The following is a 57,671-nucleotide window of genomic DNA, read 5'->3' as shown; positions in this document are numbered from 1 at the left end:
CTGGTGCTTAATTACGTTATCTGCATCTGGTATTTTGGATATATTCCTCCCTACTACATGCACTATTGCACCTCCTTCGATTAGAGTATTTACGGTGGCTTTACCAATTCCACTAGTTCCGCCAACAACTAAGGCTGTCTTGTTTTTAAATGTTGTCATTTCTATTGTTTTTAAGATTAATAAAATTAGACAGACAAGTCTGTCTATAGTTGATGAAATTTTTTTAGTTCACGATGCTTTTACAAAGAGATAGACCTGTGTCTATTGGCCATTGATTCTGGTGTAACTTACTTTCAGAAATAGAACTTTCATATATTAAATAAATTCTTTTGGCGAGTGCTTCATTTTCTGAAGCTGTATTTTGACTGTAGTTCTGCTCTACCAGTTCTTTTATGAATTCAATAAATTCTTCTTTTTGTTTTTGTATCTCTTTTCTAATTTTTTCGTTTTCTCTTGGGATTTCAGCAATAGTATTTACACACCAGCACCCATTAAAATCTTTTTCAGAAAAGAATTCTACGAGAAAATGAAATAAAGCATAAAGTTGATCTTTTCCTTTTTTGGCGTTGCCTACAAAGGTTTTTATATTTTTTGTAAATAGATCATTTCTAAACCTTAGATAGGCAAGGCAAATATCTTCTTTTGAGGCAAAATGGTTGTATAGTGTTGCTTTTGCTATACTTGCTTCTTTTATGATTTCATTTATACCAGTACGATTATATCCTTTTTGGTAAAAGAGATCAGAGGCAGTTTCTATGATATGTTGTCTTACTAAAGAGTGTTTCACGATACAAAACTACAAAATAATTTTAAAAATAGACAAGTCTGTCTGTTTTTAAATCAAAATTATTCTGAAGAGGAGTAAAAACGGGTAGTTTATTTAAAGCAAATCCGCAAATTCTACTACTGTAGAATTTGCGGATTTGTATTTTTTTAAAGAATAAGAAATTAATCTTAGATACTTAATTCGTTAAAAACTTCTACAAGTTTAGGATCAGATGGCCTTGGTGCACTTGCACTTACAATTTTACCTTCAGGATCAATTAAGATAAATCTTGGGATTCCTCTTATACCATAATCTACAATAAATTGAGATCCCCAATCGTTGTCTGCGAATAATTGAACTCCACCTAATTCTTTTTCTTTAACCATTGCTCTCCAGGCATCGTGTTGTGGTTTTTTATCTACAGAGATACTTACAAATTCGATATTTTTATTGTGATATTGTTTTTCGATTTTCTTTAGATGTGGGATTTCTGCTTTACATGGTCCACACCAGGTAGCCCAAACATCAATGTATATATATTTTCCTTTAAGATCACTTAATGAAGTTGTACCTCCTTTATAATTTTCGTAATTATTAAATACAGGAGACTCATTACCTTTAACCAGCACTTTTATTTTTTCGAATTTATTAGTTAATTCACTTTTAAATTCTTCATCGTCTGAGGCTGCCATAAGCATATCATACAATTCTGCTGCATTCTCATTTCTTGGAGATACTTGATATGCCATGTTCTTCATAAAAGCATTTCTAATATTTTTACTTTTTATTTGAGCCAAATTCTCCATCATTGCTTTATCCATAGAAATACTATCCTTGGCTGCTTTTTCTTGAGAAATTCTATAGAAAACATCAGAACTTAATCTTTTATAAGCGCTAGATTTCTCATAATCTTCTGCATTGTCAATATCAAAATCTTTTAACTCATCCAAAAAACCTTCTGGAGTTTTATAGTCTTCTTTTTTGGCATAATGACTATGAGTCGATTGATAATTATTTAGCATTGCTAAATATTCATAGTGATTATCCTTAGTTTGAGTAGTTACAAATTCGGGATCTAAATCTTTATATTTTTTAATCGCATCATTTTTAGCTTGTTCATTTTGCGACACTAATTTTTTAAATTCATCTACCTCACTAATAAAGAGTTTTTTATACCCTTCTGGGCCACCAGCAAAAAGGCTTTCCTCTATTAAGGCTCTTTCTGCCAGATAGTTGTTGGCATCTGCAGCGGTACCTGTGTATTTTATGGTTTCATCAAATTGCTTAGTGTCTATTGTTAATTCTAGTTGATCCCCATGATCTAAATACAAGGGTGACCTTTCGCGGCCAATCATAAAACGATAGGAGCCTTTGGATTCAATCTTTAAAGTATCAGAGAATGTCCCATCTTCATTAATCGAGATTACTTTTTTGAAATCATTACCATTTCCGAATACATTAATCTCATTTTCTACGGCATTACTTACCTTTCCAGAGAAAAGCACGTAATCTACTTTTTCTGCTTTACTTTCTTTATTACAGGAAGCTAAGCATAATATGCAACTTAATGCCCAAAGAAGTTGTTTGATTTTCATGAAATTATTTTTTAAAAAATTAATGGTTCAATGTAAGAATAATTTATTGTAAAAAAGTTAAAGAAGTACTAGTTTTTCTAATTAGAGCTATTCGCTATATGAGTTTCTTTTTCATTTTTTTCCAACGAAGTTTACGAATAAAATCTCCTTCTTTTTCAGAAACAAGGAATACTTCTTTTCTTGCTTTTGCTTTATAATACCCTGTTAAATAATCATTGATCAGGCTTGGTCGTTTTTTAAGTAGAGCCAACTTTATAGAGGCAATTAGTGTAATCCAAAACCCGTATCTCATTTTATACATGGCTTCACCATGTACGTATTTTGTGTTTTTATTATAGTTTTTTCCTGTAGGTTTAAGGTGTTTTACAATCAAACTATGAGATGTTTTGGTTTTCCATCCATGATATTGAGCTAATAATACATCTAAGGTATCCCAGCCAATTGATTTTTTAAGCCCATTAATAGCTTCAAAACATTCTTTTCGATATGCTTTTATTGGTCCTCGAACATGATTCTTGTCTGCAATATGCTCATATATCCATTTTTTCTTTTTTTCGATGTATAGGATGCCAGAAGCTATACCGATTTTTGAATCAGACTCAAAAACTTCAGCGATACTTTTTAAGTAGTTTTTTTGAAAAATCAGATCGGCATCAAATTTACAAATGATGTCATAATTAGTATCCAAAGCCTGAAAACCTTGATAAAAAGCATTAATCACTTTGCTTCCGGGCATATGCTCTTTAGAAGAATTACTGATATTGATCAATGATATAAAATGATACTTATCTGTAAATTTATTTATAATATTTACAGTATTATCTGTAGAATTATCATTTACTACCACTATTTTTTGAGGAAGCAATGTTTGTGAAACGAGAGAATCAAGAGTTTCTTTGATAAATCGTTCCTCATTATGAGCTGGTATGATAATAGATATATTCAAAAAAAATAATTTTAGGTTTCCGTTTGGGCTTTACTATTATAAGATCATATTAAGATTTTTTTACCCTCTCTGCATATACAATATAATATCTGGGAGTAAAAAGTCTTAATAAAGGACGTAGTCCAATTTTTTTAACGGGATGTGCCCACTTGTTTCTTGCTTTAATTTCCCAACCTGCTTTTTCGAGTAACCAATCAAATTGCCAATCTTCAAATTCGTGATAATGTCTATCCCAGTGATCAGTTTTACTACGATATGCCGAAGAAAACCATAACTTTAAAGGGATAGAGGCGACCAATTTATCAGCTTTGATGTCACGTAAAACATTAAAAGGGGCGATAAGGTGCTCAAAAATTTCGAAAGCAGTAACAATTTGGATATCTTCTTTTTGTACAGCTTCTGTGTTGAGGTCTAGATCTTCGCCAGAAGTGTTTGATACTGTATATCCTTCTTTTTCCATAAACTCTACAAAAGGATTTCTAACACCCAAATCCAGAACAGTACCTGGGGCAGGGGTATTTTCTCTAAGAAATTCTAAAGTTTTTTGGTATCGTCGGTGAGGAAAATTTCCTTCGTACATAATAGTCAAATCAGTAATTATATTGTAAAAATAGACAATTACCCAGATTACTATCTGCACATCCAAGAGAATTTTACAAAAGGTTTAAAATTGGTATAAAAGAGTATTAATGTTCATCCCTGCGCCAACACTGGCAAATAGCAAAATGTCTCCTTCTTTAATGGATTGGTTTTTTACTTTACCATTTAAAATAAGGTCATATAGAGTAGGAACAGTAGCAACACTACTATTTCCTAGCTTTTGAATAGTCATGGGCATAATACCATCTGGTACTTCCTGGTCGTATAGATCATAGAATCTTTTTACAATAGCTTCATCCATTTTCTCATTAGCTTGATGAATGATAATTTTTTTGATATCTGTGATGTTAATATCAGTTTTGTCAAGGCAGACTTTCATTGCTTTTGGTACTTGATTTAAAGCAAATTCATATATTTTTCTCCCATGCATTTTGATGTATCTGGTATCATCATTAGAGATGTTATTGTTTGTTTTTCCGAAGAATAGAAAATTACTTTCTTCAAGTGTATGAGAAGCGCTTATTGAAGAAATTATCCCTCCTGGTTTTTTTGTTTTTTCTAGTATCACGGCTCCAGATCCATCAGAATAAATCATAGAATCCCGATCATGTTTATCTATAACACGAGATAAAGTTTCTGCCCCAATAACAAGACATTTTTGAGCCATATTACTTTTTATATATGATTGGGCTTGTATGACTCCTTCTATCCAACCAGGGCACCCAAAAAGCAAATCATATGCAACGCAGTACGGGTTTTTTATTTTTAATTTATGTTTTACTCTTGCTGCAAGACTAGGGACAGTATCTGCCTGAGAGGAGTTTTTGTCTACATCGCCAAAATTATGGGCTACAATAATATAATCAAGGGTTTCAGGATCAATTTTTGAGTCTATAATTGCTTTTTCTGCGGAAAGAAATGCTAAATCAGAAGTGTTTTGATGGGCAGAGGCATATCTACGTTCTTCAATACCAGTAATTTTTTTGAACTTATCAATTATAGCGGTAGTGTTATGTTCGATTAAGACCTTGTTTTCGGTAAAGAATTCATGATTGATAAAGTCGTTGTTTTTTTCAATTTCATTAGGAATATAGCTCCCTGTACCCGTTATTTTGATATTCATTGTACCCAATTATATATTATGGAATGGTAAGGTACACAATAAGAATCATTTTATTATGCGCGCATAGCAGATACTACGATGCCCAACCTTTTTTGTTATGTATTTGATTAAACCTTGATTGTGTATTAGAAAATCTATTACAGCCTAAATCTGCTTCGAAATATACCACTGTACTTACCAATTTTTTAATGCATAATCCAAATTTATAATCAATAAAGCCTATTCTATTTTTAGTTGCATAACCGTTACGATGGATAAGGCTCTTGTTTTGATAAGGTGTGCTTTTTCTCCTTTAAAATTGCGATCCACTGTTTTGTGAAACAGTGATAGCCAAGTATCGAAATGGATTTTTTCTAACTTTTTTTTACTGCTTAAGTTTTTATGAATCTGCATCACATTCTTTTTGTAATTTCCTGTTCTAAATAATTGTTGTTCCCAAAAATCTGTGATTTCCGGAATATGTTCTTCGAGATTAATTTTTGCAATTTTGGTAAAAAAGATACCAATAGCAGGATCTGCAAAAGCGTCTTTATAAAAAGCGTTCATTAAGAATTCTATGTCTTGTCTTGAAGTGATATCTTTCATAGGTTTGCTGTGCAGTTTTAAAAAATTACACTTATTTTCTAATCATAGCATGGTTAACGAAAAAGAGGTAACCATAAAGTCACCTCTTTCATTTATGGGATAATAGTTTTTTTAAGCTTCTGTTTCCATATACTCTTCAATAGGAGCACATGTACAAATTAAGTTTCTATCTCCATATGCATCATCTACACGACGAACAGATGGCCAAAACTTGTTATCGGCTACATATGATAATGGATATGCTGCTTGCTCTCTCGAATACGGGAAATCCCAAGAGTCTGCTGTAAGCATAGCCATAGTATGCGGCGCGTTTTTCATTACATTATTTGGATTATCAGCTGTAGCTTCGGCTATTTCCTTGCGTATCGAGATCATTGCATCACAAAAACGATCTAATTCTGATTTACTTTCACTTTCGGTAGGTTCGATCATAATAGTTCCTGCTACCGGGAAAGAAACCGTTGGAGCATGAAATCCATAATCCATAAGTCGTTTTGCAATATCTGTAACCTCTATACCATTTGTTTTAAATGGTCTACAGTCTATAATCATTTCATGAGCAGCTCTTCCTTTTTCTCCTACATACAATACATTGTAATGCCCATCTAAGCGTTCTTTGATATAATTAGCATTCAAAATAGCATATTGAGTAGATTCTTTTAAACCATTTACTCCAAGCATAGTAATATATCCATAAGAAATCAAACATGCCAGAGCAGATCCCCAAGGAGCTGCAGAAATTGCTGTTATTGCCTGATCTCCTCCGGTAGTGATAATTGGATTGCCTGGTAAAAAAGGGACTAGCTGTTGTGCAACACAAATTGGGCCAACACCAGGTCCACCGCCACCGTGAGGTATAGCAAAGGTTTTGTGCAAGTTAAGGTGACATACATCTGCGCCTATTGCACCAGGATTGGTTAAACCAACCTGTGCATTCATATTGGCACCATCCATATATACTTGTCCGCCATTATCATGAATAATTTGAGTGATTTCTCTAATCCCAGATTCATATACTCCATGTGTAGATGGATAGGTAACCATTAAAGCAGCAAGGTTATCTTTATATTTTAATGCTTTTTCTCTTAGATCATCTATGTCAATATTACCTTCTTCGGTAGCTTTGGTAACAATTACTTTCATTCCTGCCATTACTGCAGAGGCAGGATTAGTGCCATGAGCAGATGAAGGAATCAAACAAATATTACGATGATGATCTCCATTCGATTCGTGATATGCTCTAATTACCATTAACCCGGCAAACTCTCCTTGTGCACCAGAGTTTGGTTGTAGAGAGGTAGCTGCAAATCCTGTGATTTCTGTAAGTTGTTCTTCGAGTTTTTTTAGAACTTCTTGATATCCCTGAGCTTGGTATACTGGGGCAAAAGGATGAATATTTCCCCATTGTGGATCACTAAGAGGTAACATTTCTGCCGCTGCATTAAGTTTCATTGTACAGGACCCCAACGGAATCATAGAATGATTTAATGACAGATCTTTTCGTTCTAATTTTTTAATATAACGCATCAATTCTGTTTCAGAATGGTAAGAATTGAATACTTCATTTGTTAAAAACTCTGTATTACGTTTTAGATTTTTATCTATGGTATTTGAATTCTTAATTTCCTGAATAGGAGTATATTCTTTTCCTGCAATTTTCGCAAAAATTGATAGGATCGTATTTAAATCTTCAATTGTTGTTGCTTCATTTAAAGAAATTGAAGCTGTTTCTGAATCTGGATAGAAGAAATTTACTTCACTAGCTTCGGCAATTTCTTTTATTTTGGTTGTATCACCTTGTATGCGAATGGTATCAAAATAAGCTGTGTTAAGTTGATTGAAACCTAATTTTTCTAATTCTGCACTTAATGTTACTGCCGATGCATTAACTTTTGAAGCGATATAACCTAGGCCTTCCGGACCGTGATATACACTATACATTCCGGCCATAACGGCTAAGAGTACTTGTGCAGTACAGATATTAGAAGTTGCTTTATCTCGTTTAATATGTTGTTCACGGGTTTGCAATGCCATTCGTAATGCACGACTTCCATTTAAATCTTGAGTGACCCCTATAATTCTTCCAGGGATAGTTCTTTTATATGCTTCTCTTGTAGCAAAAAAGCCAGCATGTGGTCCACCATATCCAAGAGGAATCCCAAAACGTTGTGTAGTTCCTACGACAACATCTGCGTCAAAGCTTCCCGGAGATTTTAATGATACTAAGCTTAATATGTCTGCAGCTACAGCAACTTTGATTTCTGCTAGGTGAGCTTTTTCAACAAAATCAGCATAATCATATACTTGACCTGATTTACCTGGGTATTGCAAAATAGCACCATAAAACTCGGTCGAAAAATCAAATTGTTGATGATTTCCTACTACCAATTGAATATCAAGAGGGATTGCTCTTGTTTGTAATAAGGAAAGTGTTTGAGGTAATATTTCTTCTGAAACAAAAAACTTGTTTACATTATTTTTTTTCTGATCTCTGGATCGTACAGCGAATAACATAGTCATTGCTTCTGCAGCAGCTGTACTCTCATCTAATAAAGAGGCATTAGCTAATTCCATACCTGTAAGATCACAGATCATGGTTTGATAATTTAACAAAGCTTCTAATCGACCTTGTGCAATTTCTGCTTGATAAGGTGTGTATGCGGTATACCATCCCGGGTTTTCAAGGATATTACGTTGTATAACTGCAGGTAAACTAGCTTCGTGATATCCTAAACCGATATAGGTTTTGAATACTTTATTTTTTGCAGAAAGCTTTTGTATATGTGCAGAATATTCTTGTTCGCTCAAGGCAAAATCTAGATTTAACGATTTTTTTAAAAGAATATCATCAGGAACAGTTTCATATATTAATTGTTCTAAAGAATCTGCTTTAATTGTGTTTAACATCTCACCTAGATCTTTTGTTGAAGGACCTATATGACGTAGTTTAAAGGAATCGGTTTTCATAGCGAAAAAAAACAGTTGAAATTGAGATTTCAAAAATACATATTTAATTGCTAAAACTTTCACAATTAATTAACCTAGACCTATCAAGTTTTTAACCAAATTCGGGTTTTGTTAACACATAACCCCTATTAAGTAACGTGAAAACCTTAAAAAGCATATTCAGATTCTATATTAACGGCAGTATTCATGTTGCTTTAGCTATATGTGCTTTGGTGCAAATTACCTTTATGAAATATGGAATATCTGGTCAATTTACCTATATCCTTTTTTCTTTTTTAGGTGCTATTATGGCATATAATTTTGTGAAATATTCTAAAGTCTCTAAACTTTACCACAAAAGATTGACCAAATCAATGAAAGGGATTCGTGTTTTGACCATTCTTTCTTGTTTGTCCTTTATCTATCTTTCGTTTAAGGTGTCGATTGATACGTGGATATATATGGCTCCATTTATAGCACTTACTGTTTTATATGTTGTACCGGTTTTTCCTAACAAGAAGAACTTAAGGAGTCTTGCAGGGGTGAAAATCTTTATTATAGGTATGATATGGGCTGGTATGACTGTACTGGTTCCATTAGTACATGTTAATGGAAATTTAGATTCAAATTTTTTAATAGAAATGGTTCAACGGTTTTTGTTTATCGTTGTTATGATGCTACCTTTTGAGGTAAGAGATTTGCAGTATGATAATGCAGAGTTAGAAACGGTTCCACAAAAAATTGGAGTGACAAGAACTAAGCTTTTTGGTAGTATTTTGCTGGTTATATTTTTATTGTTGACAGCCGCAAAAGATGAGTTATTATCTTCGATAGAAATTTTGAGTACAATATTGATAACTATAATAAGTCTTTTCTTTTTGTGGGGAACAGAGAAAAAACAATCAGAATATTATTGTTCTTTTTGGGTAGAGAGTGTTCCTATAATGTGGTTACTAATTCTGGTTATTCTGGAATCCTTATTTAGTTAATTCTTTTTGTATTTCTTTTTTCATAGCTTCTTTATCTGAAGCGCTGATCGATTGTGATTTAGATTTGTTGAGGGTTTTTGTGAGTTTTGTATTTCTTTTAGAATACGCCCGGGTTATTTTGCAATATACAAGACGAATGTTAAGTTTAACTATTTCTAGAAAAGAAGCTTCTCCATATTGGTTTTTATCACAAATATGTTTTGCTTCTTCACAGGATACAAGTAATTTCTTCTTATTCGTAGTTTTCATTGTACTATTTGGGTAATTCTTTTATTCGAGGGCATTATAACTATTTAGGATTACATTCTTTGTTTTAGTCGTTCTTTCATTGCTTCTTTATCAGAACGATTGATACTAATCACTTTTGGATTTTTTACCAATTTGGTTAATTTCATGTTTTTTGCAGTGTACTTTCTACAAGCTCTACAGTATATCAAATGTATGTTTAACTTTACTTTTTCCCAAAAAGTAGCTTCTTTATACTGATTTTTATCACAGAAGTGATTTGCTTCTGAACAATTTACTAATATTCCCTTTTTATTACTCATTTTTCTTAAAACCAATTTTTTTCTAGACATTCAGCCATAGCTGTACGTGCTCTATGGATGATCACCCATAGATTAGACGCAGTGATATCAAATTCATTACAAATAGCTTCAGTATCGAAACCTTGTACTGTTTTTAATTTAAAAATAAGAGCTTGTTTTTGAGGTAATTTCCCCATGCAATCATGTATGGCTAACCCTAACTCTTCGTTTTCGATCTCGCCTTCTGCATTACCATCAAAAGGATCCGCAACACGTTCTTCTAACCAGTCACCTTCAGTTTCAGAATCAGAAGTGTAGTTCATTCTTACTTCTGCTTTACCTTTATTACTATTTATTTTACGATAGTGATCAATGATTTTTCTTTTCAGAATAGAAATAAGCCAAGTACGCTCACTTGCTTCACCTTTGAAATTTTTCATGGATTTAAGTCCGGCAAAGAATGTTTCTTGCACTAAATCTTGGGCAATTTCTTTATCATCAACTCTTACAATGGTATAGTTAAATAGGTAATCACTGTACTTATCCACCCACGCATTAGGGTCTATGGTATTTGTTGACATTATATTTCCTGTTGTTATATTCTCCAAAAATAGGATAAAAAGTTGAATCCTATATATGCTTTAACGAATCAGTACTTTGTGCCTATTAATATTGAATCCTTATAAATAGCTTTTATGAACCGATTTTACTGTGTTTTTGGATTCTAAATGCAATTTTATAGATTGATTACGAGTGGTAAGAAATTGAGTAAGATGCTTTTTTAGGATTAGATGATCAAAAAAACACCTAAAACACCGTAGGGGGTTTCGTATTTGAGTATATCGATCATTTCTGTACCTGCTGGTGTTTTATGAAAAATATGCTGGTGCTTAAAAGTTTTAAAACATCCTTTGATCATTTTATCGGTAAAGTTGTTTGGATAATCATACGCTGTAATTATACTTTTGTGAATGAGATAAATTCCAAAATGCCGTCCTCTCCAGGTAACGGTTTCTCCTAATTCGATTAACCCCGAAGTTCTTCCTGCTATGGCTTTTTCTTTTTTTTTTATGCAGATATTGTGTGAAAGTCAATGCTTCTAGCTAAATCAAATACTTTTTTGACAGGAGTTTTTATTTGAGTTGTTAGTCGAATGATTGTCATAATTTTCTAAATAAGAGTAATTAACGCTGGTTTAATATCGGGATACAAGAACCGAAATCCATTATGTATAAGTTTTGAAGGAATTACATTTCTGCTCTTGAGTATAAGTTCGGTTTCTGTTTTAATAATTCTTGCTCCAAATTCTAGTATAGGTTTTGAAATAGGAATTCCGAAGGGAATTTTTGCAACCCTTCTAAGTGTTTTCATAAAGATTGAATTGGTTACTGGTTTAGGAGAAACAATATTTACCACACCTTCAATGCTAGGAGTATTTATAATAAATTCTATACTTCTTGCAAAATCTAGCTCATGTATCCAACTTAATTTTTGATTTCCGTAGCCTTGTTTTCCTCCCAATCCGATTTTGGTTAAATTAAGAATTGATGGCAAAGCTCCTCCTTTTTTACCTAGGACTATAGAGGTTCTTAATGCAATTTTTCTGGTTTTAGGAGTTTGTTGGCTAAAAAATGTTTTTTCCCATGATGTAGCGACATCAACAGAAAAACCAGTTCCTATTTCTCCATCAATTTCATCCATTTCTTTATCTAAAGAATGTCTATAGATGGTTGCGGTTGATGAATTTAGCCAGATTCTGGGAGGGTTTTTGCATTTACTTATGACTTCTCCCAAAATAGCTGTAGAGGTTACTCTTGAATTTAGAATACGATCTTTATTCTTTTGGGTGTATCTACAATCTACTGACTTGCCTGCTAAATTGATTACTATTTCTGCATTCTCTAGTTCATGTGTCCAATCTCCAGAGGTTTTTGCGTTCCAATGAATAAATTGAACATTATTTTCTATTCTACTTTTTCCACGGGTTAGAATTGTAATAGATTCTGCTTTCGTTTTAAAATATGCTATGAGTACTTTTCCAAGAAAACCTGTTCCTGCTGCTATGACTATTTTTTTCATATGTTTTCTAATTTTATTTTTCTGCAGTGATTAAATAATATCCAAAACTTTTGGTATGCAGACCAGAAAGTAGTGCAAATAGTGATCCTTTTAGGTTTTTCCAACTTTGTGGTTTTAGAGTTTCTTTTCTAAATAGTTTTTTTAACATAAACCCTGTAATTGCAAAAGGAACATGAAGAACAGAAGGCGCAACTCTAAATGATACATCCTCGACACTTACATTCTTAAAACCTATATGTTTTAAAGTCTGTTTTACTTTTTTAATACTTCCTAAACCTTCTAGACTCCATCCTTTGCAAAGTTGTTCATAGCAATAATTACTACCTATACATAATTGTTCTTCATCTTTTTTTAAGAACGCATCGGCAATCACTAGTTTAGAATTTGGTTTTAATATTCTATATGCTTCCTGTAAAGCCTCTTTACTATGCCCAGAATGACAGAAACTCTCTATAGCATAAGCTCCATCTACACTGCTAGTTTTAAAAGATGTATGACAATAGTTTTCTTCTAAAATTAACCCATTCTTATGTTGTAATCTTTTATTTCCTTCTCTAACCTGAAAAGGAGAAAGTGTTACACCAATAATATGTAGTAGAGGATACTTTCTTAATCCATACTGTATAGCGCCACCAATACCACATCCCAGATCTGCTACAAGTGAATTTTGTTTAGGAGCTTGTAAGCGATCAAAAACCTGCTGATTCATTTCGTTAAGCATTGAATCTCTTTTCAGGATATTGGTTTTAAAGGGAATATAGTATCCAAAATGCATATTGAAATCTGTACTCCAGAACTCATAATCTTCTGTTGCTTCATCATAAAACCTGATTATTTTTTCTTTTGTAGCAGATTTTTTAAGCTTTAGTTTATGTAATATGGTAAGTGTACTCATGATGATATAGTTTTATTAAAGGTTAAAAAAACCAATACAGTTATAGATTAACAATGAGGTATAAACAGTAGCAAAAAGTACAAATAGGCAATTCATAAAATAGCTACCTATTTTAAATATCTTTTTTTTCGGAATTTCATACATGGGATAATATGCTATTTGAGTTGCAACTTTACCAACCCAATATGCTGCTATTAATCCAGTTAAAGCAATCGCTAATTCAGATTGTTCTTTAAGATGGGAGGGAAGTAGGATTGCTATCAGCCCAAAAGAAAAATTAAGACCTTGAATGTACCTTCCGTACGTTTTTGCAATTTCTTGATTAAGTGGTTTTAATTGTTTTACATCGGTATACCAATCAAATACTTTATGTCTTATGTATGGATATATTAATGCAGTGAATATTTGACCAATACCACCTATAATAATTAACCAGTTCGGGATACTAAATTTCATATTTCTATAATTTTAAAGTTTCAGAAAAAATTGAAACTAACATTGAAAATAAAAAGGAGATATTCTCCTTTCTTTTGGGTGCTGTTTTTTATTTAATAAGTTTTACCAATGCCTTTGTGATCCAGTTATGATCCTGACCAATAACTCTGTTCATTAAAATATCTAATGTATCCGCCATTTCATGTAATGCTTTGGTTTGCTTTATTAATTCTTTGGTTTTTGCAGTTCCATCTTCATCGATGTTCGAAACATCTTTTAAGATTTTAATAGTTGGTTGCAACTCTCTTCTACTTCTTTCTTTGGCGATTTGCCTTGCCAGCTCTTGTACATCCTTTTCTGAGGTGAAATATTCTTTTCGTTCTCCCATTTTATTTTCTTTATATACAATACCCCAATCCATCAATTGGCGTAAGTTCATACTGGTATTTCCTCTGGAGATTTGTAATTGCTCCATGATATCCTCCATAGAAAGAGGTTCTGGAGATATTAATAATAAGGCATGGATCTGTGCCATAGCTTTATTGATACCCCATAAGGTTCCTAAAGATCCCCAGGTAGAAATAAACTTATTTTTTGCTTCATCGTAATTCATGTTACAAATATATGAAAAATTTCAAACTTTCAAAAAATATTGAAAGATTAATAATGTATTTTGAAAATGACCAATAATCCGAGTTAGCTGTATTTTAATATGATTTATTGTATGTGATATACTTAATTAGGGTGTACTAAATTGTGTTTTAGGACATCTTTTCATTGATTTAGGACATGCATATATTGTCTTGACAAGACTTTTTTGATAGTTTAGTTGGCTTAAATACACAAAAATCAACTTATGAAACTCAATAACTTACTTAGGGACATTTGTAATGCGACCCGGGATTCTTCCCGATCTTTACAATTGATCTATAACATCGCTTCACAAAAAGGACTTGGTTACTACAAGGGGTAAGATGTAAATTTTGGAATCACCTTAATTTAGGGTAAAGTACGTATCTAATAATTTGGTAGAAACAAATTTCTTTTTGTTGTTACTATAATCCATCAGAATGAGTGAAAGATCTCAAGTTTTATGGATGATAATTAATAAAACGTATTCACCTTTTATCTTCTTTATAATTGATGGATTATTACGGATTTACCTTGATTATTCTATGATAAAACGTCTTTTGTTCGACCTTGATATTATGTACTTTAGCTAAACAAACACAAATACAAACTCAACAAATTAAACTAACGATGAGAAAACTAAATCTATTTATTTTGGCGGTATCGCTAAGTGTATTGACATCATGTTTATACGCGCAGGAGCGATCAAAAATGTTTTATGCAACCATGGATGCTCATGATGCATTAAAACTAAAAGAAAATCACCCAAATGATGTTAAAATCATTAAATCTGTTAATGAGTATAGTGCAGTAATGCTAAATGCACATTCGGCAGAAGAATTGCATCACACCGGGTTAAGACATGGACCAGGATATTTTTATGAGACTTCAGAAAAAGCTGCTATAGAAGCAATAGTAAAAGCTAATTCAATTCAAAAATCAAAAAATAGTTCCTTAGCAAAAGCAGCAGTCGCTTTTGAGATTACCCAGAATCAATTGGTAAATCAAAGTTTGGGGCTGGTAAATAACTCTAATATTGATAGACAAATTAAAGAGCTTGAGAATTATGGTACTCGTTTCCATACTAAAGCTAGCGCAAAAAGAGCTTCTACAGATTTAAAAGCAAAATGGGAAGGACTTGCTGGTAGTCGTAGTGATGTATCTGTTAGGCTTGTAAATCATTCTGGGACCTCTATGCCATCTGTTATTATGACTATTACCGGTACAGAAAAACCAAATGAGTATGTGGTTTTAGGAGGGCATTTAGATTCGACATCGCCACGAAATCAGAGTGATGCTCCGGGAGCAGATGATAATGCTTCTGGTATTGCAACAATTACAGAAGTTGCCAGAGTATTGTTTAGTATGAATTACAAACCAAAAAGAACAGTTGAATTTATGGCATTTGCCGCAGAGGAAATCGGTTTGGTAGGGTCTAAAGAAATCGCGAGAGATTATAAAAATCGTAATGTGAATATAGTGAGCTATATGCAATTGGATATGACGAACTATAAAGGTTCTACACAGGATGTCTTTATTACAACAGATTCATACAATAGTACTTCTTTAAATAATTTCTTAAAGAAATTAATGGATCACTATAATGCTTCAGGAACACATAAAATTACGTATAGCAATTCTGCATGTAACTATGGATGTTCTGATCACCATAGCTTTGCACAACAGGGATATGAAACAGCATTCCCTATAGAAGCAAAATTTAGTGAGAGTAACCCTAAGATTCATACTTCTGGAGATACATCATCTAATTTTCCTACGGCAAATGCAACTCATGCAGCCAAATTTGCAAAATTAGCTCTAGAGTATCTTATAGAGATTTCTAATGCAGGTTCTGGTGGTAATCCTCCAACAGGATATTGTGCTTCTAATGGGCAAAAAACATCAGATGAATATATTGGTAAAGTTGCTCTAGGAACAATAAATAAAACCTCTACTGCAGGAAGCGGAGGGTATAGTGATTTTACAGCAGAAACGACCAACCTTTCTAAAGGAACATCACATACCATTACGGTTACACCAAAATGGTCAGGAACTAGTTATAATGAAGGATATGCTGTGTGGATTGATTATAACCAGGATAAAGATTTTGCTGATTCTGGTGAATTAGTTTGGAGTAAAGCAGCTTCAAAAACAACACCAGTGAGTGGTAGTTTTACAGTGCCAGCAGGAGCAAAAAATGGAAGCACAAGAATGAGAGTTTCTATGAAATATAATGCAATCCCTACAGCTTGTGAATCTTTTGAATATGGAGAGGTAGAGGACTATACAGTTGTTATCGGTGGATCCACTGGAGGAGATGCTCAGGCACCTTCTACTCCAGCAGGATTAGCATCGTCAAATGTAGCCCAAACTACACTAACTTTATCATGGACATCTTCTACAGATAATGTTGGAGTGACTGGATATGATGTGTATAAAGGAAATACGGTTGAAACTTCTGTTTCTGGAACCACAGCTAATATCACTGGATTAACAGCTAGTACTGCCTATACATTTAGTGTAAAAGCAAAAGATGCTGCTGGTAATGTATCTGCTGCAAGTAATGTGATAAATGTAACTACCACAGGAGGAAGCAGTGATCCTTGTGCAGGTGTCGCACCATATAACTCTTCTACAAATTACCAACCTGGAGATCGAGTAACGTATCAAGGTAATCTTTATGAAAGAACCAATAATAATGGTTGGAATCATATTGGGCCTTGTGGAGCTCTTTTTGCAAGAAGTTCTGCTGTCGATTTATTATCTGATGATAGCTTGTCTTTTGATTTTTACCCTAATCCTGTAACAGAAGGTCATATAGAGCTTACTGTTAATAATGAATTATGGAAATCAGGAAGTGTGTTGGTTGTAGATGTAAAAGGAAATATCGTACAAGAGGTGAAGCTTAAAAGTAAAGCTACTCAAATCAATACCTCAAAATTTTCTTCTGGAGTATACTTTTTGACACTTTTTAATGGATCAAAAAGTGCTACAAAGCAGATGATTATAAAATAATAATGAAGGTGTATTAAATCTTACCATATGAAGTCTGTTGAAGCTAAAAACTTTAACAGACTTCAATGGTATTTTTTTATTTAATTAATCCTGCTCGTTTTAATAATGCTTCGGGTTTAGGTTCTTGTCCTCTAAAACGTTTATAAAGAATCATTGGGTTTTCTGTACCTCCTTTAGATAAAACATGGTCCTTAAATTTGGTAGCAATCTCACGATTAAAAATTCCATTTTCTTTAAAATATTCAAAAGCATCAGCATCTAATACCTCTGCCCATTTATACGAGTAATACCCTGCAGAATACCCTCCTTGAAAAATATGCGAAAAAGCTGTACTCATACAGTTTTCGTCTACATTAGGATACAAAGATGTTGTAGAAAAAGTCTTTTTCTCGTGATCCTTTACCTTTTTGATAGCAGTAGGATCTTGAGAATGCCAAGACATATCAAGTAACCCAAAACTCAACTGGCGTAGTGTAGTCATACCTTCCATAAAAGTAGCAGACTCTTTAATCTTTTCAACCAATTCCATAGGGATTATTTCACCTGTTTCATAATGTTTGGCAAAAAGCTCCAAAGCTTCTTTTTCATAACACCAGTTTTCCATAACCTGACTTGGTAATTCTACAAAATCCCAATATACACTGGTTCCTGATAGACCTGGATAAGTAGTATTAGCCAACATACCATGCAATGCATGACCAAACTCATGAAATAGAGTAGTTACTTCATTAAACGTTAATAAAGAAGGTTTACTAGGTGTAGGTTTTGTAAAATTGCAGACAATAGAAACATGTGGCCTTATGTTTTCCTTATTTTTCCTCATTTGTGATTTATAAGAAGTCATCCATGCTCCATTACGCTTTCCTGGTCTTGGATGAAAATCTGCATAAAACAATGAAACAAAATTACCATCAAGATCTGTAACACGATACGTTTTTACCTCTTCGTGATATGTGTCTACATCATTGATTTCTTTAAATTGAAGTCCAAACAGTTTATAAGCTACAGTAAAGACTCCATCGATTACATTTTCTAACTTGAAATAAGGTTTCAGTTTTTCATCATCAAGATCAAAGAGTTTTTGTTTTAGTTTTTCAGAATAGTAGGCTCCGTCCCATTTTTGTAATTGATCAATCCCATCTAATTCCTTTGCAAAAGATTCTAGTTGTTTAAATTCTTTTTCTGCTGCAGGTTTGGCTTTCTCCAAAATTTCATTTAGAAAAGAAAATACAGTATCAGGTGTTTCTGCCATTCGTTCTTCGAGTATATAGTCGGCATGAGAGGAGTACCCTAAAAGAAGAGCGCGTTGATGTCTAAGGTTTGCAATTTTTAAAACAATATCCTGATTATCAAGATCGTCATTGTGAAATCCTTTAGACCCAAAAGCAAGAGCAAGTTTTTTTCGCAGTTCGCGATTATCAGCATAAGTGATAAAAGGAATATAACTAGGATAATCCAAAGTTATTAACCATCCTTTTTTATCTTTTGCTTCTGCCATAGATTTAGCGGCTTCTTTTGCTCCCTCTGGCAAACCAGATACATCAGATTCGTCGGTAAGCAACATCTCGAATTTATTAGTTTCGGCGAGCACGTTTTCACCAAACTTTAAGCTTAGTGTAGAAAGTTCTTTATCGATCTCTCTAAGTTTCTCCTTTTTTTCGTCAGGAAGATTAGCCCCATTTCTCGAGAATGATTTATATCTTTTTTCAAGAAGTCTGGATTGCTCTGGATTAAGATCTAATGATTCTTTTTGTTTGTATACCACTTCGATTCTTTTAAATAAATCCAGATTAAGAGCTATGTCATTACTGAATTCTGAAAGCAAAGGAGAAGCTTCTTGTGCTATTTTTTGAATTTCCTCATTGGTCTCAGCACTATTTAAATTAAAAAAGACACTGGTAACTCTGTCTAATAGCTCACCACAATATTCCAAACCCTCTATGGTATTAGAGAATGAAGGTAGTTCGGGATTAGAGACTATTGTATCGACTTGTTTTTTGGCGATAGAAATACCGTTTTTTATAGCCGGTAGAAAATGATCTGACTTTATTTCTGAAAATGGTGCAGCATCAAATGGTTTTAATAGTGGATTGTTCATTGTTGTAATGATAATTTCTTCTTATTTTTTTATTATATGTCCTTATATCGGAAAAAATAGTCTTTTGTCGAAAAACACTTCCAGGTTATGGGCGTTTTTAAGTAAACTAAATTTTATACCAATAGATTTGATTAGGTTTATTAGTATGGTCTAGTATTAAGAATAGAAGGTTATTTTTATTTGGGGTATGAATATAAATAATTATTCTAATGCAAAGACCAAATATATCGAAAGAGCTGCATTTTTGTGGCTCTTTTGTCTTCTATTTTTTGCCAAAAAACAGGTTTTTAGGCAAAAATCCTGATTTTCTGTCTGTTTTTTCGATCAAAAAGTCTTTAAAAAACACTCAATTATTGCTCTTTATCGATTATATGCGTATTTCATCGAAAATTATGAATATTTTAGCATTACTTTTATTGTGTAATTAAAGTAAGGTTTTACCTTTGTTGTAGGTTTTAAGAGTAATGGTCTTACGATGAATTTTTTGTGTAATATATTTAAGTTGGTTAATAAATATTGTTATATTCTTTTGTAAGGCCTGATATTCAAAAGAGTCACTGAAAAGTGACTCTTTTTTTTGTTATTTTTTTATCTGCTTAGCTCCTTCAATTACTTTTTGCTTTAATCCTTCTTTATAGATTAAGATTTTATCTAAAACACATTTATCATTTGAGCCTATAATTTGTGCTGCCAAAATACCTGCATTTAGAGCTCCGTCTAGAGCTACAGTAGCTACAGGAACTCCACCAGGCATTTGTAAAATAGATAGAACAGAATCCCACCCATCGATAGAGTTACGTGACTTAACAGGAACACCAATCACTGGTAAAGGAGATAATGAAGCCACCATCCCAGGAAGATGGGCAGCACCACCCGCACCGGCTATGATAACTTGTATGCCTCTCGTATGAGCATTTTTGGCATAGTCAAATAATTTTTCTGGAGTACGATGTGCCGAAACAATATCTACTTCGACTTCGATATCAAAACCTTGTAATACTTCGATAGCCTTTTCCATTACTGGCATATCACTAGTACTACCCATTATTATTCCCACCTTGCTCATTATATTGTTTGTTATTGTTAGTATTTGTTTGTTAAAAGTTATTAGTTATAATAAGGTATGAAGGTATATAAAATAAGTTTCTAAACCTTTATTAGCTAATTACTTGTATTGTGTTTTTTACTTTTTCGGCTATTTTTCTAGCCTCGTCGATGTCTTCATGAATTATGGTAACATGCCCCATTTTTCTATAAGGCCGTGTTTGTTTTTTACCATAAATATGAGGAGTAACGCCCTTCATTTTCATGATTTCTTCTATGTTTTTATAGATAACATCTCCTGTATATCCTTCTTTACCTACCAGGTTCACCATGATACCACCTACTTTACTTTCTGTAGCTCCCAGAGGTAAATCCAAAATGGCTCTTATGTGTTGCTCAAATTGATTAGTATAACTGGCCTCTATACTATAATGCCCGCTGTTATGTGGTCTTGGTGCAACTTCATTTACAAGGATATTATCATCTTGTGTTTGAAACATTTCTACAGCCAGTACCCCTACATGTTCAAAGGCTTTAGATACTTTTTCTGCAATTTTTATTGCTTTTTGAGCAATTTTAGCATCGATTCTTGCGGGGCAAATCACATATTCTACCTGATTGGCTTCTGGATGAAACTCCATTTCTACCACAGGATAAGTTTTGATTTCTCCACTCGGGTTACGAACAACAATTACAGCTAATTCATTTTTAAAATCAATTAGATGCTCTGCAATGCATTCTGTGTCAGGAAGTTTTGCTAAGTCGGCTCCAGATCTAACAATCGAAACACCTTTGCCATCATATCCTCCCTGCGTACTTTTCCAGACAAATGGAAGTTTGATTCTATTATTGGTAATTCCTTCGGTAAGGTGTGCCTTATTAGAAAATCGGGTAAACTCTGCAGTAGGGATTTTGTTTTCTTCGTAGAAAAGCTTTTGTTTCCCTTTATTTTGTATTTTCTCCAGAGTTTTTGAACTTGGATAGACTTTCTTACCTTCTTTCTCTAGCTGAACTAAAGCTTTTAGATTTACGGTTTCAATTTCAAAAGTAAGTACATCTACCTTTTTTCCAAAATTATAAACAGTGTCATAATCCATCAAATTACCTTGTTGGAAATGATCACATGCAATTTTGCAAGGAGCATCTTGACTTGGGTCGAGGACATATGTTTGGATGTCATATTTTCGGGTATCATAGAGCATCATCTTGCCTAATTGACCTCCTCCTAATATTCCTAACTTAAAGTTTGACGAGAAAAAATTTGTCATTTTCGGGGTTTCAAATTTATCATAAAATGCAAAAATAATTTTTTCAGAAGGAATAACCACAATAATGTAAGGTAAATGCAATAAGTAAACTATAAGAAAGCTTATTTGATAGGTATGTTTTTTATATGTTGATGATTAAATCTATACCAATCTAGAGCTATATATGATTTATATAACAACCATTTTAGCCTGCCTGGAGTCGTAGGAAGGTTGATGCCGTAATTCTTAGCTATGCTCATTTCTAATCACTATCTTTGCGGCTTTAAATTAAAAAATCAAACCAGAACAAGTATAAAATAGAATGGTAAAGCTGCACGACTTACAGTTTATTCCTTTTATTAACGAGGAAGAAATAGAGACTGCGATAGATAAAGTATCTGATGGATTAAATAAAGATCTGGCTGATAAAAACCCTTTGTTTATAGGAGTGTTAAATGGTGCTTTTATGTTTGCTTCAGAGGTTTTGAAACGGTTTGATCATGATTGCGAAATTAGTTTTGTGAAATTAGCTTCGTATGAAGGAACAGAAACTACACACAAGGTTAAAGAGTTAGTTGGATTAGGGGAAGAGATTTCAGGAAGAACAGTAGTGATCTTAGAAGATATTGTAGATACTGGTAATACAATCGAAGTGCTAACAGAGATGTTAGTAGAAAAAGGGTGCTTAACATACAAAATTGCTACTCTATTTTATAAACCCGAGGCATATACCAAAGAAATTAATATAAATTATATTGGGATAGAGATTCCAAACCGATTTATTGTAGGATACGGACTTGATTATAATGGATTAGGACGTAATCTTACAGAAGTTTATCAATTAAAACCAAACAACATGACAAATTTGGTGTTATTCGGACCTCCAGGAGCAGGAAAAGGAACACAGGCAGAAGTTTTAAAACAAAAATATAATCTGGTACATATCTCTACAGGAGATGTGTTTAGATACAACATAAAAAATGCAACAGAGCTAGGTACTTTGGCAAAATCATATATTGATAAAGGCCAATTGGTACCTGATGAGGTTACAATTAATATGCTTAATGCCGAAGTAGATAAAAATCCAGAGGCTAAAGGCTTTATTTTTGATGGATTTCCAAGAACCGAAGCCCAAGCAGATTCACTAGCCAACTTGCTAGAGTCAAAAGACACAATGGTTAGTGCAATGGTAGCTCTAGAGGTAGATGATGAGGTATTGGTACAACGATTACTGGAAAGAGGAAAAACATCAGGGCGACCCGATGATGCGGATGAAAAAGTGATACGTAATCGTATTAAAGTATATTATGACGAAACAGCCATTTTAAAGAATTACTACCAAAAACAAGATAAGTATTTTGGAGTAGATGGAGTAGGTGGTATTGATGAGATTACAGAGAGATTGAGTAGCGTGATAGACAAACTTTAGTCTGTGAAAGCAGAATCTAATCCAGGGTAGTAAACGTAAAATTGAAATGTTCCTGATTTTTATTAGGGTGATATAGGAAACGAATTATGACAGAAGGGAATTTTGTAGATTATGTAAAATTACATATAACTTCCGGGAACGGAGGGAAAGGATCTGTACACTTACATCGTGAGAAATACATTACCAAAGGAGGTCCCGATGGTGGTGATGGTGGTCGTGGAGGTCATATTGTTATTCGCGCAAACCCTAATATGTGGACACTACATCATCTTAAATTTAAACGTCATTTAAGAGCTGATCACGGAGGGCATGGTAGTAAAAGCAGGAGTACTGGGGCTGATGGAGAAGATGTTTATGTAGATGTACCTCTAGGAACAGTGATTCGGGATAGCGAGACCCAAAATATTATTAAAGAAATTACCGAAATAGGACAGGAATATATTGCTGCCGAAGGCGGTATGGGAGGTAGAGGTAACTGGCATTTTAAAAGCCCAACAAACCAAACACCTCGCTATGCTCAACCCGGCGTAGAAGGGCAAGAACATGATATTACTCTAGAACTCAAAGTACTGGCAGATGTAGGATTGGTAGGATTTCCTAATGCAGGAAAATCTACCTTGCTATCGGTTATTACTGCAGCAAAACCGAAAATAGCCGATTATGAGTTTACTACACTTAAACCAAACCTTGGTATTGTAGAGTATAGAGATTTTCAAACCTTTGTGATGGCTGATATCCCTGGTATTATTGAAGGAGCAGCAGAAGGTAAAGGTATAGGACATCGTTTTTTACGTCATATCGAACGTAATTCTACCTTGTTGTTTTTGGTTCCGGCAGATGCCCCTGATATCGAAGCACAATATGAAATTCTTTTGGATGAACTAAGACGTTACAACCCTGATTTATTAGATAAAGAACGACTTATAGCAATATCAAAATCTGATATGCTGGATGAGGAACTAAAAAAAGAAATGAAGGTTGAGTTAGATCAACAACTTAGCGTTCCTTATTTGTTTATTTCTTCGGTAGCACAACAAGGATTGCAGGAGCTAAAGGATAAACTTTGGCAAATGTTGAATGATTAAAACTTTGATTTCTTAAATTAGAGTGTGTTTCGTATTCGCAAAAAAAGAATTACTGTTTTGTCGTATGAAAAATGGTATTTCATTTATAAAATATTGCTTTTCTCTATACTATAGCAACTAAAAATCAAATTACAGATACGTTTTGATTAAGCTACGATTGGTTTGTTATGTAGCGTATCAACTCTGCTTCATTATTAAAATTACGCATTAACTTTTTTAGCGTAGCCCTCTTCCATTTTTGCTATACTTGTTATTATTCTAATAAAAAGCACTCATAATTCTTCAATTTCCTTTTCTGAAAAGTGAAAACCAAAAGAATGAACATTCTAGGGTTTCTCATTGCATTGCTATATGCAGCTATAATACCATTCAATAAAAAAGCTAAAAAGATTCGTTGTTAATTTTCAAATATCAAATAATGCATATCGAATATCACTAAAAGTAACGCGGATATGAAGTAATGCTTTTTTTGTTTTGACCGATATCTATATTTGAGCACGTAAAAAATTGCTTTAATAAGTATGAATAAATCTAAGAATATCCTCATTGTCATTTTAGTATTGTTTTCTGTAAAGACAAACGCTCAAAAAATCCCTGATGGACTCTATTTTGTAAGCGGAAATGAAATAAACCAAATCACTATTCTTAATAGAAGAGATGGAAGTATAAAAGCAACATTCGACACGTATCGAGGGGCTTTAGAGATGGCTTTTTCATCACTAAAAAATTTGCCAGGTAGTTATGAAAGTGTTAATACTAAAGAAAATTATGTTCTGACAAAAAGGAATAATCTTTTAACACTTCTGGTATTGGGAGACATGAACCTAATTGTGAAAAAGGAAGTTTTGGCAATTAGTAAAAAAGAACTAAAAGCTGCAAAAAAGCAACTAGGTATTAAATCCGAATTATCTAATGAACTAGGAAGCCTCTGGGGAAAGAAAAAAAAGAAGGAAGAAGAAAAAAAAGGACCCCTTGAATATTTTGTAAAAGAAGCAACTTCAGATTTTCATCAAAAAAATGTAGGGAAAATAATTTTCTTCTCTAAAGAACCTACTGTTGGTAAAGAAGATATCTCAACAATCAAAACAGATTTTAAAATTGGAGATGAAATTTGGGCAGCAGCTTACTTTTCTACAGTAATGAAAGAAAGCTATTATTTGAAACAACTAAGTAATCATTTTCAAGATAATTTTGGACGAAATCACTATTGGATAACTATCGGGATGGATAAAATGGAAAAAGACCTGTTGCCAAAAGAAAATGAAATAGTAAATCAGTGTACTGTGAAAAGTCTGAAAAAAGCAGATTTAGAAAAAAATTATGTTGTGTTTCAAGTAGTTCCTTCTTCTTTAGCGAGTATGAAAATAGATAGAGATGGGGCTTCCTTTTTGCTAGGGAGAATGGGGGAGCGCTTAGATCCTTATAAGCATAATTTAAGGATTTCACTTACCGATGGGAAAATGGATCAAGAAGATGAACTCTATTTTGGTACGATTACCTATGACACAACAGAGGGCACCGAAGATTTAATAATGATGGCTAAAGAAATTGAAGAAGGAGCTTTAAAAGCAAAAAGAGCACCTACTCCTGTAATGCGTAGTGCAAATTTGGAAGCAGAAATGATGCAACAAATTGAGTTATGGGCAAATACTAAAGACTGGCCAGGAGTGAAATTTCATAAAGTTATGATCACATTAGATTGGCAAATCTTAAAAGATGATTATGGTAATATTAAAGGGAATTATGTAGAAGGAGATGTGTTGTATTCTGATAATGAAGGCTGTGGTTATAGAAATTTCGGATTTTTAAAAACCTATTTAGGTAATGGGCAATATGATGAAAACATCAAGCAGCATACCATTGGTCATAGAGGAGAATTAAGTTGTGATAAAGTGAAATAGACAATACTAGTGTAGCTATATGAAAAAACGGCATGAACTGAAGCTATAGATGCTGATATAAAGACTGTTACTTAGCTGGTAAAAAATAGTTATGAAAGAAAAATTAGTAAAAGAAGGAATCCAAAAAGAAGAAAAAGTAGGATACCTCAAATCAAAATTAAACTTGATGCAAGGAACACTTTACCTAACACCCAATAGACTTGTTATAGAAGCGCATAAGACAGGAGTTAGTGGGTTAGGTATTTTAGGCGCTTTATTAAAAAGACAGGTCGAAAAGAAAAGTTTTGGATTTAACCTTGAGTTTAAAGATATAGAGAAAATAACCCAAGGAAAACACGGCGTAACAAAAAATGTCCTAGAGGTTACAGATAAGCAAAATGAAACATATCGAATCATTGTGAAAAATTATGAAGAATGGGAAAATGAATTGAATCAAAAGCTGTAGTGTTTAGATCTGAATAACAAAAAAGAGATTGCCAACATTACATTAAGATAAACGATTAAAGAACTGTAAGAAAATAAATATGGCAAAAAAGATTCAAATAATCACAGAGAAAACTCTTACCAAAAAAGCCTTAAAAGACTACCTGGATATGATGTTTTCTTCTTTTGGATATGAAGTGTATTTAAGTTCCTTGATAGGAGCAGATATTGTCATTAAAAAGAATAACTGGGTAGGTGCTTCTATTAAGTTAAAAACTAAATCTGGTAACAACTATTTAGTTATAAGTGGATTTTCACCATCAACAATGGCAAGAATATTAGTTTCTGGGATTCTTCCTATCTTAATATTACTACCAAAATGGTTACGATTTGAAAAAGAAATAGAAAGCACAATTAAAGAGAATCAAGTAATTTTTAATACATGAATAATAGCCAGATGGTATACAAATTAAACATAAAAGAAGTAAGTGCAGCAAAAGAAGAAATCAAAGAATTTGTTTCTGGATTAGCAGCTAAGTTAAATAATGATTTTGGAAACGAATATATAGTTTCTTTAGGGAAAGATACCGAAATAGAAGATGATTGGAGTTATGATATAAAAATAAGAAAAGGAAATAAAATCGGAGCTTCTTTGTCTTTAAATTGGAAGAAGCAACATTTTAGTGACCTAAATATAGAGGTTTCAGAATCTACAAAGATTGGTAGTTTCTTAATGTATGGCATAGTCTTTCCTTTTATGTTTGTGGGGGCTTATATGGGAGCTAATCGTATAGCGCCATTAGACTTTTTACCAGGCTATAAATTGGCAGGAGCTTTGGGAGGTGTTATAGCTTTTGTTCCAGGAATGATTTTGATGACTCTTATTAAATCAATTATACTAAAAAAACATAAAGAAGAAAATGAAAGCCTTAGGGAAAAAGTGCTAAGCGCAACAGGTAATACATTTCAGAAAGTTTAATATGAAAACAATTATAAAAATTTTTCTCGGGTTTGTCGTTTTTTTGATCTTATGTGGGGGTATTCTTGGTGTTATAGAAAATGAATATGATGGAGCCAGACAATATTTTAGAATGTTTAATACTAGTGAAGAACAAAAGTCAGTCACTTTTGAGATGATTTATGAAAATGGTACACCAAGTAATGTTTGGGCAATAAATGAAATAATTGATTCTGAAAATGTTGTAAATACAAAACTCCTTCCGGGTACTTATTTGGTAAAAGTATGGGATCATGAAGATGTGCTGGAAAACGAATTTAAGTTTTCATTTAGTCTACCTAATCCAGAAGAATCAAACTATAATTATTACAGATTTGATCTAGCTATGAACAAGGATTTTAGAGTTGTAGATATGGCAGCAGTTTATGAAGGGAACTCGTTGGTAAATACGATGTCTAAAGCAGTAGGGACATATCAAGATGATATTTTGATAGTAGAAACTTATAATGGTGATAGACCTTTTTTAATTTCAGAAACTTATACAGATCGTACATTCATTGATGTATATGAAGATATGCCTAGCCGAATTAGATACGGAGAATTGATTTATAGATTAGAAGCTGTAGATGTCGATAGCGCAACTAAGGAAATAATAAAATAGCTATGAGTAGGGAAGTAATCATTAGAAGACCCAAAAATAAGAAGAATAAAAAGTGAATTGTATCGAATTATGTTGTTTTGATGTAATTCGATACAATTCACTTTTTATTCAATAACATACCCAATTTCGAGATGTTTTTCTTTGATCAGACTAAGTCCAAAATAAGTTACTATAGGATATATCCCCTAGATCAATATTCGTCCTTAAAAAGGGCTTGATATAAAATAATAATTAATTATTCTTGAGAAGGTATTGGATTCATTAAAGTAGCTCTTCCTATTCTATTCCATACATTAATACAGCAAATTGCCATGATAATATCTGCTACTTTTTCTTCACCAAAAAGATGAATAGCTTTTTGATATAATTCGTTATTTAATCCATTTACAGAAATATGGGTTACCTCTTCTGTTATTTCGAGGATGATTTGTTCTTCTTCTGTGAAATAAGGGGATTCTCTCCAAAAAGGTAAGGCATGTATACGATATTGTTTTTCTCCTAGATTAACAGCTTCCTGAATATGCATTTGCACACAATAAGCGCAACCGTTAATTTGTGATGCCCTAATTTCTATCAATAAAAATTCTAAATCAGTTAATGAGCTTTTTTTGATATCATTATAAAGCGCAAAAATGGGCTTGTAAGCGTTTGGGTTAACCTCACTAATATTGATTCTATCTGTTTCCATGTCTTTGATTTTAATTACTTAAGACAAAATTCAATATATAAGATGACTAAAAAAATAATCTAGATTAAGAAAATCATTACGAATATGATTAAAAAACGAATACTAGAAGAAACGCTACGGATAATAAGTTAACGTTCATAATTTGGTCATCCCTACTACCTTTATAGAGTAATCATATGGTATTGTTCTTTGCTTTTTAAAATTTGTTGAATAATGAATTTAGTATTTTATTAAGATTTATTTAACCGAAGTTTACCAAAGAAAAACATTTCTATACCGTTCCTATACAAACAAAAAAACGAAAAATTCTTACAATGAAAATTAGAAATGTATTACCTGTTTTTACCTTATCAGGGTTGTTGTTAATTACCGCTTGTAGCGAAACGAAAAATGATAGGACTACACAAGAAGAAAACGATAAATTGATAGCACAGAATGTGGCATCATCGGAAACGATTAAGGAAAAACTACCTACTATACTTGAATTTGCCTCTATGGATAAGGGGTTTTCTACACTCACATCTGCAATTAAAGTGACCGAATTAGCAAAATCGTTAGAGGATAAAGGCTCGTTTACCATATTTGCCCCAGTAAATTTAGCTTTTGATAAATTAAACCCTACTACTGTAGAAAAGCTATTGAAACCAGAAAATAAGGAGCAGCTAAAGACTATTTTAAGTTGTCATATCATACCTAGTGTAATTACAAAAGAGGATATTGTTATTGCAATTAATGAGGGTAATGGAAGTGTAAAGTTAAAAACAATAGGAGGAGCATTATTGACTGCAACAATGAAAGGAGATAGAGTTTTCCTTATAGATCAAATGGGTAATGGAGGTCATTTAGTAACTACAGATGTTAAAGCATCTAATGGACTTATTCATACTATAGATGCGGTAATGATGCCTAAGAAATAGATAAATAGATCATATCTTTATAATATTCTCAGACCTGTTGGTTTAAAACCAAGCAGGTCTTTTTTTTATCTATCTGGATTGATTTTTATGCATGTTAAGTAACCCAAAATCAAAAGGAGTCCATAAACATGCTTTTATGTCACTTTGTTTTAATCCGGTATTTACCCAGGTATTACAGGTGTTAAAGCACGTGTAATTTCCTGTAGCTTCATAAAAATCATCGTTTTTATAATATCCTAACCCAGGTAATACTATCTTTTTATTTTCACCATTTAATCTAAAAGTAGCAGATATATATTGGTTTATCTTTCTAAGTTGTTTTTGATTGACTTTTAGAGCTATCCAGCCCTCCTGCATAGAAGAATGTCTGGTAACATGTAATAAGGTTGGAGTATTAAGAAATAAAGCTTGAAATCCATTAACAAAAGTAAGATCAGCCCATAATGGAGTTTCGACATAAAAGTTTTTGTCGCCCCAGCCAAATGAGAAATATTGCACCTGAGGAGTATCTAATTGATCATCTAAAACAATAGTGTTTAAGTCATTTTTGGCAATGATAATTTCTAAATGAACACTATTAGAACTTAAATAGATGGTGTGATTCTTTTCTTCACTATCTTTTTTTCCGTTTACCGGAATATAGGTTAATATCAGAGATACTATAAGATATAGTGTTGGGAGTATTAAAATAACCCCAATGTATTTCAATATCTTTTTGATTAACCTCATATGATAAAGTATAAATATTAGTTAGCCCTCATCTAGAATACCGAATCATGCTCGGTATTCTAGATGAGGGCTAAAATAATTAAAAGAAATTTATTATTCTATTTGATGGTTACTCTAATTCCTTCAGAATGACTAGAGAACTCTGGTGCATACATGCTCTGTATAGTAGTAATGCCATTAGAAAAATCTCCTTTGTTATTTACACGAAGGTCATACTCAAAAACATACACTCCTTTGGGTAAATAATCAAAGAAAAAGTTAGTAGAAGCATCTTTAGTACTTTCGTAATAGCCTAAACCATCTTGCCATTTATATTGTGAGATTACATTGATTGGTTCCAGACCAGATGCTCGCATATCTTTCATGTGAACAAACTCCATTGCACGATCAGATCTCAATTCGATACGCACTCTTATCAGATCACCTAATTCTAGTTTGGTTTTCGAAGTAATTTCTGTAATTTCTTCACCGGTATCTGTATTCTTTTTTAAGAATAATTTTTTCTTTAAAGATAATGGTGTTTTTGCCGAAGTGATTTTGTCTAACTCTTCAAAATATTGCCAGTATAAAGCTCCCCAGGCAATACCTTTTCCTTTTTTAGAGATTTTGGCAGTTGCCATATTAGGTTTTATTTCATTGCCATTCCAGGAGGTTTTAAAATACCCTGTTCCAGCTTCGACCTTTACATCTTCCATTTTACCTGGATCGATTTTTTGATCTCCTAATACAATGTCTACCATATCCGTTACCGATAACCAATCACTGCCTTGCAGTAATAACGCATATACAGCATCAGAAGTAGCTTTGGTAGTTTTCCAACGATTGGTCTGTTTATTTTTAAGTAACCAGATTTTCAGATTATCAACAATTTCAGTTCGTTTTGGTTCTGCTTCTACTTCAGAAAAGACTTCAATCATTAGCGATTGAGTTTCGATTGGAGCTTGATACCAGAACCAACTTGCTGTATTTGATTTCCAATACATCCCTAATTCTTCACTAGATACACTTTTTTCATCTAGTGATCTTATGATTTTGTTAGCTGTTGTGCTATCGTCATTTCTGTGTGTTATTAAGGCTAGCATTCCTTGTGCATATAGGCTTTGACTTAACCAATATTTTTTAGATTGCCCCAAGTAGTAGTTCCAGGCCTCGTTAGTATTTTTTGGCCTTTTGATATTTGTGAAGAAACTACGCATATACAAATAATGAATCTGAGTATAGCTTAAATGGTTTTTATTGATGTCAATCTTATTTTTCTCACAATATCGCTTAAGCTCCTTGTATTCTTTTACAAATTCTGCATCAAGAAAACGAACTGCATTTTGTAGCATATTTGCGGTATCTCCATCATACTTCGTAACCCCTAACTTTTTTAAATGTCCGAATCCTGTAGTAATATGTTGTGTGATGAACCTATTTTCTCGCCCTCCCTGAAACCACGGGAATCCACCAGAACCATACTGCATTTGTTTTAATTTGTTTAATGCCGATTGTAGCTCATTATTCATCTTATTAAGATCAAACAGCAAAGCGATTCGTTTCTTTTGTTCTGTTTCGCTTTGTGCATCACGTAACCAAGGTGTTTCCTGAATCATCAGAGATTTTAATTCCTGGTTTTTTTCAAGATTACTTAGTAGTGCATCACTGGATTTCCATTGATTAAATACTTCCTGGATTCTAGGATTAGAGTTAGCAATATGACTAGCTAAAGTATTTGCATAATATCTAGAGAATGTTTGTTCTGCGCACTCATAAGGATATTCCATAAGGTAGGGTAGTGCCTGTACAGCATACCAAGCCGGGTTAGAAGTCATCTCCAGAGTAAGCTTATGGTGTTTTAGTGTACTGGAGGTGTTATCCTTTAATTTGTCTAGCGTAAATGTTTTTGTTTGGTCAGAACGAATCCACATAGGTAGTGTCTCGGTAACTAGCATTCGATTACTTAATACCGGAAGCACATTTTGTTCTCCATCAGAAAAATCTCCTGCTTTGGCTATAATTTTATATTGTACAGTCTGTACATCATCAGGAATCTGAAGCTCCCAGGATACATTAGTGTTTCCTTTGGCTTTTACCATAAAATCTTGACGAGCATTATTATTTTGAAGCTTTGTATCTATCACTTTATTGGTTAAAGCATCAAATAGTTGTAACTCTACAATACCATTAAGATCTTTGGTAGCAAGATTTGATATTTTAGAACTTAATATAATTCTATCACCTTCTCTTAAGAACCTGGGTGGATTAGGAAGAATCATCAACTCTTTTTGAGTTACTGTTTCTAAAGTTGTTGTTGCTGCATTTAAACCTTTGGTATGTGATAGTAGCTGTAATTTCCATTTTGTTAATGCTTCGGGAGCAGTAAAATTGAAACTTACATTGCCGTCTGCATCAGTGGTTAACTGCGGAAAGAAAAAAGCAGTTTCCTGTAGGTTTTTCCGAATTTTAACACCTTCCAGAGATTGCTGTTCTGGTTGTTCTTGCGGTTTATTTGCTTTACTTTCCTTTTTGTCTTTCTCTGCAACGTCACCGGCAACTCCGGCAACCCCATCATCATTAAATTCTGCTTCTTCCATTGCAACTTCATTAGAAACGGCAGATTTGGCGGCAGATCTTTTCATCATCGGAGCGGGAGCTCCGCTTTCCATAATGTCATAATTTTTATTTCGACCTCCAAAATATTGTTGCCCAAAATATAAACCATACCAATTTAATTGATCATACCCTTGACTGCTATAATGATACGATGGGTTGTTATGGTTTTGTAATCTAAATGTGAGTACTCCAAAACTCTGTGTAGCATGTCTTTTACTTTGTGTATAATATGTAGGACGATTGATAGGATCAAAATACCATTGATGAGGTCTAAACTGATCTAAAGAAGCATCATACATACTAGCCAATAGTTCTGCACTAACCTTATCTCCTTTAGGACCTTTGATTGTAAAACTCCAGGTTTCCTGTTGACCAGGAAGTAATTTGTCTCTAAAAGTTTTGGTTTCTATACTAAGCTCTGTAGGCTCATAAGGAACAGGAATTATCATTGCTCCACTCTGATAACCGTTGTAGTTTAGGTAGCTATATCCGATTGAAAACCCTCCCAGGTCCTCTTTTGTAACCGGGATTTTGATAGTTTTACTGTTTTTTGAGAGTTTAATAAGTTTTGTCTCAATAATTTTATGATTCTTCTCAATATCTACTGTGATTGTTATGTCTTCTGAAGCAGAACTAAACTTTATAATCGCTTCGTCTCCAATTTTGTAAGTCGATTTATTTGTTGTGATTTCAAACAATTGCTGATCACTAATATTTTTGTCTTCCTGACTGTATAGTGTGACATATTGTATGTCCTTTACATCCTGACCAAATCGATCTTTGGTATTTAATTCAATAACATATTTACCCGATTCCCATTTTTTGATAGTGCCTAAAGAAAGCTGTTGTGTTCCTACTTCATTTTCTTTTGTCGATGCAGTATTAAAAGGTTTATCTAGTACTATATTTCCTTTATCCCATTTTCGATAATCATGTTCATTTTTAAAAGCATCATGAGGAAATAGTGCTGCGAATTTTTCTTCTTTGAAACCTTCATAATCAGGTGCTTTCCATGGTCGAATTCGCATAGGTTTTTTAGGAGCTTTCAGCTTGTATACCTTAACCGTTCCTGCTGCTGCAACAGATTCATTATTTAAATTTATAGTTGTTATAGTAAATGTGTTGTCTTTTTGTGTTTTATCAATCTTATCTTTGATTGCAATATCTGCGGTTAACGCATGATATCCTACATTAACTATCGTTGTGCTACTGCGTGTTTCTCCATTAATATCAATTACATCTGCTGTAACCTCGTAATTAAAAATTGGTAAATCCTCTTTTGATACTCCAAGATCTGGGAGTGCCTTAAAACTAATATTGTATTCTCCTTTTTCATCGGTTATGGTTTCTCCATGGGTAATTTCCTGAGGTTCTACTGTGTATCTTGGATACCAATAGCACCAACGGGGATATTGCACTTTACGGTGTACTCTATACACTACTTTGGCATCAGTAATTGCACTACCGGCATATGCCGTTGCAACTCCGGTTAGTTTTATTTCATCATTAACTTTATAGGTCTCTGTAACCGGATTAAATTTAGTCTCAAACTTAGGTCGTTTATACTCTTCAACAGAAAATGAAGTATTATTATAATTATTAGTTTGTATGGTATACACCCCAGTAAGTCCAGAAGCAGGGACAATAAACTCACCGCTATAAGATCCGTAATCATTAGTTGTAAATTGTAAAGTTTTTACATCTTGCCCGTTTACATCTTTTAGTGTAACAAAAGTGGGTTGATTAGATACTACTTTAAATTCTTCTTTGCCATCAGAAGACATCATAATCCCTTTAAAATATACAGTTTGTCCAGGTCTGTAAATACTACGATCTGTAAAAAGAAAAGTAGTAGTATTGGTTTTGGTACTATAATCTGGTTTATAAGATTGATTTAGATAGTACCCCTCAAACCTGGCAGCATCTTTCTCATGTGAAACGGTAATGTTAACATCATAGTGATATGTATTTACTGTTAAATACCCCTGGCCTTTTGCATCAGTAATTAGTGTTTTGTCTAATTTGTTACCGTATCCTCTTTGATTACTTGTTTTCAAATGTATTTTGGCATTGGCAATAGGAGCTCCATTATTACGATTTAAAACCTGAAATATTGATTTTTGCGGTGTCCTGTTTTCTGATAATGCCAAATTGCTAACTTGGGTGTTTCCATAAGAAAACAAGCTTTTTTGAGAAAGATCTTTTGATATAGTTGCTAAAATAAGATATGAGTCTTGCTCTAGTTCTGGTAATAATACTTCGGTAGTATGTGTTTGATAGTCATGTTCATCGCAAATTTCTGCTTCCCATGTTTTAGTTACCTTTAAGGAACTCAAGAATTTGATCTGATCTTCAGTTTTGTATAACTTATTTAAGTCTTTTAGTTGCTTAGGAGTAATTTTAAAAGCATTAAAATAAAGCTTATTAAGGTTTTTATATGTGATTAGTAATCTACCAGGTTTCTGTATAGGAACATATTTTTCGGTTTTGATGCTTAATTCGGTATGAAGTATCTGACTTTTTAATGCTTTACATTGATTGGCTCCTCTCGAATCAGGGAACTTCTTAATTGTAGCATCACATATTTCTAAGGCTTCTTTTAATTTCCAGCGATGCGTATCGTTTTCTCCTGGAATATAAGTAGAAGCATATTCTTTATATAAATTCGCAATTTCATAATCATATAAAGCTGAAGCATTATGGGTGGCAAATTTCTTTTTTTCTGATCGTAAACATTCGAGTAAAACGGTTTTTTTATCACCAAAAACAGCATTTTCTGATACAAATTTTATGCGTTCTATATTTACTTCGGTCAAAGCATCTGGAGCTTTATCTCTTGCATGAAATTTTATTAAATCCTGAAATAGTTTTAAAGCATTAAACTGTAATGATAATGAGTCTTTAGTTTCTATTTTTAAAGATGAAAAAACAGTGTGTTCCTGTAGGTATTTCTTGTCATTTATAGTAAAAGCATATGAAGGTTTGGTAATATTCGTTTCAGAAGTCTTATAAAAATCTAAAGCATTATGAGTTAAAAAATCATACAGTGTAGGACGATATTTTTTAGAATCACTACGAGTGTCTAAGATTTGATCAAATGCATTAAGATTTGTTTGCTGGGCTAAAACCCCATTTTTAAGAGATTTTTGATAATAAAGATGCGTTTCTGCAAATAATGTTTCTAGGTCCCAGGTTCTAAAATCTTCGACATCAACTTTTTCTGAAGTTTGAGTTCTATTATAAAACTTCCATCGATTTTGTTGAAAATACTGCCAGTATAAATTGGCAAGAATGCTTTCCAGAATGTTTCTTTTTGGAAATTTGCTATTATCAATCTCACTTTTTAAGTTTTTGATAATGGTAAGTTGCGCATTTTCTTCTAGAGTAAGCATATACTTCGCTTTGTGAAGTAACGCTTTGATTACCTGGTTGTCATTATTTTCTTTTTTGGCTTTACCATATATAGTTTCAACTACTTCCAAAGCAGATTTTGGTAACCCTTCCTGGTTAAAAGCTTCAACTTTTTTCCAATCACTTTGATAGTCATTTTGACCTTTCATAATATACAGGTTTGATATACAGATTATAATAAGGATGATATGCTTTTTCATCATATATATTTTAGGTTGTGAAATAAACGTAAAGAAATGCTGTATTATTTTATATGATAACGCTTCATAATTCATAAATAACATCATAAAACTACGTATTTGAAATGAGCCAAGATAATTTTGTTGCTATAAATCAAAATTTCTGCCACATTTTATTTGAAGACTAAGTAAGGCTTAAAAATGGATAGATAAAATGATAAATGAGGGAAGTCTCTGTTTTGTTTAGGAAACCTTATGATCTAATGAGGAAAATAATAAGAACCGAAATTATTTTTCATTACCTCATTATTTTATTAGCTAATTGTTAATTGTATCTTTACTCTCTTATTTAAGAGTTTACTATGCGTGTACATTTTATAGCTATTGGAGGTAGTGCGATGCATAACCTTGCCATAGCATTACATCAAAAAGGATATCAAATAACAGGAAGTGACGATACTATTTTTGAACCTTCAAAATCGAGATTAGAGCGGTATGAATTATTACCAAATGAATTTGGTTGGTTTCCAGAAAAAATCACTTCTGATCTTGATGCAATTATTTTGGGGATGCATGCCAAAAAAGATAATGAAGAACTTCTTAAGGCTCAGGAATTAGGGTTGAAAATATATTCATATCCAGAATTTTTGTATGAACAGTCCAAAAATAAGACCCGTGTAGTAATAGGAGGGTCACATGGTAAAACAACGATTACCTCTATGATTTTGCATGTATTGCATTATCATGATAAAGAGGTGGATTATATGGTAGGAGCACAGTTAGAAGGTTTTGATACTATGGTACACCTCACAGAAGAAAATGATTTTATCGTTTTAGAAGGAGATGAGTATTTGTCTTCACCGATTGATCGCAGGCCAAAATTTCATTTGTACCACCCCAATATTGCTTTAGTAAGTGGGATTGCCTGGGATCATATCAATGTATTTCCGACTTTTGATACTTATGTTGATCAGTTTAGAATTTTTATGAATTCTATTGTTAACGGAGGCGCATTGGTGTATAATGAAGAAGATCCTGAGGTAAAAAAATTAGCAGAATTAACAGAAAATCCTATTCGAAAATTTGAATATACCACCCCAGAGTATAGTGTAGAGGATGGAGAAACTTTATTAAATACTCCCGAAGGAGAGATGCCTATTGAAATATTTGGAGCACATAATTTAAATAATCTTGCCGGAGCAAAATGGATTTGCCAGCATATGGGAATTGATGAGGATGATTTTTATGAGGCTATTGCTTCTTTTAAAGGAGCATCAAAACGATTAGAAAAAATTGCAGAGAGTGATAATGCTGTGGCATATAAAGATTTTGCTCATAGTCCATCTAAAGTAAGTGCAACTACAAAAGCAGTAAAAGAGCAATATCAAAATAGAAATGTGGTGGCTTGTCTCGAGTTACACACGTATAGTAGTCTGGATGCTTCTTTTTTAAAAGAGTATGAAGGAGCTTTAAACGCAGCCGATGAAGCGGTAGTGTTTTATTCTCCTCATGCAGTAAAAATAAAACAACTTAAAGAAGTCTCTGCTTCCCAAATCGCTGAAGCTTTTAATCGTAATGATTTGATTATTTATACTGATCCAGAGAGTTTTCAGCAATACTTAAAGCAGAAAGACTTAGCTAATTCAGCATTATTACTTATGAGTAGTGGTAATTATGGAGGATTAGACTTTGATGAAGTGAAACATTGGATTGAAAACTGAAAGTGTTTTTAATAGCCTCTAATTATAAGTTTACTATACTTATTGGTTAGTTCGCAGCTTAAATACTTCAAAATACTCTTATATTAATGTTTAGAGGCTTACGCATTAAATTGTTGAAGATGATGATCCAGATGTTTATATTGTAGTTGTCCCCATTGCTTATTAGTAAATTTTCCAAACATTGGATGAGGTTCCCATTCTTTTTTGTCTCTCTGGTTAGAGAATTCGGCTACAAGATGTAAAAGTTCTTCTTTTTCGGTTTCAAAATCTTTTTGTTCAACTACTTTTAATTTTGAATGCGTTGGTAGATTTTTTCTCCATGGTTTATCATTATACATAGATTTTTTGAAGAATAGTTTTGCAAATACATTAGGCTTAAGCTCGGGATGATCTTTTTTTAAAGCAATTTTTAATGGAAATTGACAATGATGAAACATTTGCGAAACATTCATTTTCCCCCAGATAGCAGTACTGGTAACAGATAGTTTGTTTATACGATTTTCTATTTCGTTTTGTGCAGTTGAATCGAGGAGAGATTTCATATCAAATTTTTTAGATGACGTATACTCAAAAATACCATTTTTATACCAAAAAAATAAAGGCTAATCATATGATTAGCCTTTATAGAATATTATATATATGTTTTTTTAACTTACCTCATCAAAGAAAAGACTTAGAAACCCATCTAGATCGTCATTATTTGCAATATCTTTTGGAGTTCCCAGATTGATCATTAGCGGTTGATCTTTAATTGTTCCTTTCAAAAAATATTGGAAAGTAGTGCCCATCTTAAATTTATATCCTTTTAGTTGAGCGCCAAAAGAAGTAAAAGTTACTTCTGTTTTTGAACTATTACTTTCTGCAAATGCCGTTATTGTAGCATCAAAAACTGCAGATAACATGTCATCACTATAATAATCCCATTTAATAGATGTTCCGTCACAAGCCTGCAATTCATATTGAGATTGAGCTTCACATCCTCTAGGGACTTGTATGTTATTTCCTACTAAACTAAGAAACGAAATCTTCTTATCCTGCCCATAAAAACTTATGGTCGCAAGAAGTAAAACGAAAGTAAAAATATTCTTCATAAATAGGTCAATTTGAAGGTGTTAAAATATTCATTTTTGGATTAAGGGTGTCCAAATATAGTAAAACTTTCATTTTCAAACAAATATATGTAGAAAAATAATGTTATTTGATCGTAAATGAAGTGTTAATATAGTGATATTAATTCGGTAATAAGTTGTTGTAATTGAGATAAATAGTTTATACTTACAGATAGGATTTATTAGCTATTTTTAATTGTTAAACTTATTATATGAGTGAATTAAATTCTTCATTTTCTATCAAGGAATGGAGTGAAGATGATCGTCCAAGAGAAAAATTAATCGCTAAAGGGAAAAATACGCTAACAGATGCAGAGCTGATCGCAATACTCATTAGCTCAGGCAATCGTGAAGAAAGTGCTGTTGCATTAAGTAAGCGTATTTTGTCTAGTGTAGATCATGAAATTAATGCGTTGGGAAAATTATCAGTGAAACAATTGATGAATTTTAAAGGAATTGGTGAGGCTAAGGCTATAACTATTGTTGCCGGTTTAGAATTAGGGCGAAGACGAAGAGATGAAAACGTACCCATAGTACCAAAAATTACGTGTAGCAAAGATGCTTTTCATCTTTTTCAACCTATCATGGGTGATCTGGAGCATGAAGAATTTTGGGTGCTGTTTTTGAATAATGCAAATAAAGTAATCCAGAAAAAGCAGATAAGTGTTGGGGGAAAGACAGGAACTCTGGTAGATGCTCGAATCGTTTTTAGATCTGCACTAGAATATGGAGCAACAGGAATAATACTGGGACATAATCACCCTAGTGGAGTATTGATGCCTAGTCAATCAGATAAAATGTTAACCCAGAAACTAAAACAGGCAGGAGTAACTTTGGATATCAATCTACTGGATCATCTTGTTATTACAGAAAAAAACTATTTTAGCTTTGCAGACGAATCCATATTATAAAAGTGAGACTTACGAAATTATAAATCATAAGTCATAATACAACAATATGCTATTAATTCACGTACAAAAAATTACCCCCAGAGTATCCTACACATTTAAACAAATATGTAAGCGAATATTAGGTTTTGATGTTGATCTGACATCTAAAATAGAGCCTTTTATCGCTCATGATGGACCTAAGCTTTCATACGGTAAACAACCATTGGGAAAGGAACTTTATTTTCAGAGTGTTGATTTACTTTTTGAACATGGACTAAATGATATAGATGTTCAGGTTTTTGATTGGGAAGAAACAAAATGTTTTTTTGATGTAAAGCATTCCGACTCTGCATTGCCTTTTGATATTTTTGCGGCTACTTTTTATCTCTTAACACGATATGAGGAATATTTGCCACATGTGAAAGATGATATGGGACGTTTTCCGGCTACAGAAAGTATTGGGTATATCCATGATTTTTTACAGGATCCGGTAGTAGATATATGGGCATATAAATTCAAAAAAGTTCTTTTAGATAAATACCCTAACCTCGAATTTCGAGAAAAGAAATTTACAATTATACCTGTTGTTTCTGTAGCTCAGACTTTTGTGTATAAAAACAAAGGAGTTTTACGATCTATAGGAGGAGGGATTCGTGATTTGTGGAAATTGCAATTTGATAAACTAACAGATAGGATAAAAGTATTAATTGGATTTAAAAAAGATCCATATGATGTATTTGATTTTATAATTCAACTTCAAAAAAAGAAAAAAAGAAAAGCTAAAGTGCTATTTGGATTAGGAGATTACTCTAAATATGAGAAAAATGTAGGTTATAATCGCCCAAAACACCATGCAATCATTAAGCATATTGCAGATTATATTGATGTAGGATTAAAGGTCTCATATGAAGCTATCTCTGATTTATCACTGTTGAAAAAGGAAAAGTTACGAATAGAGAATATTGTTAACAGAAGACTTCGATATTCACTTTGTTCTTTTTTCAAAATAAAATTACCAGAAGCATATCGCAATTTTATCGAATTAGAGATAGGAGAAGATTACTCTATGGGATATCCCAAGCAATCAGGTTTTAGGGCAGGAACTTGCACTCCGTTTATGTTCTATGATCTTGATTATGAGGTGCAAACTCCTTTGGTGGTACATTCATTTTGTTTTGCCAGTCAGGGCGATAGAGAAGATATTAATGACCTGATGTCTGCAAGAAAAGAAATCAGCGTATATATGGATAAAGTAAAAAAGGTAAATGGAATTTTTATTCCGGTTTTTTGTAATACATTGTTTAGTGATTTACAAAATGAACCTTTTTGGAAATCAATTTTAGAATTTATTTGGACAGCAGAAGATGAATAATACAATAAAACATATTTTTTTTGATCTAGACCATACTCTTTGGGATTTTGACAGGAACTCATCTTTAGCATTTAAGATGATTTTTGAAAAATTTGATGTTAATACCAAAATAGAAGATTTTCTGGCTATATATCAGCCAATTAATATGAAATATTGGAAATTATACAGAGAAGAGAAAGTAAGTAAAACACAACTCCGCAGAAGTAGGCTTACAGAAGCTTTTATGCATCTTGATATCGCATTTTCTTTAGAAGTTATAGATGCAATGTCTGATGATTATATTAATTTTTTACCACTTCATAACTATTTGATTGATGGAACCCAAGATTTATTAGAATATCTTAATCCAAAATATGATTTGCATATCATTACCAATGGTTTTAGAGAAGTACAAAACATGAAGCTGTCAAATTCTGGAATACTACATTATTTTAAAACAATAACGAATAGTGAAGAAGCAGGGGTTAAAAAACCCAATCCATTTATTTTTGAACAGGCAATACAAAAATCCGGCGCAAAACTCGATAGTAGTATGATGATAGGAGATAACTATGAAGCAGATATAATGGGAGCAGAGGCAGCAGGTTTAAGAACTATATGTTTTAATTACCATAAAGAAGAATTGCCGGCACATAATGTTCAAGTTTCTGAATTAAAGCAGATTAAAAAGTATCTTTAGTAAATAAATATTTGTAATTTATTTCAATTCATGTACAGTCCCAGAGTTTTTTTAGTAGCTTAAACATTGATTATTAAGTGTTTTAAATTATATTTTTAAAAACACGAAATAAATTAACAATTTGAAAATAGGGTATTTGTAACTTATACTGTTGTTATAATCGAAGACCAAAAGTGAATCTTAGGAGTAAAGGAAATTAGCACAAGATGATGATATAAATAACTAATAATTTAAGAACTCGTCTTAACTTTTTATAATTCCCTACAAAATGAAAACAAAAAAGGTTTATGTATTGCTATGCGGTATATGCATATTGATGCCATTAATTTCTTGCGTTAAAGACGTAGATTTTGATCAGACAGAAGATGTTGTGCTTACTCCAGTCTATGAGGTTGATTTTGTGTATTCTCGATTTGATACAAACCAATTTATAGATTCTAATATAAATCCTGCTATAGTTGTTCCAGAGGTGATCGTAAATGATACTTTAAGCTACGACCTTTTAGGAACCGATTTTGTAGTGGATAATTTGGGAAGAGTAGAATTAACTTTTGAGTTTAGAAATACTATAGAGCGTGATTTTGATTTTGATTTTGGATTTCTAAATGATAGTGACCAACGAATTGGTCCGTTATATAGTATGACTGCCAATTCTGGAAACGGAGAAGGTACAGATGCCATTGTTACAACAGAAGTTATCATTCTTGATACTGCCGAAATTGATGTTTTGAGAGATGCTACACGACTTATTTCTTCAATGAGAGTGCAAAATATTAATAGTAGCTTACGAGGGATTCTTGAATTGCGATCCAAAGGAACTTACTTTTTTAATTACGAGCTATGAGAATTGTTATATTCTTTATAGGTCTGTGGGGGTGCTTGGGGTATTCTCAAAATAAGGAAACCTTATATGATTTTACAGACCTTCCTCAGTCTTTACTTCTTAACCCTGGGGCTGATATAAATTTTGATTACCATGTAGGAGTGCCTTTTTTATCACAGTTTCATATAAATGCAGGATTAAGAGGAGCGTCTATTTATGATGTTTTTGCAGATGATGGCAGAAATGTTAATGATAAAATAGAAACTACACTTAATACTCTTACAAGCAATGATTATTTAACCCTAACTCAGCAATTAGAACTTATTAGTTTTGGATGGGAAAGCAAAAAAAACAAGAATATATATTTCTCTGGCGGAATCTATCAGGAATTAGATGTTATTGGATACTTTCCAAAAGATTTTGTAGTTCTTGCTTATCAAGGGAATCGGGATTTTCTTAACCAACCGTTTCGTTTTTCTAGTATAAATGGATCCGTAGAGCTGTTAACCGCATTTCATTTTGGGTACACAAAAAAGGTGAATAAGAAACTGACTTTTGGAGTCAGAGCCAAATTGTATTCAAGTATGTTTCATATTCGTAGTGCTAAAAATAGAGGGACTTTTACTACTGTAGAAACACCACAAGGAAATAATGTTTATCAACATGTGATTAGTAATGCAGATGTTACTGTTAGAACATCGGGGTATGCCTCTCTTAAAGATGCAGAAGGAAAGGAAATCGTTAATAAACTAATAGGAAGAGCATTTCTGGGAGGAAATCTGGGTGTTGGGGTAGATATAGGGTTTACTCATAAAATAAATGAGCAGCTGGCTATTACAGGAAGTGCAAATGATCTAGGAATGATATTGTATGCTAAAGATGTAGAAACCTATAAGGCGCGAGGTAATTATGTTTTTGAAGGATTTGAAACACCGATTCAGTTTTCTGGCCAGAACGCTCAGGATTTTCTAGATGAACTAGAAGAAGCTGTCCCACTTGATACATTGAGTAAAGCTTATGTAACTATGCGTCCTTTAAAATTAAATAGCTCCCTTAGGTATTCTTTTAACCGATATGATGATGGTACTTGTGATTGTTATCTCGAAGGGGAGAAGCCACCATATATGGATGCAGTGGGATTACAGTTATTTACCCAGTTTAGACCAAAAAGACCTCAATATGCAGCTTCATTGTTTTATTATAAGCGTTTTTTTAATTTTTTAAGAACAAAACTTACCTACACCATAGATGATTATTCATATTATAATATAGGATTTCTTACATCTATTCATATTAATAAAATTAATTTTTATATTTCGGCTAATAATTTATTAGAATATACTAACCTTGCAAAAGCAAGAGGTACTTCTGTGCAACTAGGTTTTAATGTTATAATGTGATAGATATGTTACGTATTTTGTTTTTGGGGATTGTTTTAATCTCTACGTTAAGTGTTAATGCTCAAAAAGATATTAATGAGTATAAGTATGTGATAGTTCCCAAGAGCTATAATTTTTTAAAGGGAGAGGATACATATCAGCTTAATTCACTCACTAAATTTTTATTAACTAAATATGGTTTTGAAGCCTATATGCTGGAAGAAAATTTCCCAGAAGACCTTAAGGCTAATGGTTGTAAAGCATTACGAGCTGATTTAAAGCGAAGATCAGGTGTATTTTTAACAAGACTAACACTCGAATTAAAAGATTGTAATGGTAGTGTTGTATTTACATCTTTGGAAGCGAAGAGTAGGGAAAAAGAATTTAAAGCAGCATATCACGATGCGCTTAGAAAAACTTTTACATCAGTAGAGGCACTTAACTATACATATAGTGGTGATAAAGAAGAAAAGGTTGTTAAAAAAGAAGTTGTTAAAACACCAAACGTTAAAGAGAAAGAGCCAGTACAAACTAAAGAAGTAAAAGAAACTGTAGAAGTTGTTTCGCCTTCTCCTTCAGAAAATACGATTACATATCTTTTTAATGATGCAAGTTTCCTGTTTAAAAAACAAGATTACGGATATGAGATGTTTAAAAATGAAGAAAAGCAAACATCTGTAGGGAAAATTTTTAAATCGGGAAGCGGAAAAAATTATATAGTTCAGGCAGGAGATTTAAGCGGTAATGGATATTTTGATGGATACGGTAATTTTATATTAGAACGTATTAATCCAGCGACCAATAAACTTATTACAGATACATTTGCAAGACAGTAAAATTTAATTATTCTTTTTTAGAATGGAATAATTATGAAATGAGGAGTTATAAAAAAAATTAGTACTCGTATTTATCTCCCCATCTTGATTTAAGAAATGTTCTAAATGAATTTTCACGCTGGTTATCTCCAGGGTCATATAATTTTGTGTCGGCAATCTCATCAGGAAGAAATTCTTGTTTTACAAAATTATCTTTATGATTATGAGCATATTTATAATCTTCCCCATAGCCTAATTCTTTCATTAATTTGGTAGGTGCATTTCTTATATGTAATGGGATAGATAAATCACCCGTTTGCTTTACCAATTGCTGAGCTTTATTTATAGCCATATATGATGCATTACTTTTTGGCGAAGATGCAAGGTAAACCGTACATTGACTTAGTATAATTCTAGCCTCTGGGTAACCAATGGTATTGACCGCCTGAAAAGAATTATTTGCTAAAATCAAAGCAGTTGGATTAGCGTTTCCAATATCTTCAGAAGCTAATATGATTAATCTTCTAGCAATAAATTTAAGATCTTCACCACCCTCAATCATTCGTGCAAGCCAGTATACTGCAGCATTAGGGTCACTACCTCGAATAGATTTAATAAAAGCAGAGATGATATCATAGTGTTGTTCTCCTGTTTTATCATACCGCACAGTGTTTTGTTGTACTAGCTTCGAAACCAGATCATTAGTGATTGTAATGGGCTCCTGATCTTGGCTAGAAACAATTAGTTCGAAAATATTCAAGAGTTTACGAGCATCGCCACCACTCAATCTTAGTAGAGATTCCGTTTCCTTAAGTACTATTTCTTTGGGTTTTAAATGTTCATCTTCTTGCATAGCCCTATCGAGCAATGCTTCTAATTCTTTTTTACCAAAGGGATTAAGTGTATACACCTGGCAACGAGATAAAAGTGCGGGTATTACCTCAAAACTAGGATTTTCTGTGGTAGCTCCAATAAGAGTAATCCACCCTTTCTCTACAGCACCTAATAGGGAGTCTTGTTGTGATTTGCTAAAACGATGAATTTCATCAATAAATAGAATAGGGTTTTTAGCAGTAAACAAGCCTCCACTTTGTTTAGCCTTATCAATTACTTCTCTTACTTCTTTAACACCACTATTTATAGCACTAAGAGTATAGAAAGGTCTTTCTGATTCGCTAGCAATGATATTGGCTAATGTTGTTTTTCCTACACCGGGAGGCCCCCAAAGTATTAGAGAGGGGATAAGCCCTTTTTTAATTTGCTGGGTCAGAGAACCATCATCGCCAACTAGATGTTCCTGACTAAGGTACTGTTCTAAGGATTTTGGACGTATTCGTTCTGCAAGTGGTTTATTCATAAGTGTAAAAATACAAGCTTTTATAGAATTTTAGGCTCTAATATTGGAATGTAATAGAATAGTATATTTTTTTTAAATAGAATGAAGTACTCCTGCCAAACAATAAGCTTAGTACGGTTAAGTTATTATCTCAATACTATTTATTAGCAAACAATCAAAAAATGAGAAATTACAGGCTTGGAATAAATTTTATGATGCGCCTGACATTTTAACCGGACTTTTTATTTTGGACTTTTTTTTGATACATTCATACTACTATGCAAGAAAAAGAAACTCATTTTAAGTTTAATACCGGAGTAGTAGGGTATCCATTGTTGTTTGTGCTACTTATTTGGATAGTATTTTGGTTTGAAATTCGTTTTGATTTGAGTTTCAATCATTTCGGAGTGCATCCCAGAACGATTACCGGGTTAAGAGGAATCATATTCTCTCCTTTTATTCATGCTGATATTACCCATTTATGGCATAATACATTACCACTATTGATTTTATCGGCAGCACTGTTCTTTTTCTATCAAAAGAATGCTTGGAAAGTATTATGTATAGGGGTTTTTCTTACAGGTTTTTTAACCTGGCTATTAGGGCGACCCGCAAATCATATTGGAGCAAGCGGAGTGATCTATATGCTTTTTGGTTTTTTATTTTTTAAAGGGATCGTAGCAAAACACTTTAGATTAATAGCGCTATCCTTTGTTGTAGTTTTTATTTACGGAAGTATGGTAATGTATGTGTTACCTATAGACCCAAAAATTTCATGGGAAGGTCACTTATCGGGTATAATATCTGGAGCTGTATTAGCATTCTTTATTAAAAAGGGAGTGGTGCAACCAAAAAAATATATCTGGGAATCCGAACATTATAAACCCGAAGATGATGAATTTCTAAGGCATTTTGATGAGAATGGTAATTTTATCGAAAGCCTTCCTCAGGAAGATTTGGATGAAGAGATTAGTATTATTTATGAATATAAATCTAATACAGAGAAACCTGAAGAAGAATGATTAGTATTATAACCGTTGTCTTATGATTTCATATAAAAACACACCACAAGCTACCGATACGTTTAACGAAGCAATATCTCCATACATTGGTAATTTAGCTTGGTGATCTACCAATTTTAATACCGATTGAGAAATACCTTTACCTTCACTTCCCATAATGATTGCGGTAGGAATAGTTAGATTTGTGTCGTAAATAGTAGTGTCGGCTTTTTCTGTAGCAGCTACTATCTGAACACCAGAACCCTGTAGATAAAACATTGCATCTTTTATATGATCTACTTTACATATTGGGATTTTGAATACTGCCCCGGCAGAAGTTTTTACAGTATCTGCATTAACAGGTGCTCCTCCTTTTTTCTGAATGATAATACCATGTACTCCTGTACATTCTGCAGTTCTGATGATAGCACCAAAATTACGAACGTCAGAAAGTTGATCAAGAATCAAAAATAAAGGAGTTTTTCCAGATTCAATAACATTCATGACAAGGTTTTCAAGGTCATAAAAATCGATAGGAGAGGTATAGGCAACCGCACCTTGATGATTGCTACGGGTTAATCGATTTAGTTTTTCTACAGGAACATAGTTAATGGTGATATTATTCTTCCTTACCAGATTCATTAATTCTTTGGCCAGGTCACCATGTAATCCTTTTTGAATAAAAAGCTTATCGATGGTTTTGCCAGACGTTATAGCTTCTATAATCGCTCTGATACCAAAAACTAAGGAATCGTTTTTCATCTGTATATAGTATATGTTTTGTAGTCAAGACCATACCTACCATATAGTAAACCGGTATTAACTTAATTGTTTGTAGCTTATTTAATGGGATCAAAGATAGTATAATAGAAATGAGTTTTAGGAATTGTATACAAAAAAAGGATGTGATCAATTAGATCACATCCTTTATATAAATGTATAGACAAAGCAAGAACTAATCTATAATACTATTTTCTTTAAATGATAATGCTATGTCAACATTTGTTCCTGCATTTATTACTGTAATATCACCTACAAGAATAGCTCCATAATAATTTTTTAATACAGGAGCATTTGTAGTTCCGATATTTCTAACAATTTTGTATGCGTAAATCTCGTCTTTTACGACTTGAGAAGAGGTAGAAGGTGTTCCGGCATCAAAATCAGCTTTTGCTTGCTCTACATCGTTATATTTGTCGTAAAAAGATGCTCCGGTATCTCCTAGCTTTACAAACTGTATGTCTACAGTGTAATTTTCTCCATTAACGGTATTGTTGATAGCTCCAAACCCTTGTGGTCCGACAAAATCAATATCCCCTGTAAAAGTATCATCTTTAGAAGTAGAACCGGTTAAGAGGTTGATCTGATTTTTGGTAAGATCATTACCTAGATTTCCACTTACACCACTTTTGAATGGCTGAGGTATAATTTCAATTTTAGCTTCTACTTTATCAGTAAGAACTCCACTGGAGACAGTAAAAGAATAAATGAGTAGATCCCCTTTTGTAAAACCATAAGTAATATAATCTTTGTTTTTAAGATCAATTGTCCCTTTGTCAATATTAAAACCGGTAGAAATATCTGTTTCTGTTCCCATTTCTCCTTTTCTCCAGGTGACTACAATATCGTCAATCTTAGCCCCTGCGGTAGAAGTAACATATGTAATCAAATTGGTAGATGCGCTATCTTTAAATTTTATAGATGAAACTTTATCGGTTAAATTAATAGCTTTTGTAACTGATAGCTTTTCTGCTGTTATTGCAGAGGGGATATTTCCTCCAGAAATATCATATACTAAATCTAAGTCGAAACTCCCTGATGAAACTGTTTTTCCTTCTTCTTCACTAGGAAAAACAAATGGTAATAGTGATGAAGAGTTAAATGTAGCTGCGTTGTCAGAAATCACGGCATCTGCAATTTTGGTAGTACCTTTAAATACATCAAGATTAGTAACCTTTGCATTCGTAAAGCTGTTTAAATCAATCTTTAAGTCTTTGTTAATATCAAATATTGTTATTTCAGTATCCACTAGTTTAACTGCTACTCCGGCAGATACTCCTGTTACTCCTTGATCATCATTTGAACAAGATATCATAGAAATGATGAATAAAGTAATAAGTATGATTTTTGAAAGTGTTTTCATGTAACTTGATTTTTAATTAGAGTTTTTTGTTTAAAGTATTTGTCTTATAGACTGTCTGCTTCTATATGGTTGCGTAATTTGATTATATAATTGATGTGTTATTATGTCTTAAAATGCTATTGAAAATAAACAAGGCCGGCTTTTTAAAAGCTGGCCTTGTTTATGCAGATGTAATGAATGATTGCTGTACTTTTTTAGGAATCTTATTGATTTTTACCTATTAGGAAGTAGCGATATTCGAATAGCTAATTTTTAGGAAATATTTTTTGAAAAGAGTTTGTATTTATAATAGAGAGATAGTCTTGATTGCGTACTATTTGAGTCAGTCTTATTTTTTGATTAAAACTAAACATCCTTGTATAGTGAAGAAATCTCTTATGTATAAATACAGGATACTTATTGGGTAAGGGGAGGAGGGAGATACTTATTCGGAAATTGGATATAACTGTGGTTTTTTTGATAAAATAAAAAAAGAGACTATCCACTGGATAGCCTCTTTTGAATCTTTATTATTTATTTGACTTAATTTTTATAAGCCCAAATATATACATCCATCAAGTGACCTCCTTGCGCAGAAATAGCAGCTTGGTAAGAATCTGGATTTGATACTCTTTCATCGATAGGGTATAACCAACGTCTTGGAACTACTCCTGAAGGGTTAAAGCCATTTGCTCCATTTACATTTGGAGTTATAGCTGGATAACCAGTTCTTCTATAATCATTCCATGGTTCAACTGGAGTATTACCATACATTGCTTTATATTTTTCAACAATAATGGTTTCAATATCAGCTTCTAAAGTGCCTCCTAATGCTAAACCACCAGTATATGCAGTAATATCTGCAGCAGCAACACCAAGGTATTCCATATTTGCGGTTACACCAGCAATTAATGCAGCAGTACCATCACCACTTGTACGCTCAAGAGCTTCAGCTTCGATAAACTTTTGCTCAGCATATGTCATTAATAAACTAGGACTGTCTAATTGAGCCCAAAATAAATCTGAGTTACCGCTATCCCAAAACAGGTCATTTGCACCTGAAGAATCAATATATAGATTATATCGAGGATCTCCAGTCATAAGAGTAACAAAATGAGGATCAATTGCCATTGTATTTGGTCTTCCTGTCCCGAATAAAGCAATTGGATTCCCTCCATTATTTGTGTTTTCAAAGTTAAATTGCGCTTGATCTGCATTACTTCCCATTGCGTTAGCTATTGCAGCTAATGCTTTAGAAGATGCTAGTGGGTCTCTTTTTGAAAGTTGAATATAGTAACGTGCTTTTAGAGCATAAGCTACCTTAATCCAACCAGCATTACTAAGAGTTACCAAACTTCCTTGAATACTTCCAATAGGATCAGTAGCAGTTAAATCAGCCACAGCTTGATCTAATAACTCAAAGATTTTTTCGTAGATTGATTCTTGTGAATCATACTTTGGAGTTAAATTCTCTTCTCCAAGAAAAGCTTCAGAGAAAGGAACGTCACCCCATGAATTGGTAGCCAGACCTAAATTTGCTGCAAGATAAATTTTTGCAACACCTCTACTGTTTACACCATCAGTATCACTAGTTCTGTTTATGATATCTATACAATCTCTCATAGAACCTACATAAATACCTGTGTTCCAGAAATTATTAAGGTCATTCTCGTCAATTACATAACTTGTGTATCCAAGTTGTTGTGCATCTATACCTGCCCATTGTTGCATAACGATACCAGATAAACGACCTAGTCCAGCGATTGGGTTTCTATGCGATTGGGTTTGCATAATCGGCATAATGGCTTTTACCGGCACAATATCACCACTGGGACGCGTAGGGTCTTCATTTGTAGTGCCATACTCACATGATACTAGCATCATTGCTGCTGTTATCATGAGAATAAAAGTTTTATTGATTTTATATGTTCTTTTCATTTTTACTTTTTTTAGAAATTAAGTTTAAGTGAAACAGCATAACTTCTGGTGTTTGGCTGATTAAAGTAATCTAAACCAATACCATTAGAATCTCCAGTTAAGTTAGTTTCAGGATCAACACCAGGATAATCAGTGTTTAACCATAAGTTTCTTCCTGAAAGTGTTATAGAGCCAGAAGAGATAGGAGTTCCATTTAATAATTTTTCTCCAAAGCTATATGATAAAGAAGCTTCTCTTAAACGAATCCAAGATGCATCATATACACTATCTTCTCCTACACCACCAAAACCATTTTTGGTCCAAACATTTACACCTGTAGTATTACTAGCTAAAGCAACTTGTTGAGTGTTTTCTTGTCCAGTAGACTGTACAATTCCATCATAAACGAAATCAGTAATTTCTCTTTGATCAGCTGTTTTTTGTGAAGTACCAAAATAATCAATGATACCACAAGTACCACACCATACATCACCACCTTCTCTAATATCAAATAAAACAGAGAAAGAAAGGTTTTTATATGAAAGAGTATTTTTAATACCCATTTGCCAATCTGGAATTGGATCACCAATAATTGTTGATTCTGGATCTACTAATGGGAAACCATTATCATCGATTAAAACACGACCACTGTCGTTTCTTAAATATCTACTTCCGTATATTGCTCCATAAGATTCTCCTGGAAGTACTCTTGAAGATGTTGAAGTAAACCCTGCAAGTGTAAATGATTCTACACCAGGTGCTAGTTCAATAACTTTTGACTCATAGGAAGTCCAATTGATATCTAAATTCCAAGAGAAATTATCTGTACGAACTGGTACAAAATTTGCACCGATTTCAAATCCTTTATTTTCGATTTTACCTGCATTAACATTACGACCATTAAAACCTGTTGATGGAGCAACATCCACAGGGAATACCTGACCTGTTGTCTCTTTGTCATAATACGTAATGTCTAATCCTATTCTTGAGTTGAAGAATTTTATTTCTCCCCCAAATTCTAATTCTGTAGTTTCCTCCGGTTGAATAATATTACTACCTGACGAACCGCTTCTTTCTAAAGCAACTGCATTAAATAATGGGAAAGTGTTACCTCCGATAAAACCATCACCACCGGCAAATCCACCAGCATAAAAAGTTTGAGTAGCATATATAGGTGCATCATTACCAGTTCTACCATAAGATGCTCTTAGTTTACCATAGTTTACTAGTTCACTTTCGAAAAGCTCACTAAATACAAAACTAAGACCAGCACTATACGATAAGAAATCATTGTTGTCTATAGGAAGAGTAGAAGACCAGTCATTTCTAACAGAACCATTTATGAAAAGCATATCGTTGATTCCAAATTTCGCATCAGCAAAAACTGCATCCAATTTTTTCTTAAATACAGAATTAGTTGTAACCTGACTTGAAGAATTCGAAACATCAAAGAATCCAGGAATAGTTAATTCATTTGCTAGAACACTTCTTCTTAAATAATCAGAACTGTAGTTCTCATATCCTATTATACCATTAAATGTGATCGTTTCAGATAAATCTTTATTGAATAATGCCATGAAGTTAGTTGTGATATCTTCATTAAAAATGTTATCATCAAACACACTACCATCTCTTGTAGCAGCAGAATTTATATCTCTACCAGCTTTTCTAACATCACTATATCTATCATAAGCATATCTACCTTGTAGTGTTAACCAATCTAATGGTCTGTATTCAAAAGATAATCTACCTGTGAATCTGTTAACATCATCAAAAGATGGGTTTTTTCCAACAGTCCAGTATGGATTATCATATATTCCAGCTCTATAACTTCTTTGAGTACCATCAGGTAGTTCGTATACAGTGCGATCTTCTGCAGCTGCTCTACCTTTTAATCCATTACCATTATCAAAAGTTGGAGTAGTTCTCAATAAACCTAGCATAATACCAGAAATATTAGAACCTCTTTGAACTCTTCGTCCTCCTGAATTCACAAAAGAACCACTCGCAGAAATCTCAAACTTGTCAGATAAATCGGCAGTTATGTCTGCTCTAAAAGATTTTTTTCCAAAATCTTCAGTAGGAGCAACACCTGTTTGGTCTAATTTACCACCAGATAAATAATATCTAACAGTTTCGGTTCCACCACGTACAGATACATTTAGATCCGTTAATAAACCTTTTACATAAAAATCATAATTATCATAACTTTCAGCAGCACGACCATTTCCTGTACCAGCAGGAACAAGTGCTCCAAATCTATGATATGGATATGACGTATCACCATCATATTCTAAAGTAGAAATACGAGGTCCCCAACTAAATCCAGACCCAGTCTCAGGGCCAAGGTAATTTCCATTGGTTCCTTGAGCAAATTGTCTTTGTAAATCTGGTACTTGAGTAATTTCGCTTACTTGTACTGTAGAATTTACAGATATAGTAGGAGCTCCTGATTTACCTTTTTTAGTCGTGATAATTACAACACCATTAGCGGCTCTTAAGCCATATAATGTTTGTGCTGCAATACCTTTAAGGATTGAAATACTTTCGATATCATTTTGATTGATATCAATAGCTCTGTTTGATTGGTCAGCACCACCGGTAGCATTTCCAACACTTGAATTGTCAATAGGTACACCATCAACAATAAATAAAGGAGAGTTACTTCTTGTAATAGAAGTATTACCACGGATTCTTATGTTCGCAGATGCTCCAACAGAACCTGAGGATGTTACAACCGAAACCCCTGGGGCTTTCGCCGTTAAGGAACTTACTAAGTTAACCTCTCCGGTGTTTTCGATTTCATCGTCTGATACTGTAGCAATGGCATAACTTAAAGACCTTGGTTTAGCCTTAATACCTCTTGCTGTTACAATAACTTCTTCTAGCTCTGAAGCTGAAGTAGATAGTTGAACATTAATTGAGTTACCATCCCCAATTACTACATCTTTCGTGTCGAATCCGACATAGCTGAAAGAAAGTACTCCTCCCCGATTCGCTTGAAGGGAATAGTTCCCATCAAAATCAGTTTGAGTACCACTTGCTGTATTTTTTACAACAACATTAACCCCAGGAAGAGGTAACCCTTTATCATCGGTCACAGTTCCTGAAACTGTTTTTTCCTGTGCAAAAGTGAATTGCACAACAAACGCTAGTAATAGCGTTAGAATTCCACTAAACTTTGTTCTCATTTTACAATTTATTTGAATTAGCCAGTTCCAAAAATCATAATAATATCTTTATAAAACAACTTTTTGTTATTAAAATTTAAATTGTAGCTGCTATGATGTATCCAAAATTGTTAGGCGTTGTTGTAGGAGGGGTGTGGGGTGTTTGTAAGATTTTTTATGTTTTTCGGATTATTAAGTATCACATAATGAACAACTTCTTTGATCGTTTGTAGTGTGGTGTTGGTGTGTGCTTCTACAGATTTGAAGCTTGTTTGATTAATGGTATAAAAATATAAGAGCTTTCTGACAAAGGTTTCCTGTTTGTGTTAAATAAAGATTTCTTCTTGTTAATTATGATGATAGATGAGTCGTTTTGGGTGTTGAGATAGTGAGATATTAACCATTTGCCAGCTTAAACAGATAAAGGCTATTGTTTTTTTGTGTTTAAAAGATCATCAAATTCTATATATAGGTTGTTCTTTATTACTATATGTCTTATTAGGTCAATGTATTTTTATATGGTAATGTACAATGATAAGTAATTGGATTAATCAATACCTTCGTGTTATATATTTAGGTATTACTATTAGAGGAAAGTTTTTTTGAATGAGAAAACCTAAGAATTTAATGATGCAATAAAAATGTTATTCTGACTCATAGGTAACAATCGCCTAATTAATGACGATCTAAAGGATGTGATTGTAATGTGTTTCGGTTATTTTCTAATTACTATTGTTGGTGGTGTTTAGGTAGGAGTGAAATGAGATATTCAAAGATGGTAGTAGTGTGAAAAGATGGGCGTTGAAAATTATACGGCTAAGATGATACATTATATAGGCCTACATGTGTACATTATATATGTAATATACGTATTTTCTATTGAAGTTAAAATAAGATGTTTTTGTTGTTGATTTTGTAGTTAGTGTGGTTGTTTTACCTCATTTGTTTTAGGTAACATGCATAAAGGAATAAAAATTAATCCCTTAGGATTTGATTTGCTGAAAAATAATTCTACCTTTGCAGCCCTTTAAAAGGGATATTTTTTTAAATTTTAATAATAGTGTAAAGCAAATTATGCCAACAATTTCACAATTAGTAAGAAAAGGTAGAGCCAAAATAACTAAGAAGAGTAAATCGGCTGCTTTGGATTCGTGCCCGCAACGCCGCGGTGTTTGTACACGTGTTTATACTACTACACCAAAAAAACCAAATTCAGCTATGCGTAAAGTAGCTCGTGTTAGGTTAACAAATGGTAAAGAAGTAAATGCGTACATCGGTGGTGAAGGTCACAATCTCCAGGAGCACTCGATAGTATTAGTTAGAGGTGGAAGGGTAAAAGATTTACCAGGAGTTAGATATCACATTGTTCGTGGAGCTTTAGACACCGCAGGTGTAGAAGGAAGGACGCAACGTAGATCTAAGTATGGTGCTAAACGCCCTAAGAAGTAATTAAAAAACTTTAAGAAGAAGACATGAGAAAAAGAAAGGCTAAAAAAAGACCGATTTTGCCAGATCCACGTTTTAACGATCAATTAGTTACACGTTTTGTGAACATGATGATGTGGGATGGAAAGAAATCGACAGCTTTCAAAATATTCTATGATGCAATCGATATTGTAGAAGAGAAAAAACAAAATGACGAAAAAACGTCTTTAGAAATTTGGAAAGATGCATTATCTAATGTAATGCCTCACGTAGAGGTGAGAAGCCGCCGTGTAGGAGGGGCTACTTTTCAGATTCCTAACCCAATCAGGCCAGATCGTAAAATATCTACTGCTATGAAGTGGTTGATTCAATTTTCACGTAAAAGAAATGAGAAATCTATGGCTCAGAAACTTGCTGCAGAGATTATAGCTGCAGAAAAAGAAGAAGGAGCTGCTGTTAAGAAAAGAGTAGATACTCATAAAATGGCTGAGGCAAACAAAGCATTCTCTCACTTTAGATTTTAATCATTAAGAAATGGCTAGAGATTTAAAATATACTAGAAATATAGGAATTGCTGCGCATATTGACGCAGGGAAAACTACAACCACCGAACGTATTCTTTATTATACAGGGGTGAGTCATAAAATTGGTGAGGTTCATGATGGCGCAGCTACGATGGACTGGATGGAGCAAGAGCAAGAGCGTGGTATTACGATTACCTCTGCTGCTACAACCTGTGAATGGAACTTTCCAACAGAAAATGGTAAACCAGTAGATGATACTAAAGGATACCATTTTAATATAATTGATACCCCGGGTCACGTTGATTTTACCGTAGAGGTAAACCGTTCTTTACGTGTACTTGATGGGTTGGTGTTTTTGTTTAGTGCTGTTGATGGGGTAGAACCACAATCAGAAACTAACTGGAGACTTGCCGATAATTATAAAGTACCAAGAATCGGTTTTGTAAATAAAATGGATCGTCAAGGATCTAATTTTATGGAAGTATGTCAGCAGGTTAAAGATATGCTAGGTTCTAATGCAGTACCTATTGTATTGAATATTGGTGACGAAGAAGATTTTAAAGGAATTGTTGATTTAGTAAAGAATCGTGCTATTGTATGGCATGAAGAAGGGCAAGGATCAACGTTTGATGTTATTGATATTCCAGATGATCTTAAAGAAGAAGCAAGAATGCTTCGTGGTAAGCTTATTGAAGAAGTTGCTGCGTATGATGAAGATCTTCTTGAGAAATTCATGGAAGATGAAGAATCGATTACAGAAGAAGAAGTGCATGCTGCACTTAGAGCTGCTGTAATGGATATGAGTATTATTCCTATGATCTGTGGATCTGCATTTAAAAATAAAGGTGTTCAGTTTTTATTAGATGCGGTATGTCGTTATTTACCTTCTCCA

At 33.1% G+C, this 57,671-nt stretch carries 49 protein-coding genes (2 of these 49 cut by a window edge); 21 read left to right on the top strand and 28 right to left on the bottom strand.

The features are described 5' to 3' along the window. The 8 genes from AAFU52_RS02835 to gcvP all read right to left on the bottom strand — a co-directional run. Positions 1–159: the beginning of an SDR family NAD(P)-dependent oxidoreductase gene (locus tag AAFU52_RS02835; protein ID WP_024772062.1), read on the bottom strand. Its footprint begins 588 nt before the window's first position; the window shows 159 of its 747 coding nt (coding positions 1–159); its start codon is at positions 157–159; the stop codon falls past the left edge of the window. Between the two features lie 64 nt (positions 160–223). Then, on the bottom strand, positions 224–787 hold the full coding sequence (locus tag AAFU52_RS02830; protein ID WP_024772063.1) for a TetR/AcrR family transcriptional regulator: 564 nt from the start codon (positions 785–787) through the stop codon (positions 224–226). A 167-nt stretch (positions 788–954) separates the two neighbouring features. Beyond that, on the bottom strand, positions 955–2,361 hold the full coding sequence (locus AAFU52_RS02825) for a TlpA family protein disulfide reductase (protein ID WP_051473840.1): 1,407 nt from the start codon (positions 2,359–2,361) through the stop codon (positions 955–957). A gap of 94 nt (positions 2,362–2,455) precedes the next feature. Then, positions 2,456–3,307 carry a glycosyltransferase gene (locus tag AAFU52_RS02820; RefSeq protein ID WP_024772065.1) on the bottom strand — a complete coding sequence of 284 codons (852 nt, stop codon included), beginning with the start codon at positions 3,305–3,307 and terminating at the stop codon, positions 2,456–2,458. Between the two features lie 49 nt (positions 3,308–3,356). After that, positions 3,357–3,887 carry a methyltransferase gene (locus AAFU52_RS02815; RefSeq protein WP_024772066.1) on the bottom strand — a complete coding sequence of 177 codons (531 nt, stop codon included), beginning with the start codon at positions 3,885–3,887 and terminating at the stop codon, positions 3,357–3,359. Between the two features lie 84 nt (positions 3,888–3,971). Continuing rightward, positions 3,972–5,030: a 3-oxoacyl-ACP synthase III family protein gene (locus AAFU52_RS02810; RefSeq protein ID WP_438425266.1), complete on the bottom strand. Its 1,059-nt coding sequence runs from the start codon at positions 5,028–5,030 to the stop codon at positions 3,972–3,974. A 219-nt stretch (positions 5,031–5,249) separates the two neighbouring features. Further along, on the bottom strand, positions 5,250–5,615 hold the full coding sequence (locus AAFU52_RS02805) for a group III truncated hemoglobin (RefSeq protein WP_024772068.1): 366 nt from the start codon (positions 5,613–5,615) through the stop codon (positions 5,250–5,252). Positions 5,616–5,726: 111 nt separating this feature from the next. After that, complete coding sequence (gene gcvP / locus AAFU52_RS02800) at positions 5,727–8,582, bottom strand: aminomethyl-transferring glycine dehydrogenase (RefSeq protein ID WP_438425262.1); 2,856 nt, start codon at positions 8,580–8,582, stop codon at positions 5,727–5,729. A gap of 227 nt (positions 8,583–8,809) precedes the next feature. On the opposite strand from gcvP, the gene AAFU52_RS02795 reads away from it, so the two are divergent. Further along, a complete protein-coding gene (locus AAFU52_RS02795) occupies positions 8,810–9,550 on the top strand; it encodes a hypothetical protein (protein WP_051473841.1) in 741 nt (246 codons plus the stop codon). On the opposite strand, the gene AAFU52_RS02790 is transcribed toward AAFU52_RS02795, so the two are convergent. From AAFU52_RS02790 to AAFU52_RS02760, 7 genes are all read right to left on the bottom strand, one after another. After that, positions 9,539–9,799 (bottom strand): hypothetical protein, encoded by a 261-nt coding sequence (locus AAFU52_RS02790; protein WP_024772071.1) that lies wholly within the window; start codon positions 9,797–9,799, stop codon positions 9,539–9,541. The two genes, AAFU52_RS02795 and AAFU52_RS02790, sit on opposite strands and share 12 nt — an antisense overlap. Before the next feature lie 50 nt (positions 9,800–9,849). After that, entirely contained in the window at positions 9,850–10,098 is a 249-nt protein-coding gene (locus AAFU52_RS02785; RefSeq protein ID WP_024772072.1) for a hypothetical protein, read from the bottom strand. A 5-nt stretch (positions 10,099–10,103) separates the two neighbouring features. Continuing rightward, positions 10,104–10,658 (bottom strand): sigma-70 family RNA polymerase sigma factor, encoded by a 555-nt coding sequence (locus AAFU52_RS02780; RefSeq protein WP_024772073.1) that lies wholly within the window; start codon positions 10,656–10,658, stop codon positions 10,104–10,106. Positions 10,659–11,247: 589 nt separating this feature from the next. Further along, complete coding sequence (locus AAFU52_RS02775) at positions 11,248–12,156, bottom strand: TIGR01777 family oxidoreductase (protein WP_438425259.1); 909 nt, start codon at positions 12,154–12,156, stop codon at positions 11,248–11,250. 13 nt (positions 12,157–12,169) lie between these two features. Then, a complete protein-coding gene (locus AAFU52_RS02770) occupies positions 12,170–13,051 on the bottom strand; it encodes a methyltransferase domain-containing protein (protein ID WP_438425258.1) in 882 nt (293 codons plus the stop codon). Between the two features lie 15 nt (positions 13,052–13,066). Then, positions 13,067–13,507: a hypothetical protein gene (locus tag AAFU52_RS02765; RefSeq protein ID WP_438425256.1), complete on the bottom strand. Its 441-nt coding sequence runs from the start codon at positions 13,505–13,507 to the stop codon at positions 13,067–13,069. Between the two features lie 88 nt (positions 13,508–13,595). After that, positions 13,596–14,099 carry a GbsR/MarR family transcriptional regulator gene (locus AAFU52_RS02760; protein ID WP_024772078.1) on the bottom strand — a complete coding sequence of 168 codons (504 nt, stop codon included), beginning with the start codon at positions 14,097–14,099 and terminating at the stop codon, positions 13,596–13,598. Between the two features lie 647 nt (positions 14,100–14,746). On the opposite strand from AAFU52_RS02760, the gene AAFU52_RS02755 reads away from it, so the two are divergent. After that, a complete protein-coding gene (locus AAFU52_RS02755) occupies positions 14,747–17,131 on the top strand; it encodes a M20/M25/M40 family metallo-hydrolase (protein ID WP_152538639.1) in 2,385 nt (794 codons plus the stop codon). A gap of 76 nt (positions 17,132–17,207) precedes the next feature. Here the strand turns inward: AAFU52_RS02755 and AAFU52_RS02750 are convergent, their stop codons facing one another. The 3 genes from AAFU52_RS02750 to AAFU52_RS02740 form a co-directional block, all read right to left on the bottom strand. Next, positions 17,208–19,229 (bottom strand): M3 family metallopeptidase, encoded by a 2,022-nt coding sequence (locus AAFU52_RS02750; protein WP_438425249.1) that lies wholly within the window; start codon positions 19,227–19,229, stop codon positions 17,208–17,210. 580 nt (positions 19,230–19,809) lie between these two features. Then, the gene (gene purE / locus AAFU52_RS02745; RefSeq protein WP_024772081.1) at positions 19,810–20,295 is read right to left on the bottom strand and encodes a 5-(carboxyamino)imidazole ribonucleotide mutase; all 486 of its coding nucleotides are present in this window, start codon (positions 20,293–20,295) and stop codon (positions 19,810–19,812) included. Between the two features lie 91 nt (positions 20,296–20,386). Then, positions 20,387–21,541 carry a 5-(carboxyamino)imidazole ribonucleotide synthase gene (locus AAFU52_RS02740; RefSeq protein ID WP_438425246.1) on the bottom strand — a complete coding sequence of 385 codons (1,155 nt, stop codon included), beginning with the start codon at positions 21,539–21,541 and terminating at the stop codon, positions 20,387–20,389. Between the two features lie 301 nt (positions 21,542–21,842). On the opposite strand from AAFU52_RS02740, the gene AAFU52_RS02735 reads away from it, so the two are divergent. From AAFU52_RS02735 to AAFU52_RS02705, 7 genes are all read left to right on the top strand, one after another. Next, positions 21,843–22,949 (top strand): adenylate kinase, encoded by a 1,107-nt coding sequence (locus tag AAFU52_RS02735; RefSeq protein ID WP_438425243.1) that lies wholly within the window; start codon positions 21,843–21,845, stop codon positions 22,947–22,949. Positions 22,950–23,035: 86 nt separating this feature from the next. Then, a complete protein-coding gene (gene obgE, locus AAFU52_RS02730; protein WP_024772084.1) occupies positions 23,036–24,034 on the top strand; it encodes a GTPase ObgE in 999 nt (332 codons plus the stop codon). Positions 24,035–24,555: 521 nt separating this feature from the next. Beyond that, positions 24,556–25,935 (top strand): hypothetical protein, encoded by a 1,380-nt coding sequence (locus AAFU52_RS02725; RefSeq protein WP_438425240.1) that lies wholly within the window; start codon positions 24,556–24,558, stop codon positions 25,933–25,935. A 91-nt stretch (positions 25,936–26,026) separates the two neighbouring features. Next, positions 26,027–26,380 carry a hypothetical protein gene (locus AAFU52_RS02720; protein WP_438425237.1) on the top strand — a complete coding sequence of 118 codons (354 nt, stop codon included), beginning with the start codon at positions 26,027–26,029 and terminating at the stop codon, positions 26,378–26,380. A gap of 79 nt (positions 26,381–26,459) precedes the next feature. Beyond that, positions 26,460–26,804 carry a hypothetical protein gene (locus AAFU52_RS02715; protein ID WP_438425235.1) on the top strand — a complete coding sequence of 115 codons (345 nt, stop codon included), beginning with the start codon at positions 26,460–26,462 and terminating at the stop codon, positions 26,802–26,804. 11 nt (positions 26,805–26,815) lie between these two features. Next, positions 26,816–27,337 carry a hypothetical protein gene (locus tag AAFU52_RS02710; protein WP_438425232.1) on the top strand — a complete coding sequence of 174 codons (522 nt, stop codon included), beginning with the start codon at positions 26,816–26,818 and terminating at the stop codon, positions 27,335–27,337. 1 nt (position 27,338) lies between these two features. Then, the gene (locus AAFU52_RS02705; protein ID WP_438425230.1) at positions 27,339–27,977 is read left to right on the top strand and encodes a hypothetical protein; all 639 of its coding nucleotides are present in this window, start codon (positions 27,339–27,341) and stop codon (positions 27,975–27,977) included. Between the two features lie 235 nt (positions 27,978–28,212). Here the strand turns inward: AAFU52_RS02705 and AAFU52_RS02700 are convergent, their stop codons facing one another. Continuing rightward, entirely contained in the window at positions 28,213–28,665 is a 453-nt protein-coding gene (locus tag AAFU52_RS02700) for a carboxymuconolactone decarboxylase family protein (RefSeq protein ID WP_438425228.1), read from the bottom strand. Between the two features lie 314 nt (positions 28,666–28,979). Here AAFU52_RS02700 and AAFU52_RS02695 point away from each other — a divergent pair, with 314 nt between their 5' ends. After that, positions 28,980–29,582, top strand: coding sequence for a fasciclin domain-containing protein (locus AAFU52_RS02695; RefSeq protein ID WP_438425226.1), 603 nt, complete (start codon positions 28,980–28,982; stop codon positions 29,580–29,582). Positions 29,583–29,651: 69 nt separating this feature from the next. Here AAFU52_RS02695 and AAFU52_RS02690 read toward each other — a convergent pair whose 3' ends face one another. Beyond that, positions 29,652–30,311, bottom strand: coding sequence for a TIGR02117 family protein (locus tag AAFU52_RS02690; RefSeq protein ID WP_438425224.1), 660 nt, complete (start codon positions 30,309–30,311; stop codon positions 29,652–29,654). A 98-nt stretch (positions 30,312–30,409) separates the two neighbouring features. Next, positions 30,410–36,466 carry an alpha-2-macroglobulin family protein gene (locus tag AAFU52_RS02685; RefSeq protein ID WP_438425219.1) on the bottom strand — a complete coding sequence of 2,019 codons (6,057 nt, stop codon included), beginning with the start codon at positions 36,464–36,466 and terminating at the stop codon, positions 30,410–30,412. Positions 36,467–36,858: 392 nt separating this feature from the next. Here AAFU52_RS02685 and AAFU52_RS02680 point away from each other — a divergent pair, with 392 nt between their 5' ends. Then, a complete protein-coding gene (locus tag AAFU52_RS02680) occupies positions 36,859–38,217 on the top strand; it encodes a UDP-N-acetylmuramate--L-alanine ligase (RefSeq protein ID WP_024772094.1) in 1,359 nt (452 codons plus the stop codon). 98 nt (positions 38,218–38,315) lie between these two features. Here AAFU52_RS02680 and AAFU52_RS02675 read toward each other — a convergent pair whose 3' ends face one another. Both AAFU52_RS02675 and AAFU52_RS02670 read right to left on the bottom strand, forming a co-directional pair. Next, on the bottom strand, positions 38,316–38,759 hold the full coding sequence (locus tag AAFU52_RS02675; protein ID WP_438425217.1) for a DUF1569 domain-containing protein: 444 nt from the start codon (positions 38,757–38,759) through the stop codon (positions 38,316–38,318). A gap of 105 nt (positions 38,760–38,864) precedes the next feature. Continuing rightward, a complete protein-coding gene (locus AAFU52_RS02670; RefSeq protein WP_024772096.1) occupies positions 38,865–39,308 on the bottom strand; it encodes a hypothetical protein in 444 nt (147 codons plus the stop codon). A gap of 230 nt (positions 39,309–39,538) precedes the next feature. On the opposite strand from AAFU52_RS02670, the gene radC reads away from it, so the two are divergent. From radC to AAFU52_RS02640, 6 genes are all read left to right on the top strand, one after another. Next, positions 39,539–40,237 carry a RadC family protein gene (gene radC, locus AAFU52_RS02665; protein WP_106795042.1) on the top strand — a complete coding sequence of 233 codons (699 nt, stop codon included), beginning with the start codon at positions 39,539–39,541 and terminating at the stop codon, positions 40,235–40,237. A 46-nt stretch (positions 40,238–40,283) separates the two neighbouring features. Continuing rightward, the gene (locus tag AAFU52_RS02660) at positions 40,284–41,588 is read left to right on the top strand and encodes a polysaccharide deacetylase family protein (RefSeq protein WP_024772098.1); all 1,305 of its coding nucleotides are present in this window, start codon (positions 40,284–40,286) and stop codon (positions 41,586–41,588) included. Further along, positions 41,581–42,267: a YjjG family noncanonical pyrimidine nucleotidase gene (locus AAFU52_RS02655; RefSeq protein ID WP_024772099.1), complete on the top strand. Its 687-nt coding sequence runs from the start codon at positions 41,581–41,583 to the stop codon at positions 42,265–42,267. The genes AAFU52_RS02660 and AAFU52_RS02655 overlap by 8 nt, the downstream gene beginning before the upstream one ends. A gap of 268 nt (positions 42,268–42,535) precedes the next feature. Then, entirely contained in the window at positions 42,536–43,111 is a 576-nt protein-coding gene (locus tag AAFU52_RS02650) for a hypothetical protein (protein ID WP_438425213.1), read from the top strand. Then, complete coding sequence (locus tag AAFU52_RS02645; RefSeq protein ID WP_438425211.1) at positions 43,108–44,490, top strand: DUF5723 family protein; 1,383 nt, start codon at positions 43,108–43,110, stop codon at positions 44,488–44,490. The genes AAFU52_RS02650 and AAFU52_RS02645 overlap by 4 nt, the downstream gene beginning before the upstream one ends. A 5-nt stretch (positions 44,491–44,495) precedes the next feature. Continuing rightward, the gene (locus AAFU52_RS02640) at positions 44,496–45,305 is read left to right on the top strand and encodes a hypothetical protein (protein ID WP_438425208.1); all 810 of its coding nucleotides are present in this window, start codon (positions 44,496–44,498) and stop codon (positions 45,303–45,305) included. A 58-nt stretch (positions 45,306–45,363) separates the two neighbouring features. Here AAFU52_RS02640 and AAFU52_RS02635 read toward each other — a convergent pair whose 3' ends face one another. After that, complete coding sequence (locus AAFU52_RS02635; protein ID WP_438425206.1) at positions 45,364–46,641, bottom strand: replication-associated recombination protein A; 1,278 nt, start codon at positions 46,639–46,641, stop codon at positions 45,364–45,366. Positions 46,642–46,898: 257 nt separating this feature from the next. Between AAFU52_RS02635 and AAFU52_RS02630 the strand changes: the two genes are divergently transcribed. Beyond that, positions 46,899–47,642 (top strand): rhomboid family intramembrane serine protease, encoded by a 744-nt coding sequence (locus AAFU52_RS02630; RefSeq protein ID WP_438425204.1) that lies wholly within the window; start codon positions 46,899–46,901, stop codon positions 47,640–47,642. 6 nt (positions 47,643–47,648) lie between these two features. On the opposite strand, the gene rlmB is transcribed toward AAFU52_RS02630, so the two are convergent. The 4 genes from rlmB to AAFU52_RS02610 form a co-directional block, all read right to left on the bottom strand. After that, positions 47,649–48,383 (bottom strand): 23S rRNA (guanosine(2251)-2'-O)-methyltransferase RlmB, encoded by a 735-nt coding sequence (rlmB, locus tag AAFU52_RS02625; protein ID WP_438425202.1) that lies wholly within the window; start codon positions 48,381–48,383, stop codon positions 47,649–47,651. A 193-nt stretch (positions 48,384–48,576) separates the two neighbouring features. Continuing rightward, positions 48,577–49,764 carry a hypothetical protein gene (locus AAFU52_RS02620; protein ID WP_438425200.1) on the bottom strand — a complete coding sequence of 396 codons (1,188 nt, stop codon included), beginning with the start codon at positions 49,762–49,764 and terminating at the stop codon, positions 48,577–48,579. A gap of 522 nt (positions 49,765–50,286) precedes the next feature. After that, on the bottom strand, positions 50,287–51,681 hold the full coding sequence (locus tag AAFU52_RS02615) for a SusD/RagB family nutrient-binding outer membrane lipoprotein (RefSeq protein WP_438425198.1): 1,395 nt from the start codon (positions 51,679–51,681) through the stop codon (positions 50,287–50,289). Between the two features lie 11 nt (positions 51,682–51,692). Next, positions 51,693–54,851, bottom strand: coding sequence for a SusC/RagA family TonB-linked outer membrane protein (locus AAFU52_RS02610; protein WP_438425195.1), 3,159 nt, complete (start codon positions 54,849–54,851; stop codon positions 51,693–51,695). Between the two features lie 1,053 nt (positions 54,852–55,904). Between AAFU52_RS02610 and rpsL the strand changes: the two genes are divergently transcribed. The 3 genes in view from rpsL to fusA are tightly spaced (at most 23 nt apart) and all read left to right on the top strand, a layout consistent with a single transcriptional unit that may run on beyond the window. Then, a complete protein-coding gene (gene rpsL / locus AAFU52_RS02605; RefSeq protein WP_024770883.1) occupies positions 55,905–56,279 on the top strand; it encodes a 30S ribosomal protein S12 in 375 nt (124 codons plus the stop codon). 23 nt (positions 56,280–56,302) lie between these two features. Continuing rightward, complete coding sequence (gene rpsG / locus AAFU52_RS02600; protein WP_024770882.1) at positions 56,303–56,779, top strand: 30S ribosomal protein S7; 477 nt, start codon at positions 56,303–56,305, stop codon at positions 56,777–56,779. Between the two features lie 10 nt (positions 56,780–56,789). Continuing rightward, positions 56,790–57,671 carry the 5' end (the start) of an elongation factor G gene (gene fusA / locus AAFU52_RS02595; protein ID WP_438425193.1) on the top strand. 1,245 nt of this gene lie beyond the right edge of the window, so the window shows 882 of its 2,127 coding nt (coding positions 1–882); the start codon lies at positions 56,790–56,792; its stop codon lies beyond the right edge, outside the window.

This window comes from Aquimarina macrocephali (genome assembly GCF_051627225.1).
Lineage (GTDB): Bacteria > Bacteroidota > Bacteroidia > Flavobacteriales > Flavobacteriaceae > Aquimarina > Aquimarina macrocephali.
This window is presented reverse-complemented; position numbering and strand designations above follow the sequence as displayed.

Excerpts from the sequence above, each read along its gene's own strand:
- AAFU52_RS02740 (WP_438425246.1), bottom strand. The coding sequence starts at position 21,541 with ATGACAAATTTTTTCTCGTCAAACTTTAAGTTAGGAATATTAGGAGGA.
- AAFU52_RS02655 (WP_024772099.1), top strand. The coding sequence starts at position 41,581 with ATGAATAATACAATAAAACATATTTTTTTTGATCTAGACCATACTCTT.
- purE (WP_024772081.1), bottom strand. The coding sequence starts at position 20,295 with ATGAGCAAGGTGGGAATAATAATGGGTAGTACTAGTGATATGCCAGTA.
- AAFU52_RS02795 (WP_051473841.1), top strand. The coding sequence starts at position 8,810 with ATGAAATATGGAATATCTGGTCAATTTACCTATATCCTTTTTTCTTTT.
- AAFU52_RS02715 (WP_438425235.1), top strand. The coding sequence starts at position 26,460 with ATGGCAAAAAAGATTCAAATAATCACAGAGAAAACTCTTACCAAAAAA.
- AAFU52_RS02815 (WP_024772066.1), bottom strand. The coding sequence starts at position 3,887 with ATGTACGAAGGAAATTTTCCTCACCGACGATACCAAAAAACTTTAGAA.
- AAFU52_RS02660 (WP_024772098.1), top strand. The coding sequence starts at position 40,284 with ATGCTATTAATTCACGTACAAAAAATTACCCCCAGAGTATCCTACACA.
- AAFU52_RS02635 (WP_438425206.1), bottom strand. The coding sequence starts at position 46,641 with ATGAATAAACCACTTGCAGAACGAATACGTCCAAAATCCTTAGAACAG.
- AAFU52_RS02685 (WP_438425219.1), bottom strand. The coding sequence starts at position 36,466 with ATGAAAGGTCAAAATGACTATCAAAGTGATTGGAAAAAAGTTGAAGCT.
- AAFU52_RS02825 (WP_051473840.1), bottom strand. The coding sequence starts at position 2,361 with ATGAAAATCAAACAACTTCTTTGGGCATTAAGTTGCATATTATGCTTA.
- AAFU52_RS02645 (WP_438425211.1), top strand. The coding sequence starts at position 43,108 with ATGAGAATTGTTATATTCTTTATAGGTCTGTGGGGGTGCTTGGGGTAT.
- AAFU52_RS02725 (WP_438425240.1), top strand. The coding sequence starts at position 24,556 with ATGAATAAATCTAAGAATATCCTCATTGTCATTTTAGTATTGTTTTCT.
- AAFU52_RS02765 (WP_438425256.1), bottom strand. The coding sequence starts at position 13,507 with ATGAAATTTAGTATCCCGAACTGGTTAATTATTATAGGTGGTATTGGT.
- AAFU52_RS02640 (WP_438425208.1), top strand. The coding sequence starts at position 44,496 with ATGTTACGTATTTTGTTTTTGGGGATTGTTTTAATCTCTACGTTAAGT.
- obgE (WP_024772084.1), top strand. The coding sequence starts at position 23,036 with ATGACAGAAGGGAATTTTGTAGATTATGTAAAATTACATATAACTTCC.
- AAFU52_RS02805 (WP_024772068.1), bottom strand. The coding sequence starts at position 5,615 with ATGAAAGATATCACTTCAAGACAAGACATAGAATTCTTAATGAACGCT.
- AAFU52_RS02760 (WP_024772078.1), bottom strand. The coding sequence starts at position 14,099 with ATGAATTACGATGAAGCAAAAAATAAGTTTATTTCTACCTGGGGATCT.
- AAFU52_RS02770 (WP_438425258.1), bottom strand. The coding sequence starts at position 13,051 with ATGAGTACACTTACCATATTACATAAACTAAAGCTTAAAAAATCTGCT.
- rpsG (WP_024770882.1), top strand. The coding sequence starts at position 56,303 with ATGAGAAAAAGAAAGGCTAAAAAAAGACCGATTTTGCCAGATCCACGT.
- AAFU52_RS02705 (WP_438425230.1), top strand. The coding sequence starts at position 27,339 with ATGAAAACAATTATAAAAATTTTTCTCGGGTTTGTCGTTTTTTTGATC.
- AAFU52_RS02735 (WP_438425243.1), top strand. The coding sequence starts at position 21,843 with ATGGTAAAGCTGCACGACTTACAGTTTATTCCTTTTATTAACGAGGAA.
- AAFU52_RS02700 (WP_438425228.1), bottom strand. The coding sequence starts at position 28,665 with ATGGAAACAGATAGAATCAATATTAGTGAGGTTAACCCAAACGCTTAC.
- AAFU52_RS02670 (WP_024772096.1), bottom strand. The coding sequence starts at position 39,308 with ATGAAGAATATTTTTACTTTCGTTTTACTTCTTGCGACCATAAGTTTT.
- AAFU52_RS02790 (WP_024772071.1), bottom strand. The coding sequence starts at position 9,799 with ATGAAAACTACGAATAAGAAGAAATTACTTGTATCCTGTGAAGAAGCA.
- AAFU52_RS02680 (WP_024772094.1), top strand. The coding sequence starts at position 36,859 with ATGCGTGTACATTTTATAGCTATTGGAGGTAGTGCGATGCATAACCTT.
- AAFU52_RS02650 (WP_438425213.1), top strand. The coding sequence starts at position 42,536 with ATGAAAACAAAAAAGGTTTATGTATTGCTATGCGGTATATGCATATTG.
- AAFU52_RS02620 (WP_438425200.1), bottom strand. The coding sequence starts at position 49,764 with ATGAAAACACTTTCAAAAATCATACTTATTACTTTATTCATCATTTCT.
- AAFU52_RS02695 (WP_438425226.1), top strand. The coding sequence starts at position 28,980 with ATGAAAATTAGAAATGTATTACCTGTTTTTACCTTATCAGGGTTGTTG.
- radC (WP_106795042.1), top strand. The coding sequence starts at position 39,539 with ATGAGTGAATTAAATTCTTCATTTTCTATCAAGGAATGGAGTGAAGAT.
- AAFU52_RS02775 (WP_438425259.1), bottom strand. The coding sequence starts at position 12,156 with ATGAAAAAAATAGTCATAGCAGCAGGAACAGGTTTTCTTGGAAAAGTA.
- AAFU52_RS02630 (WP_438425204.1), top strand. The coding sequence starts at position 46,899 with ATGCAAGAAAAAGAAACTCATTTTAAGTTTAATACCGGAGTAGTAGGG.
- AAFU52_RS02810 (WP_438425266.1), bottom strand. The coding sequence starts at position 5,030 with ATGAATATCAAAATAACGGGTACAGGGAGCTATATTCCTAATGAAATT.
- AAFU52_RS02690 (WP_438425224.1), bottom strand. The coding sequence starts at position 30,311 with ATGAGGTTAATCAAAAAGATATTGAAATACATTGGGGTTATTTTAATA.
- AAFU52_RS02785 (WP_024772072.1), bottom strand. The coding sequence starts at position 10,098 with ATGAGTAATAAAAAGGGAATATTAGTAAATTGTTCAGAAGCAAATCAC.
- AAFU52_RS02755 (WP_152538639.1), top strand. The coding sequence starts at position 14,747 with ATGAGAAAACTAAATCTATTTATTTTGGCGGTATCGCTAAGTGTATTG.
- AAFU52_RS02780 (WP_024772073.1), bottom strand. The coding sequence starts at position 10,658 with ATGTCAACAAATACCATAGACCCTAATGCGTGGGTGGATAAGTACAGT.
- AAFU52_RS02750 (WP_438425249.1), bottom strand. The coding sequence starts at position 19,229 with ATGAACAATCCACTATTAAAACCATTTGATGCTGCACCATTTTCAGAA.
- rlmB (WP_438425202.1), bottom strand. The coding sequence starts at position 48,383 with ATGAAAAACGATTCCTTAGTTTTTGGTATCAGAGCGATTATAGAAGCT.
- gcvP (WP_438425262.1), bottom strand. The coding sequence starts at position 8,582 with ATGAAAACCGATTCCTTTAAACTACGTCATATAGGTCCTTCAACAAAA.
- AAFU52_RS02675 (WP_438425217.1), bottom strand. The coding sequence starts at position 38,759 with ATGAAATCTCTCCTCGATTCAACTGCACAAAACGAAATAGAAAATCGT.
- AAFU52_RS02710 (WP_438425232.1), top strand. The coding sequence starts at position 26,816 with ATGGTATACAAATTAAACATAAAAGAAGTAAGTGCAGCAAAAGAAGAA.
- AAFU52_RS02615 (WP_438425198.1), bottom strand. The coding sequence starts at position 51,681 with ATGAAAAGAACATATAAAATCAATAAAACTTTTATTCTCATGATAACA.
- AAFU52_RS02720 (WP_438425237.1), top strand. The coding sequence starts at position 26,027 with ATGAAAGAAAAATTAGTAAAAGAAGGAATCCAAAAAGAAGAAAAAGTA.
- AAFU52_RS02610 (WP_438425195.1), bottom strand. The coding sequence starts at position 54,851 with ATGAGAACAAAGTTTAGTGGAATTCTAACGCTATTACTAGCGTTTGTT.
- rpsL (WP_024770883.1), top strand. The coding sequence starts at position 55,905 with ATGCCAACAATTTCACAATTAGTAAGAAAAGGTAGAGCCAAAATAACT.